This is a genomic window from Robertmurraya sp. FSL R5-0851 (assembly GCF_038002965.1).
Taxonomy (GTDB): Bacteria; Bacillota; Bacilli; order Bacillales; family Cytobacillaceae; genus Robertmurraya_A; species Robertmurraya_A beringensis.
In genome coordinates this window covers 2418145-2473923 of record NZ_JBBOOE010000001.1, presented here as the reverse complement: position 1 = coordinate 2473923, position 55779 = coordinate 2418145, and the positions used below count along the sequence as shown (strand labels likewise).

Here is a 55779-nt window from a genome sequence, read left to right as displayed (position 1 = left end):
AGCCACCTTTTACGTCAGTAGTAGAAATGAATATTTTTAGGGAGGAGATTTTTATTGAAGTATGTAAAAACAGTGGTCATCTTTTTGATAGTAGTCGCTAGTCTGTTCTTGGCAAATAGATTCATAACTTTTGGACCTCCGTCACCAGTTTCATGGGCTGGTACGAAACGGTTCCGCACAAACTTGCTTATTGAACCTGAAGCGTTCCCCAGTATCGATGCGATTGTAATTTCACATGACCACTATGATCATCTGGATTATTCATCTATTCGTAGATTAAAAGATAAGACACAAAGATTTATTGTACCGTTAGGGGTACGACGATGTTTAATGAATTGGGGTGTTCCTTCAGAAAAAATTACTGAGCATGCGTGGGGCGATGAAGTTCAGCTTGAGAATCTCACCCTAGCTTGTATGCCTGCAAGACATTTTTCCGGAAGAGGTTTATTTAATCGAAATTCTACTTTGTGATGTTCATGGGTGATAGCAGGTCGTGATACAAAGGTATACTGCAGTGGCGACAGCGGTTATGGTCCACACTTCAAGGAAATCGGTGAAACCTATGGACCTTTTGACGTAACTTTAATGGAATGCGGTCAATATGATGAGCGTTGGTCCCATATACATATGCTACCGGAAGAAACGGTACAAGCGCATCTTGATGTTCGTGGTCATTTGTTAATTCCTGTTCATTGGGGAGCTTTTACCCTAGCTTTCCATTCCTGGATTGATCCGGTTGAACGGGTTACGAAAGCGGCATCTCAGCATCAGGTGAGCATTGCGACTCCGAAAATTGGGGAAACCGTTTGCATAGGTAAGGATGAATGTCCGAGAACTCCTTGGTGGAGAGAGAAGTAGACGTATGTTTGCTTCTTTTTTAGTGTAACCGATCTATTTGACCCTCGTGTACGAGGAGAACTTCATCCAAGCATAAGATTTCGAGATTTCCATTTCCATAATCAAATACTACATGACACTTTAGACCTTTATAAAGGACTATTTCATAAATCAATTTCCACACACCTTTCCACGTATTATTTTTCAACACAAAAACTATTTTAACAACATCAGTCTGTAAATTAAACCATTTATTACCAACATTTTCAGTCAATATACTACAAATTTCAACGATTGCTTGTCGATGTTCGTTCGTCTACCTTCTTATATCCTTTTTTATAAACGAGACTTTTGTTGTATTCAAATCTCTTGGTGATGAGAGTAATATATGAGGATGTATGTGGTGAATTACAAAGAGAGAAGGTAAGTAAGATGGATTTTTTGTCGGTCCAACTCGACTATGATATGTTGAAAGATTTAGGGATTTCTATAGGAGTTTTGCTTTTATTTATCCTATTTAGAAACCTATTCACGAAGTATGTATTTCAATTGATTTTAAAATTGTCTAGAAAAACACCTACAGATTTCTTTACGCAAATATGCTTAAGCTTTGAACGTCCGATCGGCTTGTTATTTATCATTATCGGGTTGTATATCGCCATGGATTACTTCCCATTTATCGAGCAGCACAATGCGTTATTTTTAAAATTTTTACGATCAATGGTGATTGTGACCATTACGTGGGGATTATTTAATCTTTCTTCACCAACCACAGGAATTATTATGAGTGTGAATCAAAAGATTAATAATAAGATAGATTTGATATTGATTCCTTTTATCTCAAGAACGATTCGTGTGATTCTTGTTGCCATCAGTATCAGTATTATTGGTCAGGAGTTTGATTATGACGTAAATGGCTTGGTTGCAGGACTAGGACTAGGCGGACTAGCTTTTGCACTAGCCGCAAAAGAAGCGGTAGGCAACCTGATTGGCGGAATCGTGATTGTCACGGAAAAACCTTTTTCGATAGGAGATTGGATATTAACTCCTAGTGTCGAGGGAACGGTAGAGGATATCAATTTCAGAAGCACGAAGGTTCGGACGTTTAGTCAGGCGTTAGTAACGGTTCCGAATTCAACTCTAGCGAACGAACCAATCACCAACTGGAGTCGAATGGGGAAAAGACGGATTACTTTCCACTTAAGACTAAACTATAAATCTACTAAAGATCAAATTCAAAGAGTCGTTCAGCGAGTGGAGCATCTGCTGCGAAATCATGAGGATGTTCATCCGGATACGATTATGGTGGCATTCGATCAGTATAATGATAGTAGCCTTGATATCCTCTTATACTTTTTCACGAACACTACCGTCTGGGGAGAGCATGTGAAAATTAAACATGAAATCAATATAGCGATTATGGCGATTTTAGAAGACGAGGGAGTCGAAGTGGCGTTCCCTAGTAGAACGATTTATGTGTCACAGGAATCGAGTGACATGCTTCAAACCATGGGTTCGTTTGATTGAAAAAGAAGTTAAAAGACCAACCGTATATTTTTGCCGGTTGGCTCTTTTTTTATATCGCTCCACTCTTAAAGAAGGATTCTAACTGCTGGATGTTGAATTATTTATAGTGGCATACAGACAAGGAGACTACGAATGTGAAAAAGGAATTACGTTATATTGGAGAAAAGATTGTAAAAAATGAAGATATATTAGCTACCAGAATATCGGAGTTAATCGATTCGGATTATTCCTCCAGTTTAAGTAAAGCGGGAGCACCAGCTCAAGAGCTTCATGTATATAGAGGGGAACTGGTCAGATTCTTTGGTCAAGCATTATTCGAGGACAATGAGATCATTCAAGAGCACGTGATCCGTTGGGGGAAAAAGGCCGCTAAATTTGCGTTAAAATATCAGGTGACTTTAAGCAATGCCTTACGCGCTGTTAGCTTTTACCGAACCATTTTATGGGATGTATTTACCGATGAGTTAGCAGAAAAACAATTTGCAGCTATTACGATGCTTGATGTGTCTAAAATCATTGATCCTTTAATAGATAAAGTACTGCAAGTGATGAGTGAAGTGTATGAAAAGAGAAACACAGAATTAATGAAAATTGCTTATTCCGCTGTAGAGGAATTATCCGTTCCTGTTGTATCGGTCACCAGAGGGATTGCGGTGATTCCGCTTATTGGGACGATAGATACAAACCGAGCGCAATTAATCATGGAAACCGTACTCAATGAAGGATCACGTCTTCAGTTAGATTCACTAATTATGGATGTATCTGGTGTACCCATCATTGATACGATGGTAGCTGACCAGCTTTATAAAATTATCACGGCTTTAAAACTAAGTGGAATTGAACCGTTAATCACAGGTATTCGACCAGAATTGGCGCAAACGATAGTCAATATTGGATTAGATTTTAATGAGGTTATTACACAATCATCACTGGAGAATGCGTTAAAGCAATTAGGTTTTTCGGTAGAAAAAAGCCGGTAACTTACATACGAAATCAGGTAGCCCTGATTGGTCCATACACCAATCAGGGTCTTTTTTATTAAAATTTAAGGTTTGTTGTGTTTATCCAAATAATATAGAGATTTCACGAGCAATTAAAAGATGATTGCGCTTTCTTAACATTTCACAATTTCATCACATTCTTATATACTTGTTTCTGTTAAAAACGGCCCAGACTTTCATGAGAGTTGAAAGTCACTACAAATAAAAAAGAAGAGGTGCTTCATGAATTTAAACACAATTAAATATGAATGGTTTGGGAACATCAAAGGAGATGTGTTGGCAGGATTAGTCGTTGCTATGGCTCTGATCCCAGAGGCGATTGCCTTCTCAATTATTGCAGGAGTAGATCCGATGATTGGATTGTATGCGTCCTTCTGTATTGCTGTTGTGATTGCGTTTGTTGGGGGAAGACCAGGGATGATATCTGCGGCAACTGGTGCTACCGCCTTACTGATGACCACATTAGTGGCTGAACATGGACTACAATACCTGTTGGCAGCGACGATTTTGACAGGTATTATTCAAATTGTCATGGGTGTACTGAAACTAGGGAAACTGATGAAATTTGTTCCTCGATCCGTAATGGTAGGTTTTGTTAATGCGTTAGCAATCCTTATTTTCACGAGCCAATTAACACACTTTGTTGGAGAATCTTGGGCGATGTATGCAATGGTAGCGGGGGCATTAGCGATTATTTATATTCTCCCACGATTTACAAAGGCTGTTCCATCTCCATTGGTGGCGATCGTTGTCATTTCTGCTATTGCTATCTTTACAGGTAGTGGTGTTCGTACGATTGGAGATATGGGTGAATTAACACAAGCTTTACCTATGTTTTTACTGCCGGATATTCCATTAACGTTTGAGACGTTGCAAATCATTTTCCCGTACTCACTTTCGATTGCGATTGTTGGTTTAGTGGAATCCTTGCTAACAGCAACGATCGTTGATGATATGACGGATACGAAAAGTGATAAAAACAAAGAGGCACGTGGTCAAGGGATTGCCAATATCATATCAGGCCTGTTCGGTGGAATGGCTGGATGTGCGATGATTGGTCAATCGGTGATCAATGTAAAATCGGGTGGACGTGGCCGACTCTCTGCTTTTGTGGCAGGCGTGTTCTTAATGATTTTGATCCTAGTGTTAAATGACTTCCTTGTTCAAATTCCGATGGCAGCGCTAGTGGGTGTAATGATCATGGTGTCTATTGGGACATTTGATTGGGGTTCAGTGAAATCTCTTCACAAAACTCCGATTACTGATACGATTGTAATGGTCGCGACCGTTACTACGGTATTAATGACACATGACTTATCAAAAGGAGTTTTGGTAGGTATCATTTTAAGTGCAATTTTCTTCGCGTCAAAAATTTCTAAGGTAAAAGTTACGACTCTTGCCTCAGATCATTCTAATAAGAAATTCTACCGAGTATCTGGTCAGCTCTTCTTTGCATCTGTCACAGACTTTGTTGAACACTTCAACTTCAATGACCATGTGAAAGAAGTGAATATTGACTTAACGGAAGCTCATTTATGGGATGATTCCGCAGTTGGTGCAATTGATAAAATCGTCATTAAATACCATCAAAACGGAGCTAAAGTGAATCTAGTAGGATTGAATAAAGAAAGCAATAAATTAATCGATAAAGTAGCCGTTCATAACAAACCAGGTGGACTAGAGAAAGTCGTAGGACATTAAAGAGAAACCGCAAAGCGATTCATGCTTTGCGGTTTTTTTGTATCAAGCTTCGAAGAAAGATTATGACTACTAACATGCTTAATAATTCCTCTTCTACTTGGAGAAACTAACAGTATTCATGATAAAAAAATGGAGGAATCATTTTGGGCGTTGAAGCGGAACAGATTCAGTATGGTGAGAACTGCAAAAAGGAGACTCTTCACAAAACCTATGAAGATGCGATGGAAATTACTTATCGTTGTACACGGTGTGAGGTAGAGTTGGAGGTATTTAAATCCTTTTTCTGATGGGGAATAGCGGGGCTTTAATAACAGGTAAGGTAGTAGAAAGGTGATCTCCTGATTTATATAACGGAATTTACGACCCAGAAATCCCTAAGACTGCGACTATTTTTAGAGGGAAAACCATCCTTTATCATACATGAAGGAAAATTAGATTGGAAAGAATTGAAGAGGAATCACCTTGATATTAATCAACTTCAACAATTGCTGCGATCTAAGGATGTATTTTCCTTACGAGACGTTGAATATGCCATTTTAGAACCAAATGGCTCGATAAGTATCTTAAAGAAACAAGAGGCCGATAAACCTACATATAAAGATTTTAACTTGAAAATAACCAAACGAATGGTACCTTTGACGATCATCAGTGATGGGGAAGTCATTATGGAACATTTAGAAGAATCTGGTATGGACTATAAAGGGTTAATCAAACGCCTCAATGAAAGAAATATATCTTCAGTGAAAGAAGTGGCATATGCGGTATGGGAATCAGATAAAGATTTGTTCCTTCAGGTATATTAATGGTTTTAGGTTTAAACCCCTGTCAATGAACATGACAGGGGTTAGCTCTTTTTATTCGCTATCAGTCTCTTTCTTTAATTTTTCCATTTTCATTGCCTCCTCAATAGTGTCTAGGTAACTTACAAACCTATCATACATTAGAAAATGCGAGAGAATGTCCAAGTTACCAATTATTTACACAATCAAGGATCAATATTTAACTTTTTAATATTGTGTAAACAAAATTTTCAATCCATCCATATTCTAAGACTTATGTAAGGTCATACTATTCTTAAAAATAAATTCTAAAGGAGAGGTACTATGCCAAGAAAGTCTGCACAAACGGAAGAAGAGACAGAAATAGAAAAAATTATCCATTTGAAGAGTAATCAACCGAACAAAGACGAGAGCCTTTCACATATGTTAGCAGCAGTATTGGAATATATATCAGATGAAGAAGTAGAAGAAATAGATTTTGAATACATATTGGACCATACAGAAGGTCTCAGAAAATGGTGGGAGCAATATCAAGAAAACAATAGGAAAAAAATTGAGGAAGAAATAAAAAATTCTCTAAGTGAACTCTCCTTTGAGGAGCTTCAAAAAATCCGTGAACAGATCAAAGAGAAATAAGATAGTAAAGCCATCTGCATTCCTTTTTTAGGGATGCTTTTTTTGTATTGAAGCCCTCAAATTCACCAAATTATCAAAGCATTGCAAACCAGCGAATTTTACTCGATAACTATATTTAAAGAAAAGTTGAACGCCTTTTGATAAGTAAGGGGGATTAGTTTGAAAAAGCTGTTAAGTACTTTAATTATAATCCAACTATTTATATCAATAACCGGGTGTAGTGTAATGGAACCGAAAAGTGGAGTATCCATGGAAATGATTGCATACAACAGTCTTACAGATGAAGGAAAGAAACTGATTCCAGTTAGCCCGAAAGACTCAAGTGTTGAGAAGGTGGCTGTTAGTCAAGAAATCGTATCCATGGTGGATTATGAAATAAGTAAGAGGTGATAAACCATGAAGATTACTTTAAGAAATGTTCAATCAACTGATCTAGAACATCTTTTATTGATTGAGAATGAAGGATTTTCTAAAGAAGAAGCTGCCACGAAAGAAGCATTTGTAGAGAGAATTGAGTTAATTCCTGACACGTTTATTGTGGCAGAAAAAGAAGGGGATATCCTTGGGTATATTAATGGCCCTATTATTAATCAGCCTTACATAACAGATGATCTTTTTGAGAAAATCAAGAAGAACCCGACAAGAGGAGGATATCAGAGCATTTTAGGATTAGCCGTGTCCACAATGGCAAGAAATCTAGGAATAGCAAGAATCTTAATGAATAAAATAGAAGAGCTTGTACTAGAAAACGAGAGAGAAGGTATCACCTTAACATGTAAAGAAGATTTAGTAACTTTTTATGAAAAATTAGGCTTTGTTAATCACGGAATATCCCAATCACAACATGGAGGAGTACGGTGGTATAACATGGTCAAACATATCACTCTCAAATAAAAAAGGAGGACATCTTCAAAAAATGTCCTCTGAGTACTTATCGTTGATTCGTATGAGTAGGACTTGATAGCGAGTAACTTTTAATCATTTTTTGTAAATTAAGATGTCCTTCTCTTAATTTAATGGTTTCTTGAAGGATTTTCTGGAATCCTTCCAAATCACGATCAGATGCATTTAATACAGATTTAGGTATCGCCTCTACAAGTTGTTGTAAATTTAAGTCTGCCATAAAATGACCACCTTTCTTTATTTTTATAAAATTACTTAAAATTCATTTTTTCGTAGTGTTCATAAAACACTTTAAATAGTCTTTCATCCCCACCACGATCTGGATGAAGGAACTTAAGTAGTTTTTTTAGCTCTTTTTTCATGAAGTCCTTGTCAGCATCCTCTTCAACCCCTAATAGGGAGTGGATGGAATAAGGGGCAGGCGTGAATAATGAATTTTCTGATCGGACCATTTTTTTCAATGAACGAACCTTGGCTCGTTCAATTCGTAGAGTTATTTCTAGTTCTTCCATTTTTTCTTTTAATCTGGTATTTTCCTGAAATGTTTTTTCCCAATGCTCATAATCGACGCCGAATTGTTGACTCAATCTCTCATTTTTCTTTTCAACAATAAAAGTGGCTAAATCGAAAGGGTCGATAGAAAAGTTTATATTTAAATCTTTTGTTCTTTTGGCCCTTATTTTCCCATCGAGAATCCAACGAATCAACGTTTCTTCACTATCCGCGATGCCTTCACTCCGAAGTAATTCAGTAGTTTCTTTTACATTTAACATAGTATCAACTCTTTAATCTTACTTGTAAATTTAATGTATCATAGGATTCACTATTACAAATTTACAGGTTTGTTTAAATTAGATGATAAATGTAACTAATATAACGATTGTATTAAATTTTAAAGATAGAAGAGGGAGATTATGATCTTTATTATCATATAAATGGAAAAAATTAATGTTTATAGTAAAATTAGGGAGAGTAGTAAGGCGGTGGGTGGTTCTATGCATGTATACGAAACTCTTACTATATTACATGCTGTTTGATGGTTTACATATGTTAGAGAAGGTGGAGGAACGGCATCTGTCATTCCTTTCTAGCATTTTGGAACGACTATACAAAGACAAGGGGTGCGGTATGAGCAAAAACTCAAAGGTAAATATAGAAGGACTGAGATTTAATTGGGATGTTGAAAATGGAAAGTTTCAATATGAAAATCAGGATGCTGTCCTTTTTTGGATCAATAGTGCTATGAAGTCTTTCTTTGACACCATTGAAGAGATATCAGGCGAAGAGGCATCCAATTTGGTTCTTGAGACAACCGGGTATCGCCAAGGCCTTGTAGTAGGGGACTACTTCCGGAAAATCAAGGACTTTGATGTGAAAGCGGTAGCAAAAATGATGGCCAATACATACGCTTCTGCCGGCTGGGGAAGAGCAGAAATAAAGCACCTCGATTACGAAACGAAAACGCTTGTTGCTCATATCAGAGATAGTTGGGAATACAAAATCAACTTGGCTCAAGGGAAGAACAAGGGAACCGCCTTTTTAGCCGCTCATTTCGCAGGGGTATTCAGTAGCCTTTTTGGAGTGAACATTTGGTACGAATATGAACAAGACCAACTCGAAGGGTCTGAATACAGCATCGTTAAGTACTTTCCTTCCAATATTACGGCAACCTCAAATATCCACCAGTTAGCTCGAAAAAAAGAGTCTGAACAAATTTTACGCTTAGAAGAAATGGTGGAACAGAAAACAAGTGAACTTCGAAATCTGGTAAAAAAACTTTCTTCTCCGATTATACCAATCTTTGATGGAATTGTCGTTGTTCCCCTGATCGGGAAATACGAGGAGGACCGTTCAGAAGACCTTTTAATTAACACCTTGAGCAATTTACCAAAGCATAAAGCTAATTATCTGATTCTTGACTTAACCGGTCTTGATACGGAAGTGGATCATTTTACCATCGACCTTATTGTAAAAATAGGCTCTGCAGCTTCCTTAATAGGGACCAAATCCATATTGGTGGGTATTCCTGTCAGCTTAGCCATACAAATGGCTCAATCCCATGTCACGCTTAGTCGTTATGAAGTTTTTCAAACACTGCAGCATGGAATTCAATATGCACTTTCTCAGGTGGGGAAAACGATCAGTTAATCTGTGCTAGGTTGAGCGCATGGAGGTAGTTGATGAAACCTTAAATAGGTTTAGGATGTTGTTGGGTTTTCAGTGTTGTTCAAAAATGGAGGATAAGATGGAAAAGTTATTACATGAGATTGCAAATTGGATAAATAGCAGTGATAGAAAAATAATGATTGGTATATCGGGTCATGGAGCTTCTGGAAAGACTACATTTGCTAACAGTTTATTAAAATTATTGGATCCTAATGAGGTGAATTACATGAATACGGATCCATACATTATTGGCTCGAATCTAAGGAAGTACACGCAAATCGATTATGAATATGAGAATCAAATTCATCATGATAAAATGACCGCTTGTCATCCATTGGCTCATCATGTAACTGCATTAGAAAGAGATATTCATATGTTAAAAGAGGGATTCAATTTTTTTCCGATTGGCAAAAGTAGCTCCTTGATTCCTTCAAAAAAAGTGAATATCGTGGAAGGCATGAGTGTCGCTTTTACTAATCCAGATTTATTCAATTTGAAAATTTACTTCTATACGGATGAAGAAACGGAGCTTATGAGGAGGAGCATTCGTGATGTTACTGAGAGGGGAACCGACCTCAATTATTTGAGAAATTCTCATAAAGAGCGAAGAATTCAATATGAACTATTCATGCATCCATATCATCATCATTTCGATATGGTTGTAAAGAATTCAAATGAAGATTATGTTGTGGAGAAAGGTTTAAATTAACAAAGGGCCCCATCTGTACAGATGGGGGCCTAAACGCCGTTATTGCTTAATAATTTTTTCTTCTACGCGTCTTTCGATCCTCTCGACTAATAACTTATCCTTGAGTAATTCCTCTTTGTTTCGTTTCATCAGTTCTTCTAAAGTTGGTTTTCCAGGTTTCATCTCGTTCTTCCTTCCTGTTAATTAAAATTTGATTTTTCTGACAATATCATTCAATAAAAAACCTCTACCACTATGGTAAAGGTTTAATGTAAATAAACCTTTACAAACAGGTAAAGGTCTTGCTAACAACGACAAATGGTTGCCAACAAAGCCGGGAGAATAGTGACTCCGTAGTGACGACTTTGCTGTAAAAGCTACTCCCCTTTAAGGAGATATTTGTTTGTATGTGTTAATGATAAAAGATTGTGAATTATTAGTCAAATGATTTGATTACTTTACTAAGGAAAAATAAATATTTGATTGGTAATAGGGAGGAATATAATAATTGAATGAGGTGAAAGTAAAAAAGGGTTTACTGGATTCGGACAGGCCAGCGTCATTTCGATTGAGTGCAGTCCGAATAGCCTCTGGATTCAGACAGGCTATTATCATTTCGATTGAGTGCAGTCCGAATAGCCTCTGGATTCAGACAGGGCAGTGTCATTTCGATTGAATGCAGTCCGAATAGCCTCTGGATTCGGACAGGCCAGTGTCATTTCGATAAAGTGCAGTCCGAATAGCCTCTGGATTCGGACAGGCCAGCGTCATTTCGATAAAGTGCAGTCTGAATAGCCTCAGGATTCAGACAGGGCAGTGCCTTTTAGATTGAGTGCAGTCCGAATAGCCTCTGGATTCAGACAGGGCAGTGTCATTTCGATTGAATGCAGTCTGAATACCTTCTGGATTCAGACAGGGCAGTGTCATTTCGATTGAGTGCAGTCCGAATACCCTTTGGATTCGGACATGCCAGTGTCATTTCAATTGAGTGCAGTCCGAATACCCTCTGGATTCGGACAACCAAGTGCATATTCTATCAAGTCCAGTTCATATATACTCTCATTTTCTATGTCTTTAACTGTATGCGACTCAAAACGATTCGCTTGATGGAGGAGCTCCGAACGTTTTACTTTATTTCGTTAATGTATGATTGGAACCTGTATTTATTTTATTACTGTTAAAAGCTTTCCCTAAAATAATGGTAGCTAATACGTATCCAAGAACAACCGATATCAAAAGGGTAACAAGAGACCCTACCATGGCGAGCTTCATTGTCATTAAAAATACAATGCCAAATCCAAGCATGGTCATAATCATAAATGAGTTCCAAAGAGTTCGGTTATGAATCGTTTGTAAAAGTGCGGTAGAAGGGGAGCTGTTTGTTTCATTGTTCGCTGCTTCTAAAATAGCTTTTAAACGTGGCAAGTTGATTACGGGTCCCATAATCGTCATTGCGATAAGAGTGGCTAAACATAGATCAATCCAACCCGTTCCCCAGCCCCAAGTCGAAAACACTAAATATAAACCAGGAAATAATATAAAGATTACACTAATGGGAATGAGCCCATCTGATTTTACCGCAACCTTTGCCCATGTTCTGATCGACTGCGTATCCTTTGCATAAAGGATGGAGAGCAGGGCCGTTAGAGCAATGGCAACCCCCATAAACATCAACAAGGTCCCAAATATGTGGAAAAACAACATTAGGTTATAAAGCATAGATCTTTCCTCCCATTTTAATTTTCTTCCAATTATACAAAAATAAGGAAAAGATAACAATTACATTATGAAAATATTAGAAACTAAAATTTTTCATTTTTCCATAAAGCTATATAAGTAATCGGTTAAATGGCAACTACAATAGGCATTCGAAGGGTGTTTCCGAAACAATCGGAGGGTAATAAACTTTGTTTCGAAGGGTGCTTTCGAATCGTTCGCATCGAAAGACTTTGATTCATAGGTCACTTCCGAATCATTCACAAGGATAAATTCTTAGTTTCGAAGGTTGTTTGTGAATGTTTCGGAGAGGTTAAATAGTCCTATCTCGGTTTTCGAAGGTCAATTTCGAATGCTTCGGAGGGTAAATGGATACATGATCGCCACCTATTTGTAACAAATGGAAGTTAAGCTATGAGGGAGTTTACCGATATAAGATAGGAGGGAACTATATGTTTACAATACACAATAAAAGCGACTTGCTGGGGGTAGGTTTATGATAAAAAGAAAAAGTAGTATTAAAATCAAAATGCTCAGTATGTTTTTACCTATTATTCTTATTTCTACGATTGCAATCACGGCTTTAAGTTTTTTTAGCTCGAAAAAAGAAATCACTGAACTGACAGATTCTAGTGTGAATAACCAGATGGCGACGGTTTTAGAGGAAATGGAGCATGGTTTCACAGCTCACACTAGGCTTGCTGAGTCCATTGCCACGTTGTACAAGGTTAAAGGGAACGCGCTAGTTAAAGACGATTATAAAAAGTCCTTAGAAGAAACCATTAAATTAAACGCCAATACATTCGGGCTCGGCATTTGGTTGGAGCCCTTTCAATATAACGAGAATACTGAATTTTTTGGACCATATGTTTATAGAAATGGTGAGGCGATTTCATACACCGAGGAGTATGAATCTGCTGAATATAATTACCCGGAGCTAGATTGGTATATACAAGGGAGAGAAGTCGGGGAAGGGAAGATCGCATGGTCTCCGCCTTACTATGATGAGGGGTTAAATAAGACATTAATTACCGCTTCTGTTCCGATTTTTGTTGAAGGGAAGTTTATTGGAAATATTACGGCAGATTATGATTTAACAACGATACAAGACTTGATTGTTAAGCAAACGTTTGAACAATCAGGACATCTGTTCCTTTTAGGCTTAGCGGGAGAATTTATTGCTCATAAAGAAAAAGCAATGTCCGATAACATCATGGACGATTCTGAGCTAAAACAACTAGGAGAAGAGATCCTCGGTCAAGAAAATGGAAACAAGGTCTTTACAACGAACAGTCAGGAATGGGAGGCTTTTTACTCTACTTTTCCTGAAACAGGATGGAAACTGGTAGCGGTAGCGCCTGAGAGTGAACTATATGATGGAGTTACTTCTTTGCTAGTAAAATCCGTTGGTATTACTGCCTTCTTTTTACTAGTGTCCATCACTTTAATTATTGTATTTAGTTCAAGCATGTCAAAAAAGATGAAGCAATTTGTCGAGAAGATTGGATACCTTGCGGAGGGTGATTTAACCCATCCGATTCAAATAAAATCAAATGATGAACTGGGACAAATGGGTGAGCATTACAATCAAGCGTTAAATCAATTAAACCAAATGTTTTATACGATTCGTTCCTCTTCTGAACAAGTAGCGGCAAGTGCTGAAGAATTATCGGCGAGTGCCGAAGAGACAGCTTCTTCCGTAGCGGAAGTAGCCGGGTCTATCCAAGATGTGGCTGCCAATAATAATGAGCAAAACAATTATACGAGCCAAATGAAAGATAGTACGAGTGCGATTTACCAAAGGATGGAGCAGATTACGTCCAATATAGAAAATGTGAAAAACTCTTCTGCTCATACGACGATTCTCGCACAAGATGGAACCAACGATGTGAAAAGGGCCATAGAACAAATGAATGAAATCCATTCAACGGTTCAACAAACAGCTCAGTCTATCGATCAGTTGGATAACAAATCCAGAAAAATTGAAGAAATCGTTGGCTTGATTAATACGATTGCTGAACAAACCAACTTGCTGGCATTAAATGCAGCAATTGAAGCCGCAAGAGCTGGGGAGCATGGAAAGGGCTTTGCCGTTGTAGCAGATGAAGTGAGAAAACTAGCAGAGCAATCAAGTAAAGCTTCTGGTGATATTAAGGAGTTAATACACGAAATTCAGAGTGAGATTACTACCTCCGTGACTGTTATGAAATCAAGTACAGAGTCTACCCAGTCGGGAATTCATGTAGTCGAACAAACAGGACAATCATTCCATCAAATTTATGAGGCGATTGGCCATATGACCAATCATACAGAAGAGGTGTATCACTCGATCGTTCATATTCTTAATGAAGTGGATCAAATGAAAGATGTAGTGGACGCGGTGAATGAGTTGGCTGTAAGCAATGATGAAAAAGCTCAAAATGTATCTGCTGCAACACAGCAACAAGCGGCCATGGTACAAGAAATGACGGCATCAAGTGAAGCATTAGCTCAAATTGCAACCGATCTTCAACTAGAACTAGCCAAATTTAAATTATGAGAAAGGGAAGGAAAGCTGGGAATTAACCATCTTTCCTTCTTTTGTTTCATTTTGTAAAATGAGAAAGTGGAGAAATTTGGGAGAATGAGGGATGGAGGAATATCAATGCAGCCATTAAAAGAAAAAATTGCGATTGTTACAGGGGTAAGCCGGCTGAAAGGAATTGGTGCGGCTATTTGTTTAGAATTAGCAGATGCAGGCTATCATCTATTTTTTACATACTGGACTCAATATGATCAAACAATGCCTTGGAGTGTTCAGAGGGATGAGCCAGACATATTAAAAGAAGAGTTGCTGAAAAAAGGGGTAAAGGTGGGATGTATGGAGTTAGATTTAACACTAGCTGATGCACCCACACAGCTACTCAATCGGGTTTGTGAAGAGTTGGGTGAACCGGATATTTTAATTAATAATGCCGCCTATTCTACGAATAATGATTTTTCAAATGTAACTATTGAAGAATTAGATAAGCATTATTTTATCAACATTCGGGCAACTACATTACTTAGTACGACATTTGCTAAAAGGTTTCCAAAAAAATCAGGTGGAAGGATTGTCAATCTTACTTCAGGTCAGTTTAAAGGGCCGATGCCAGGTGAATTAGCTTATGCGACCACAAAGGGGGCTATCGATGCGCTTACGATTACACTGTCTGCAGAAGTGGCTCCTCTAGGTATTACGGTGAATGCTGTGAACCCAGGACCAACGGATACCGGCTGGATGACAGAGGAACTAAAAGAGGAGCTAACGCCGATGTTTCCTTTCGGGCGAGTAGGAATGCCAAGTGATGTGGCAAAAACGATTAAATTTCTTGTCAGTGAAGAAGCGGACTGGATCACGGGCCAGATTATTCATTCAGAAGGTGGATTTAAAAGATAACAAAAAGGCGGGGATAAACCCGCCTTCTACGTAACACTTAGAACCCTCTTTTCTTCCTTCTTAGGTTCTTTAATTAACATTACTCCAACTAATCCCAGAAATGAAAACAGCACAGGAATTAAAAATCCATAATGATACCCAATATGAATCGCTTGTTGAGGGAATGCATCTAGTACTTTTCCAAAAATACTAGGCAATAAAACGGCACTTAGAAAGCCTCCTGTATTGGCAAACCCGGATACCACGCCCACTTCTTCTATAGGAAAGGACTTTCGTACAACTGCAAATGTTAGTGAACTCGCACCATTACCAAATCCAATAATAAAAAGCAAAGCTAATACCATGAAAAAGGAAGGGTTCACACCAGCAAAAAACAACGCTGTCCAACTAAATAAAACGGTGATATGAATGAGGGTGTAAACTCTTTTGATCGAATCTAATCTGCTCGTAATCCAACTGATTAACGGTCCACCAATAATGGAGCCGAATAGACAATACATAATCAGTTGGCTGGCCTCAGCTCGTGACAAGTCAAACACTTGAATTCCATAAGGAACACCCCAAGAACCGATAAATCCAATATAGGTACCAACAATTCCAAAGTGGCAGAGGAATGTGGCCCAACCTTGCTGAGTGGAAAACACACGCTTTAGAATCACCCAAACACTTTCACGCTTTTTGGTGGAACGTTTTTTGGATGTGGGAGTATCTTTAAATAGTTTTTTTGGTTTGGAAACTAGAACGGTATAGAGAAGAACGGATGATGCTATTAAGATGAGTCCGATGGTAAAAAAGGGTGTTCTCCAACCTGAAAAAGAAATCCACGCAGAGAAGGGAACGGTTGATGATAGAGACCCAAGACTAGCTGTCATAGAAACGATACCTAATAAACTGATAAATTCTTGAACTTTAAACCACTGGTTCATAATTAAAACAAAATTAACAAAAATCGTCGCGTCTCCCATTCCCACTAAGATTCGAGAAAGCAATAGCACATACTCATTTGGGGCCACACTGTATATGACACTTCCGATTCCATTAAGCAGGGTTCCAAAAATAAGAAAATGATTAGGACCGAATCGATCAGACAACAATCCGACCGGTATTTGCAGTCCTGCATAGGCTAAAAATTGAATTCCTGTTATAAGACCGATAAGAGAAGCGGAAACTTGAAAATCAGTCATTAATTGGTCGGTAATCAGACCTGGTGCGGTTCGTTGACTGACGATTAAAAAGTAGGCAAACAAGACGCTGCCAAACACGACCCATCGGTAGCCGCTTTCCTGTTTATTCATGTAGATTAAATCCTCTCTGAGCTTTATTCTATTACATTGGATGTTTTCGTTCGGAAAAAACCACCTAAATCTGCGACAGATGGAAAGATAAAACGAAAGGTTGTCCCGACGCCCACTTCGCTTTGTACACGAATCATTCCATTCATAGCTTTCACAATACTATATACCACCATCATCCCAAGACCCGTACCCTTTGACCCTTTTGTCGAATAATAAGGCTCTCCCAGTCGATCCAATTGTTCCTTTGTCATTCCAATTCCGTGGTCAATGACTGATATGGTTACATTTTTTTTGTTTTTATCTGTACGTATAATTAACTGACCACCGCTAGGCATGGATTCAATTCCGTTTTTTATCACATTCAAAAAGCATTGGTGAAACTTGAGGCGATCTCCGATAATATATCCTCCTTTTTCAATTTGAGTAATTACTTCAACTGAATTTTGTTCGCTGTAGGTTGCAGCATTTTTATAATAAGAGTCAGTTCCTTACTAACCTCAATGGGTTCCACTTGTTCTAACGATGGTTTTGAAAAGGTCAGGTAATCCTTGATAACCTGTTCGGCTAAGATCAATTCATGTGAAATGATGTTTAGATATTCGGTATGTTTTTGAGAGGTTGGTGGACCTTCTAATAGCAACTGAACAAATCCCTTAGCTGAGGTGAGTGGATTTCTTATCTCATGGGAAATGGCAGCACCCATTTGTTCCACTACTTCTAACTTACCTGATTTAATCAATTGATTTTGTAAATGGAAATTCTTTATAACAAACTCACTCGTTATGGATATCATGGCGATTCCTAAGTTAGGAACCACTAGGTACGCTATGTATGCATCCAATCGATGAATTGATAAATTCATATATTCTAAGCTAGATAGGGTAATGATACTAATTATAATGCCAAGTGAGATGGATATGAAAACCCGGCGAGATGGGCGTTGATTCCAAAACCACGGGTAAACCTTCCAAAAGAATAAGGCTAATGGTAAATAAAGGGCGATATTCGCAAAGAATCCTGTATCGATTCCATACAATCCTCTAATAAAAATCACCATGATTGAAAGAATGGGACCAATACCTAAATAAAGACCACCAATCAACACCGGAAGTTCTCTTAAATCCATTGATATATGTGGAACAGGATGGTAAGAGAACTGAAAGCATGACCAAAGGAGAACGATGCCCCAAAATAATGAAAAACGTTTCGATAAAGAAAAATTTCTCATCTTGGCCGACCAAACAAGGGCAAAGAACAGGATAATGATGATTAAGGAAAGATTAAAAAAGAAGTGTTGAGTGATTTCCATGAGACTTCCTCCGACAAATGCAACCATTTGATTCTATTATATATAGGGTGATTAGAAAAAACATTAACATATTTCACGTTGCTTTTTTGCTGTTGTAATCAAATTATAATATGGAAATTTATGTTACGATAGATATAAAAATAAAAAGAGGGAGCGTGAAAGGGATTTTATCTAGAAAAATCATCGCTGCATCCTTATCGGGGTCTATTTTCGCTATAATTTTTGGTTTCGTTTTTCATTCTCTCGGTGAAGGTAATAGCCAAGTGTATTTGGTTTCAACTATTACGAGCATTCCTTTTTATATGATGTATAGCTTTCCCGTTATTTTAGTCTATGGGGTAAGTACATCGATGATTAGTGACAAGCTTGGTGAGATTATTTCAAAACAAAATCAAAAGACCGAATGGATGGTTTCAGCCATTTTACATATTCTCTTTGGACTCATTTTGAAGTGGGTTAGTCTTGGAGTAGCCGTCTTATTTTTTATAACCGATCGGGTTTTAAGAAGACGAAAGCCTTATTACACGTGGGGAGAAGCGTTGAAAAGTTTGTGTATACCTATTGGAATCTGGCTAGTATGTATGGGGCTAGTTTGGGCTGGTGTTTTTTAAGTAACACCGTTTTTCTAGAAACTAGTAATGTAATGAAAAGCCAGACAGTCATTTGGGAAAATCTCACTGATGAAGGACGTTCCAGTTTATATTTAGCTTCAATACGACCTTCATCAGTGCTATGAAGGTTATTTTGGCTTCATCTGAATGATGAAATGAAGTTCATCAACGCTACGAAAACCGTTTCCGCTTCATTACCCGCTCTAATTGATGTTCAACAAGTCTAAAACATTCTTATTTTTTCAAATATCCGTTACATTCCACTGCTCTTCCCACTCCCGTCTCCATCCACCTAAATAGCTACGACCTAAATTTAGAACCATTTTTTTCACTTTGAATGGTGAAAAGAAGAATATGAAAACGGTTTCAACATAGAATGAAGTACACCGAGAATCAGCCAGCTAGAATTGAAACGAAAGGGAGGGGACAAAGTGAGGATTTTATTATGTTGTGCCGCGGGGATGTCTACGAGTCTATTAGTGACGAAAATGGAGAAGTCCGCGGAGGAACAGGGGATAGAGGCGAAAATTTGGGCGGTATCTGCGGATGTGGTTCGAAATCACGTCGACCAGGCAGATGTATTGCTTGTAGGTCCGCAGGTTCGCTATATGTTGCCTCAACTGAAAAAACTAGGCCAGGAAAAAGGGATTCCGGTGGACATGATTAATACCGTGCACTATGGAACATGTAATGGCGCCGAAGTGTTGAAATTTGCAAAACAGTTAGTCACCAAATAAGGAGTGATTGGAATGAGCAAATTTACGGATGTGTTAGAAAACAAGATAATGCCAGTAGCTGGACGCATTGCCGGACAGCGTCATTTACAAGCGTTACGTGATGGACTTATTTTAACGATGCCTCTTATTATCGTCGGTTCGATTTTCCTAATTCTCGGATTTTTGCCAATTCCAGGCTATGAGGAGTTCATGGCCAATACGTTTGGGGATGCTTGGCTAACAAAGCTCCTCTACCCAGTAGGTGCGACCTTTGATATCATGGCGCTCATCGCCGGATTTGGGATCGCCTACCGGTTAGCGGAAAAGTACAATGTGGAACCATTATCTGCGGGTGCGATTTCGGTTTCTGCGTTTTTACTTGCGACTCCATTTGAAGTGTCCTTTTTAGCAGAAGGTGCATCAGAAGCTGTTATGGTTGGTGGAGCGATTCCTGCTGCTTTGATGGGAAGTAAAGGATTATTCGTTGCGATGATCATCGCGATGCTGTCTACTGAAATTTATCGATACATTATCCAGAAGAATATTGTTTTCAGACTGCCTGATGGGGTTCCACCTGCAGTTAGTAAATCGTTCGTAGCGTTAATTCCAGGTGCGATTGTTATTTTCGTTGTTTGGATTTTACGTATATTAGTAGAAAATACTGACTTCGGGAGCTTACACAATGTCGTCGGAGAGCTTCTTGGGAAGCCACTCGGGGTGCTCGGCGGCAGCTTGATTGGTAGTTTAGTAGCTGTTTTCCTTGTACAACTCTTATGGTCCTGTGGATTACATGGTGCCTCTATCGTAGGTGGCGTTATGGGGCCGATTTGGTTAGCGTCAACGGATGCAAACCGTCTTGCTTTCCAAGAGGGAGCGGAAGAGTTACCGAATATTTTCACGGCTCAGTTCTTTGACTTGTTTGTCTATATCGGAGGGTCTGGAGCGACGTTCGCATTAGTGGTCATGATGCTACTAAGGGCGCGAAGTCAGCAAATGAAGCAGCTCGGACGACTTGCGTTCGGACCAGGACTTTTCAATATTAACGAACCAATCACGTTTGGGATGCCAATCGTCATGAACCCACTGATGATTGTTCCGTTCATTTTAGCACCACTTTCAATTGTAATTACCACGTATATCGCAATGAGCACCGGTCTTGTAGCGAAACCAGCGGGTATTGCGGTGCCATGGACGATGCCACCAATTATTGGAGGCTATTTAGCAACAGGAGGGAAGGTCTCTGGAGCCCTTCTGCAACTCTTTAACTTCTGTGTCACTTTTGCGATTTACTATCCATTCTTTAGAATGTGGGATCGCCAGAAGTATGCGGAGGAACAAGGGAATTAAAGCTTGTTAGGAGGAGCCTATGACCAAGTTAGTAATCAACGCTGATGATTTCGGGTACTCGAAAGGGGTCAACCTCGGAATCCTTGAAGCATACAAACACGGAGTCGTCTCCTCAACCACCATGATGGTCAATATGCCTGGAGCTGCGCATGCCGCAGCTCTAGCGCTTGCCCATCCAGGGTTGGGAGTTGGCATACATCTTGTTTTAGACTGTGGGTATCCGATCCATCCAAACGTACCGTCACTCGTCGATGAAACAGGCCGTTTTTACAAAATGGAGGAAATGCTGAAAAAAGCAAAACTGACCGATATCGAAAAAGAACTCAATGCTCAAGTTGAGCAATTTTTTAAGTATGGCTTATCTCCCACGCATTTGGACGGGCATCATCATGTCCATGGGAAGGAAATGGTTTATCCGATTGTGGAAAAATTGGCCAGAAACTACAAGCTTCCCATTCGAAAAGTGTCAGCGGATGACAATCATTCAAGTAATCAGCTTCTACAAACCACTCAAACATTCTTCTATGAATTTTATGGGAACACATTAACTCCCACTTCTCTCATAGACTTAGTAGTGAAGTCCACTTCCTATGAAACCGCAGAAATCATGTGTCATCCAGCGTTTATTGATGAAGAGGTGCTAACAGGTAGTTCGTACAATGTCCAGCGTGCACGGGAATTATCGATTTTAACCCATCCAGATGTCAAACAGATGATTGAAGAAAACCACATCGAGCTTGTTACATACAAAGACGTGATCAAGTGGTAGTGTCAAAAGTTCTATGAAAACTATGTAAAGTATTAGATCACTTCCATTGGGGGGACGTGAGGCCCCGCAATCGCTCTTGACAAACAGTCGAAAAAGGTTGCGATAAAAGTATCAAGGGCGATGGGAACAAAAGTAGGCATGACAAATAACCCTTGACCATTACCAATTTTAACCTTTTTCTCCATTCGGTTTGTCAAGAGTTCGCTTCGCCGATTACTGAATAGCCCAAGGGGCTCAGCTAAACAAAAAGTTAGGCGGTTTGCTGCTCGATAATCCAGTTTTGTGCTAACTCAATCAGTTTTGTCCAACGTGCTGGCATTGTCGGAAGCCCTGATAATTCTGGGTTCACGACAGGTACCTTACCTTCCAAGGTGGCGTGCGGCCTTAAAAAGTTAAAGTAAGCCACAAATAAGGTGACAAAAGAAACCGACCCTTGTTGCGAGCCAAAGCCATGAGTGGAGCGATAATTGCCTTTAAATGTTCGATTCAGTCTCTCGATTACCTGTTTTAAAGGTCTATATTCAGTTGAAACTGGGTCATCATTTGTAAGCCCGATTACTTGCTTCACATCAAACGAAATGTCATGTTGTGCGAAAAAGTGTTGAGCTAGTAGGTAGATTGGATTTCCATCTACTACGAAAGTTAGGTCTTTCGGGATCTCCTTCATCTTTACTAACACTTCATCTATCGCACGAATGGCTGACGCTGTATCTCGATTAGGAGACACCGGATAGGAAAGAATGATCTTTTTAACCGCATCAAAAAAGAAAAATAAATAATGCCAGCGTCCACCGACTCGAATATAAGTTTCGTCACCACAGAATTGGTCGGAAAGCTCATACGGATAGTAATCCACATATGGCTTAAGCATAAGAGCCACGCTATTTTCGTAGTTCAATATCGTTTGGTGGGAAATAGCCACACCATGAACATCCTGCATAATGGCAGCTGTCCTACGGGCCGAAAGGCCGTAGTTAACATGGTAGGTTAATATCAAACCTAATGTATGTGGTGAAGCATAAATCCTAGACAAATCTACTGCTGGTAGTTCAGGCGTTTGCTTGGCCAAAGGTAGAAAATCAATATGAAACTGCCGAAAGATATATCTTATTTTAAATGCTTGAGGATCTTTCTTAAATCGTGTCTTCTCTTTGGAGGACATCGCTTTAAGGTTTCTTTGGTAAAAAGAACAGTTGTTGTTTTTGCATTTGTAGACGAAAAAGTCTTTTCTATCCTTAATTTTATCGAGTGATTTTGAACAATGAGGACACTTTAAAATGGCCTCTTTTGAAAAACGATTTTTATCACTGAAAAGACACGAACACACCTTACACTGAAATTGACCTTTATCTCCGTTATTGGCATAAAGATAGTCCGACGGAGCACCACACTTAGGACAATTCATTGATTTAGGTACAACAGTCTTGGAATTAGATCGCCTTTGAACAGGTTTTAGTGACTTACCGTGTTCGTTGAAATACTCCTTCAAAAGAGTTTTGTAATCAAGTTTTTCCAGTGGTTCGATTATCGGAAGATCATCTACCTGGAGTTTTCGATAGGGTTTATTCACAGGTTGCTCTGTTGGTTTTTCAAACATGTTTTTTCCGATAAGTAGGGTAAGCAATGTTCGAATGATTTGTTCTTGGTACTTAATAAAAGTTAATAAATAGGTTATAATTTGAGGGTACAACTTGTCACTTCCTTTTTAGGTTGGTGTTTGGTGTGGTAACCTCACTATTTCCTAAAATTCAGGGGGTGGCAATTTTTTTGCTCAAAAAGCCCTCTATCAAGGTATTTTATAGCCTATTTAATATAAAAGTTTTGACAATACGGATCAAGTAAGAGGGGGAGAAACATGGAACAAGAGCAAATTGTGTTTCAAATCATTTTACACGGGGGAAACGGTCGGAGCTCTTCGATGGAGGCGATCATTGCAGCAAAGGCAGGCGACTTTGAAAGAGCACGGGCCAAGCTTCAGGAAGCGGCCAATGAGTTACATGAAGCTCATAAAATACAAACAAATCTCATTCAATTAGAGATACGAGAAGGTCCATCTACCGTCTCACTATTAATGGTCCACGCGCAGGATCATTTAATGAATGCGATCGTCGTTAAGGATCTCGCGTCTGAATTTGTGGATTTGTATGAAACACTAGGGTGTTCACAGGAGGAAGAAGCATGACAAAAAAATTGAAGGTAGCCACGATTGGCGGAGGATCTAGTTATACTCCGGAATTAGTGGAGGGATTTATTAAACGATACGACGAGTTCCCGGTGAGTGAGCTTTGGTTAGTCGATATTGAGGCAGGGAAAGAGAAGCTTGAAATCGTCGGAAACCTGGCGAAACGAATGGTGAAAAAAGCGGGGCTACGGATTGATGTCCATTTAACATTAGATCGTAGGGAAGCGTTAAAGGATGCGGACTTTGTGACGACTCAGTTTCGGGTGGGCTTGCTAGAAGCTCGCGCGAAGGATGAGCGAATTCCATTGAAATACGGCGTGCTCGGGCAGGAAACGAATGGTCCGGGAGGCTTGTTTAAAGGGTTACGGACGATTCCTGTGATTCTAGACATTTGTCGAGACATGGAAGAGCTATGTCCGAACGCGTGGTTGATCAATTTTACCAATCCAGCTGGCATGGTGACAGAAGCTGTTCTTCGTTATTCTTCTATTAAAAAAGTCGTCGGGCTCTGTAATGTTCCGATTGGCATGGAAATGGGGATTGCGAAGCTGTTGGGTGTGGAACACTCTCGCATCCGCATAGATTTTGCAGGGCTCAATCATATGGTGTATGGTTTGGATGTGTTTGTGGACGGTGAGAGTGTGAAGGAGAAGGTATTCAGCCTGTTAACGGACGCGAACAACACAAGCTTTGTGAAAAACATCCCAGGTTACGGATGGGAGCCACAGTTTTTAAAAGCACTAAATGCCCTGCCATGTCCGTATCATATGTATTATTACAAAACGAAAACAATGGTCGACAAAACACTTGAAAGTGCCGAAAAGGAAGGGACGCGAGCAGAGGTCGTTCAACGTCTCGAAAAGGACTTGTTTGAGTTATACAAAGATGAAAACTTAAACATCAAACCACCACAGCTCGAAAAACGTGGAGGAGCATATTATTCTGATGCTGCCGTTCGGCTCATAACGTCTATCTATAATGATAAAGGCGACATCCAGCCAGTTAACACGATGAACGCCGGTGCGATCGCCAGTATTCCGTACGACTCGGCCGTGGAGGTGAGCTGTATCATTACAAAGGACGGTCCAAGGCCCCTTACGATGGGAGATCTTCCGGTGGCTGTTCGGGGATTGGTTCAGCAAATCAAATCGTTTGAACGAGTAGCAGCAGAGGCAGCGGTGACCGGTGACTATGCGACCGCGTTACTTGCGATGTGCATCAACCCGCTGACTCCGTCGGATACGGTTGGGAAAGAGATCTTGGATGACATGTTGGAGGCGCATAAGGAGCATCTGCCTCAATTTTTTAAAGAGAGCGGCGTGTGAAAACACGTTGCTTTTTTTGTGGGGTGTGATTTTGTGACTGTTGTTACTGGGATGGAGCTGATGAGTTTGAGTTTAGTGCCTAGCGATTCCAGAATTTAGTAGAATGAGGTCACTAAAATTAGATATGGTGCCTGTGTATTCCAAAATTTAGTAGACTGTGGTCACTAAGATTAGATATGGTGCCCATGGATTCCAGAAATTAGTGGAATGAGATCACTAAGTTAGCATTTAGGACGTGTGGATTCCAAAATATAGTAAAATGAATGAACTAAGTTACCTTTAGTATCTATAATTCCATTACTAGGTCATTTTGTTGATAAAAATCTCATTAATTATGTTCTTCAAAGGACGAAAGTGGTAAAATTTACATTAAAGGAGGTCCGGTCCCTTATGCCTGTTATCGTTGCTAGTATTTTTTCAGCCCTCATTATCCTGATGACCGTATCATTCATGATTAAAGTGTTACATATCGGTTATAAACGAAAGGAAATTAGTTTTCGACTGCTCCTCTTGTACAGTGGTACCTCCGTGGCTGTTGGATCCATCGTTGCTATAAGTCTGCCTTTTGCTTATACAAAGCTCTTTCACTGGGTATTAGGAGCATAATTTTACAAAAGGAGTGGTCCTTATGACGCTTTCAACCGAAAGATTAATCCTGAGAAAGCTAGAAGCAACCGATGCCGAACGCATTGAAGAATTAGCAGGAGACTTCGAGGTGGCGAAAACGACACTGAATATTCCGCATCCCTATCCAAAGGGATCAGCCTTGGCATTTATACATAGTGTAATAGAATCTGAGTGCAAGGGGAAATTGGTCACATACGCGCTCACAAAAAAAAGAAACCTACGAGCTAATCGGACTGATGGCCATCAGCATCCATTCTACCTTTAACCGCGGGGAGCTTGCGTATTGGGTCGGAAAGCCTTATTGGGGACAAGGCTACGGAACCGAAGCCGCGAAGGCGCTTCTCCGATATGGATTTGAAGTACTCCAACTCAATCGAATTTATGCGCAAAGTTTTACCACCAACCCAGGATCGTGGAGAATCATGGAGAAAATCGGTCTCAAATACGAAGGAACCTTGAGACAGCATGCATCCCGCTTTGGCGAGTACTATGATTTGGCTCAATACGGCATCCTTAAAGAAGAATTCAATTAAGGAGGACAAAGGTTGGAAGAGCAGGAGAAGAGAAAGCTAAAATATTAAAAGGTTTTACTATGGCTAGTCGGATTAAGCATTGTAACTGTAGTGATGTATTATTTTGACAAGCAAAAGGTGTATAAAGAAGAGAAACCACCCGTGCCCGTCGTTTCTTTAGGTGAACAGAAAACACAAGTATTTCATGGGTCCTATACCTGGAATGACGGTGAGGTAATAAAGGAATTGGCTGACCTTAAAGACGTCAATTTTAAACGAGTGGCGTACCGAGATCAACTTCATATTGATTTCCCAGAAGGAAAGGAACCTTTGTATATAGCAAAAGGGGCGTACGACCCCACCGGCAATGGTACATATCCGATTCCTAGTATGTTTAATGATGAAAGTGTTAGCTTTTTAGGGAATTATCCAAGCGTCCTGACTCTTTCTTTAAAAGCTTTCTGGAAAAATGGTAAGCGAGCGGAGTATATTGTTCCTTTAAACGTTGAGCCTGTAGCTCCAGAAAAAGAATATTTACCCGTTAACAAGGGGTTTTATTCCTTGCTCGGTGTATACAATGGTGACTCAGAGTTGAATACAACGATTCATCAACAAATTTCCGAAGCTTCTCCGAATTTTTTGATGGAGTATAAGGGATATGTTCATATAGAAATGGCCAAGAATTATTATCGAGAGCTACAAATAGAAAGTGGCCCATTGTATCTCCTGTTTTATGAAGAAAAAGAAGTTTTTCGAACAGATTCTGAAGAAGAATTATTGCAATATATTAAAGACCACACGTTTGTAAGTAGAGAGACGATCGAAGGGATCGTAACGAAAGTGGATCGGGAATTAGGGTTCATTTATGTGGATGACCATCCTTTTTCACTAACGGATACATTTATCCGAGTGGGCCAAAACATTCAACTAGAAGTGGGGAATGTGAGTAAGGAGCTTCCTTATCAGCAAGTCGTGGAAAAGGTCGAGGTGCTTGAAGAACCCGATAAAGTTCTTCTGAATAAAGACTGGTTATCCAAAAAGGAGGACAAATTTTCGCTTTTGGTCATAGGAGATGAAGCGTTCAGCACCCCCTTTAAAAACCCACAAAAAGATGATTTCGCTTTAATTGACCAGATCACCATGAAGCGGTCACTTTCTTCCATTGAAGACCCATCAATTTTTGTATTTAATACGGAAGAGTTGGTATATCAGACAGATGACTGCAACAGTCTTTTAAAATATTTATTTGAAACAGAACAGTTAAAGCCTTTAAAGGAGGATCTCGACTAATATCAACTGCAAGCTGGAGACCATAAAAGGTCCTCAGTTTTTTTTGTTGAAAACATTTCCATATTTTATATAGATTCAAGGTAAAATATGGTGTAATATTTAAGTGTACTTAATAATTAATGTAAATAAATTATTTATTCTTCTTAAGAAAGGAGAACTTCCATGGACCTAAAGCAAATTCTCATTGAAGCCAATCGTTTTTCTGAAGACATCAAATTTGTTTTTATCAACGAATACAAAAAGCTACTAGACGAAAATGAGTTATCCCAGAAACAATCTCTCGTTCTAAGCATAATAGAGAAAAAACAACAATTGACGATGAATGAAGTAGCAGAAATCATCAATGGAACCCCAAGTGCAGCCAGCCAGTTCATTCAAAAGTTGGAGAATAAGCAGTACGTGAAACGAGAGGTGAACAAGGAAAATCGCAGAGTGGTGTTCGTGTTACTTGATGAAAAGGGAGAGGCCTTTTTTAACGAAATGACTGCGATTGATGAAAGGGTGTTAGAAAAATACTTTCTGCAGCTTCCAGAAGAGGATATTATCAAGTATCACGAAATTTTGAAAAAGCTTCACCAAATCGTAGTGAGAGGAGGGGGAGGGTAATGGAGACGGCATTCGCTAATCGACATTTTTCCTATCATAAAGAGTCAGGTTATACCGGCTTTATCATAGCGATGATATGTGTTTGCGTCGTAGAAACGGTCGGAGTCTCATTTTTATTATATAAATGGAGCCCCGTTCTTCACTGGATTCATCTATTTTTATCGGTATCGACTATTCTTTTCCTCATCCTTGATTTACACGCTGTCACTAAGAATCCAATCCTCATTCAACATGACGAACTCATCATAAAAGTAGGTCTTCGCCCAACTGTTCAAATTCGACTTTCAAATATCTTAGAAATCAAGAGTGGGAAAATGAACTTTGAGAATGACCGAAAAAAGAAAGAGGTGCTCGACCTCTCGTTATTAGGCTTTGACGAACCCACTTTTGAAATCGTTTTAGCAGAGCCTATCCATGAGAAAAACAAGAGCATTCAACGTATCTTTTTTACCGTCGATGATGAACGTGCCTTTTACAAACTAGTGAATCAAGGGAGAGGAAATCATTGAGTATTTTCTATTGGATGGTCCTTCTATTTCTCATGGCGTACGAACCCGTCTATGGTTATTTTGATTATCAGAAATTTAAACGGAGAGTCGCACAATATCCATTGGAGAGAGTGAAGTATTATAAGAAGGTTATGCTCGGACTATGGATTCCGACCGTTCTGATCCTAACAATAACAGCATTTGGTCCTTTGAACTTCCAAGACATCGGCTTTAAAGGAATCACCATTAATACATCAACTTTAGGACCTTGGGTCACGTATTGTTCTTTCGGATTAGCGGGGATTTATCTGGTTAGTCTCATATATTATTTAGTAGGTTCAAAGGTTAGTATTAAAATGAGAGCCGACATTGCCGAGCTAAAGAAAAGAGAGCATGAGAAAATCGCGTTCAAAGATATTTTGCCACATTCGAAAGAAGACAAACGTGTATGGACGTATGTGTCTTGGACAGCGGGAATCACGGAAGAAATCATTTACCGAGGCTTTCTAATTTTTGCCCTTTTTCAGCTATTTCCGGGTCTTTCCATTTGGCCCGTGTTGATCTTTTCCTCCTTGATATTTGGTTTGGCCCACACATACCAAGGAATTTTGAATGTCATTAAAACTTCATTGATTGGTTTGTTTTTCGCCATTTTATATATCGGATTAGACTCGATTGTCCCCCTCATAATTTTGCACTTTTTAATCGATTATGTTGGAAAGATCGGTGATGATGGGGAATGAAATCGATTTGTTTTATTCCTATTAAGTACTTTAAGGATAATTATGGAAAAATTTAATGGTGAGATTGCAAAATTTTCTGGAGGGATTATCTCATGGAGAAAATTTTAGTGAAAACGGGGATATATTCATTTATAGGTTCTTTCTTTTTATTAATTATTTTTATGAAAAGGGAACAAAACACGATAGATGTGGACGGGATGACTACATTTACGGTTACCCCTTACCCAGAGTATTTCTTTTCTATTTTAAGATATTCGGTAATTTCTGCAGTCATTGCAGTTGTACTTGTATGTGGTTATATACTGACAAATAAGAAAAGTTCGGAATAAACTTAACAGATTTATTTTTGGTTTATGATGGGTCGTAGTTTTTTAAAGCACCCGAGTGGAGAAATAGTCGGAGAAATTCCACTTAATTAATAATTTTTATTAAAAAACAATAAAATAGACAAGAGATTCCGCCTATTGGCTCAAAAAAATCGAAAAGAAGTGATTTTTCATTGCGTAACCGGAAAAACTCCTCTTATTTACCCCCATAACAAGCTCCATTCTGCATTTAACGGAAAAATATCCATTACCATTGCAAAAATATCCACAAGGATACAACGTATTTACTTTTTATGGATTTTATGTATAATTTTTACAGATGTATTTTTCGACTTTGAGCCAAAAAGTTAAGGGGGTTATATTTGAACCCAGTTATCCAAAAAATGGATGTTATTTTCTTTGTTTTTTATATTTTGCCATTGAACTAGTACTTACCCCCACCTGTTTTACAATTGCCACACCTGCATCATGAAGTTCAATTTCATTTGGCGGGTGATGGCTCTTTTGTCTTCCTTTAGATGTTCTTTGTGGTAACCGGTGTAACTCATTGAGAAAACTTTCCCATGTCCTTTCGGCATGGACGCGAAGAAGGGTGAGTACTTTCCAGGTTGTTTTCTTATTATCCTCAACTAACCTAACATATAAAGTGACACAGTACGCCGCCATAGCAAAGAAAATCTGATTCCAGATTCCTTGAGGTTGGGTACTTTGTAGTTTAACTAGGCGTAGATGTTGTTTCATCCACTTAAAAAACAGTTCAATCATCCAACGGTGCCGGTACAATTCAGTTACTTCTTCAGCTTTCAAATCCCAACGATTGGTTACTACACGGTACTCTTTCCCTTCTTCATCCATGAATTCCACAAGACGAAGGGGCTGTTCCATGGATCTAAAACTACTCCCCATGACGACTAAGGCGTCTAGCTTAACCCTACTGCCATCGGGAACTTCATAGGATTTTATCATGTTCGCCTTATGCCCAGCTTGGATACGCATGGCGAATGGAATCCGGTTTTCCACCCAATGGTCCATTTTTTTGTAATCCACATAGCCACGGTCCATCACATGGGTCGCATGAGGGTCTACCACGAGATTAAGCATGACTTCACGATCATCCACATTACCTGTAGAAGGAATGACCATGTCGGGATAAGCTGTGCCGGGATCGGTTATCACAATCCGAGTATGTAGCTTCACGCAATTACTATGCTTTGTAAAATACGTCCATTTTCCTAGTGTAGGTCCAAGAAGCAGAGAAGAGGAATCTACGAGATGCAGACGGCCCAAAGAAGGGATCCCTTTTCTGTTACTCGTCAATTTATTCAACTGGGTAACAGCATCAAGAAATAACTGCCGTGGCAGGACCGAAGGTAAGGCATTGACTCGACGACTTAGTTGAGATGCACTTATACTAGTGAGGCCAAACAGTTCTTCTGTACCATCCATGGCACGAATACGTTCTTCTGTTTCCTCGTAGGATTTCCAATTTCCTAGTTGCATAGCGACACAAATCCTCATTAAATTAGCGGTGGTCAGTTTTTTTACTCCGTTGTCTAAGGACGAACCCTTAAATTTTTCAAATGGTAAGAAAGAAAGGCATTTACTAAATACAGTTTGATTTGATATGATGTTATCCATGAAAGTCTCCTTTAGTCGCAGTCACGGATAACGTGGGTTCAGCTTCTACTTTAGGAGATTTTTTTGCTTTCGTCCATAAAAATAGCCCCCTATCAATTAGAAAGGGGCTATTTAAATATATTTTTTTGCCTGTGGATACATATGCAATGCTAGTGAAAAATATCCGCTTATTTCTTTAGCTGGTTACTCGATAAAGGATAAAACATCTTTACTTTTTATATACTAATAACGATGCCCATACGACTGTCATTTCGGCACGTATTTTAAAAATAGTACCTCAAATCGGAACTCTTTATTTAAGCCTTAGTGGCTTTTTTTTTTATGAAAGAAACCGCCATAACAAGCATATATTAAGGACAGGCCATAACTAGTTCGGAGATGAATCCACATGGTGTATTTCCTTAAGAAAACCGCAATTGTCTTACTCGGTAGTATGTTATTGTCTTTTGGTATCAATTTTTTTTTAGTTCCTTTTGAAGTACTTGATGGTGGAATCATTGGGATTGGTTTAATAATAAAGTATTTAACGGGGCTACAAGCAGGTTTAGTGATTATATGTTTGAGTGTCCCGATTTTTGTGCTAGCTTGGTTATATAACAAAAATTATTTTTATAATAGTTTGCATGGGATGCTCATTTCTTCCTTTGTCATTGATTTACTGGCCTCTTCTCAACTTTTACCATCTGATATGATTCTTCACCCGATAGTAAGTTCGATATTGGGAGGAATTTTTATTGGAGTGGGTATTGGGATCATGCTTTGGTATGAAACAAGTACAGGAGGAACAGACCTCATCGCGCAATTTTTATCAAAATTATTTAACATCAATGTTGGAATGATCATATTTGTCATCGATACGGTTGTGATTTCCATAGGAGGATGGCTCATTTCAAAAGATACCTTTCTCTTGTCGATTTTGACGGTGATCTTTGTAGGCTTTTTCACTAGCTTTTGTACATGGAACTACAGAACAGAAAATGGTTAGAAGTCATCGTTAGTTGGGTGTAATTGAACTTATATGAAAATTGGCATTCCTTTAAAATTGGGATGCCTTTTTACTATTAAAAAAGCTTTGATTTTTACTCGAACAGAGAGTTAAAAAACGTTATAAAGAATAGATATTTGTAAAAAGTGTGAAATAAATGAGGCTGTGAATCGACTAATTGATAAGTATAAAAAATCGGAGGGATTAGGGAGTTGACCAGCTCATGATTAGCAACAAAATTTCGGAATGGTTTTACTTGTACAACAAAGATATTTATCATTTTTTGGTTTATTACATTGGGTCGAGTGATGTTGAGGATCTGGTGCAGGAAGTTTTTATCCGAGCCATTAAAGGCTATGATACGTTTCAGCAAAAATCGAGTCCTAAAACCTGGCTTTTTTCGATTGCACGCCATGTAGGGATGGATGAAATGAGAAAAAGGAAGCGCGTAAGGATGATACAAAACTTTGGTTCTGGGAAGAGCAAACCGAAAAGGAAACACCGGAGTTCATTCTCCAAGAAAATGAAAATAACCGGTTACTGTACCAGGCGATCCAATCATTAAAAGCAAATTATCGAGATGTGATCATCCTAAGAGGAATTAAAGAACTATCTGTATCTGAAACAGCATCCATATTACATTGGAATGAAAATAAGGTTCGAATCACCTATCATCGTGCACTAAAGGCACTACAAAAAGCAAAGGAGGATTTTCTATATGAAAGATAATGAGAGATTTCATGATTTAGAGAGAAATATCCGATCCTTACCCGAACCGGATTATGATAAACAGTTTACCCAAAATCGCATCCATGAAAATGTATTACAGTTTGCAAGTTCTTATGAGAAAAAGAAAAAGAGAGTGACTATTATGAAAAAGATTTCATTAGGTTTAGTTAGTGTTACAGCCCTCGTGTTATTCGCCATTCTTACCCTTCCAATAAATGAGGAGCGGCCATCTGGTTCTGATCCAAATGAACAAACGACAACAGATGAAAATGTAGTGGACCACGAAAAAGAGGTTATTGATCAGAATAAAGGAACAGAAATTCTTTATGAAAATACAGAATTTGGTTTTACTTTTACCCTTCCAAAAAGTTGGGGTGATTACCAGATTGTATCGGATTCTTGGGAAGGGATTTCAGAACAAAATAATACAATGGAACATGGTCCCATTCTTTCCATTAGGCACCCTCAGTGGTCAGAGGAAAAGCCAAGACAAGATATTCCGATCCTGATTTTTACTCTTACTCAATGGTCCTCGCTTGAAAAAGGGGAATTTCATATAGGTGCAGCTCCTGTTGGTTAGGACAAAATAATGAGTATGTTTTTGCGCTTCCAGCAAGGTATAACTTTGCCTTTTTAGAGGGGTATGAAGAAGTAGAAACGATTTTAGCAAATCAGCCACTTCAACCGAATGAAGAGAGATAAAGAACAAATAATAAGTGAAAAAGGTATATAAAGGCGAGGGAATTGATGAAAAAGTGTGCCATGGTTTTCCTATGTTTTCTTTTTGTACTGCTTCCATCACATGTTTTCGCTCAGCAGAAAGTCCCTATATTAATTTATCATTCGATCGATGAATTTAAGGGTGTGGGTTCTAAAGATTTATATGTAACCCCTGAAAATTTCGAAAAACAAATGATCTATTTACGAGATCATGGTTTTACTTTATTAACGTTTGAACAATGGGAAGATCGATATAAAGTACAAAAACCAATTTTCATTACGTTTGATGATGGATACAAAAACAATTTGAATGCATTTGCCATTTTTCAAAAACTGAAAAATGAAAGGTTCCAACCGAAAGGTACGATGTTTGTTCTTTCTGACTTTATTGGCCGTTCCAATCGATTATCACAAGCGGATCTCAAAATGATGGTTGATTCGGGTATGATCTCGATCCAGTCTCATACCGCTACACATCCTGATCTGACGAAAATAAATAATTTTGATGTTGAACTAAAAAAGTCTAAGGAAAAAATTCAACAGATAACAGGAAAACCAGTGATTGCTCTTGCGTACCCATATGGCAATACGGATAAAAAGGTGGTAGAAGAAACGAAGAAATACTATAGATTTGGACTAACTACAACTCCTGAACTATTTTCTGAAAAAGGCATGAAAGATGAACTTTACTTTTTACCAAGAGTGTATATTACGTATTCCACAACTCTTGAGGAATTTGCAAAGATTGTTGAGGGAGAACGAAAGTAATAATATGGGGGATAAAAAATACCCTGTCTTCGCTACATAACCAATGTTAGCGAGGGCAGGGTTAAATAAATGGCGCCATTTTTATCTAAATGTTCTACTATTTAAGTGTAGAATTAATCATCATCTTCCTTATCGTCATCCTTGCGTAATGGGGAAGGAAATCTAGCAGCTTCGAAACGTGAACCGTCTTCTCCTGTGTCAATTGTTCCCGCAATGTTGCTTTGAGCAAACACTTCGACCACATCATTTTCTTTCAAATTTAAGATGGTAGATACTTGTACACTGTTTACAAATGGTGTTCCTCCACCAAAGAAATCATTGTCAATGGCTACCGCAGGATTACCATTTACACGAATTTCAATTCTTGCACGATAATCCAAATTAGGGTTAGCTGGTGCGAATCCAACTGAGGCTAAAATTAAATATACGCCATCATTTTCTGGAATAAATGTTGAAGTATTTGGGTTATATTCACCAGCTAAATCAAATTGCTGTGTTGGAAATATAACTTTTATTGGACTATTTGCTGGGACTGGTTGAGGAGTTGTAACGTTAACAGCTCTGAATGCGGATGCTCGTACTAGATTCTTGTTTTTACCGTTTTTACCCATAATATCATTCCTTTCTATTATTTTGGGTTCATAGTAGAAACTACGAACCTTCAATCAACAGCATATGTTTCAAATAATAAAAAGGTAGGGCAACTAGTAACCGTCAATCGTACATTTTTATTATAATCTGTTACCATTTTTAAATGCGTAGGTAAGAAATGGAGATTAGTGTAATAGACTTATAGTATTCATCCTATACTCTGTTCAGATATTTATAGTTTTTATTCCTAGTTGACTCTCAACTTTTTGTTCCCCAATTAAAGATTTTATGATTAAATGAGGACAGAAAAGGGAGAGGATGGATCCAATGGCAGAATTTACGAATGTAACAATCTCTACGAAAGCAAATATTTACTTTGAGGGAAAGGTAACAAGTAGAACCGTAGTTTTTCAGGATGGAACTCGAAAAACGTTAGGAATTATGCTTCCAGGAGAATATGAATTTTCAACATCTCAAAAAGAAGAGATGGATATTCAAGCGGGAGTCCTTGAATATAAATTACAGGGGCAAGAATGGAAAACAATCGAAAATAGTGGTGTGTTTTATGTACCTGCCAACGAAAGCTTTTCTTTAAAAGTTCATTCGGTTGTTGATTATTGTTGTTCTTATTTTTCTGAGGAGTAAATTGCTAGATTCATCACAATAAAGGCCGGCACACTGTTACAACTGTGTCCGGTCTTTTTTGGTAAAATTTTCTTGACTTTATGTAAAGTTCACTATACATTATGTATAACAGGTTTAACATTAAGTAAAAGTAAATTGACAAGTGAGGTTTATTATGACGTATCAAGAAAAGAAAAGTATCGTGTCATTGATCAGTGCTATTCTCATTTTTGGGTTTTATGGTTTGTATATGTATCCTCAATATCCCGAAGGAGGGCTAGAGTCTCCCGAAGCCTTTCGTTTTTGGGGTAGTTTCGTCCTCATCTTGACGGTCGTTTCCATCGTTGCACACATCGTAATCAGCATCATCTTTAACATCATTTATAGAATGACAACCAGAGAAAAGGAACCAAAATTTGCGGATGAACTGGATAAATTAATCGACCTGAAAGCGTTCCGAAACTCATTTTTTGTGTTTGTCATCGGCTTTCTTCTTGCTATGGGATCACTGATCATTTACCAGCCGTTACACGTAATGTTTATAGTCTTGATTCTTTCGGGCTTTGTTTCGGATGTGACTGGATCAGCTACGAAACTTTATCATTATCGGAAAGGGGTCTAAAATGGGAAAAAATCTTGTCGGCAATCACATTCGAAAATTACGATTCAATCATGATGAAATGACCCAGCAGCAATTAGCTGACAAGGTGGGTGTAACCAGACAAACCATCGTGGCTCTCGAAAAGGGAAACTACTCCCCATCTCTTGAACTCGCTTTTCGTATTGCTCACGCCTTTCACTTACCGTTGGAGGAAGTATTCTTTTATGGAGATGACCCAACACAGTAAGAATTTTTGATGATTGTTTTTGTTTTAACGTTTGTCAATTTATGAACAGAAGGGGATAAATAAATGATGATAAACAAAAGAGCAGCCAAACTAGTGGGAGTACTGTTTATTCTTGCAGCCGTTTCGGCAGTAGCGGGTGTGTTATTATACGATCCTATCCTTAATGGTTCCGATTACTTGAGCAATGGTTCCAAACACGCGAACCAAATCATATGGGGAGCACTAATGGAATTAATTCTTGTCGTTTCAGCGGTTGGTACAGCAACGACAATGTTTCCGATTTTAAGAAGATATAACGAAACCATCGCATTATGGCATGTTTGTTTTCGGTTTCTTGAAGCGATTGTCATTACGGTTGGTGTGATCAGCGTGCTGTCCCTTTTGACCTTAAGCCGAGAATTTATTGCAGCTGGAGCTCCGGATGCAGCAGCTTTTCAAACGTCAGGTACCGTATTAAAAGCCATCCATGAATGGACATTTATGCTAGGGCCCAATTTCATGCTAGGTATCAATACGATGAGTACAGTTATATATTTTATAAAACCAAGCTCGTACCTAGGTTTATTCCAATTTTAGGTATGACCGGAGCAGCTCTTGTGTTTGTTTGTGCCTTGTTAGTGATGTTTGGTGTTATTGAGCAAGTGTCAGTTTGGGGTGGGTTGTTGGCACTGCCGGTAGCAGCGAATGAAATGATTTTAGCTGTATGGTTGATCGTGAAAGGATTCAATTCCTCTGCTCTTGATAGTTTATTTTCAAAAAAAGATTAGATTAGTAAAGAATAACTGAATATACATGTAGCGGACCTCCAAATCAATGGAAGTCCGTTTTTTGTGGGGAGTGTGATTTTTTGACCGTGGTTACTCCAAATTAGTGGGATGGGGTGCTGAGTTTGAGTTAGGTTTAGTGACTGGTGATTCCAGTTATTAGCATGTTAGAGTAACTAAATAAAGATTTAGTGCCTTCGAGATCCATATTTTAGTGGAATGAGGTCACTAAGTTTAGATTTGGCGCCCGTGAATTCCAGAAATTAGTGGAATGAAGTCGCTAAATAAAGATTTTGTGCCCTTGAGATCCATATTTTAGTAGAAGGAGGTCATTAAGTTTAGATTTAGTGCCCATGAATTTCACAATCGTGGGGAATCATCTTCCATTAGCTGGGGAAGAGTGTACCTCTTTCCCAACCAAATTCATTTCTACATCCATTCCTTCCTTAACAACTCGACGGCGGGAATATCGGCAGGGGCCCAAACAAGGGAAGACAGATGTTCTCGTTTCAGCCAAAGGAGCTTCGAGTGTTCACTTGGCAGTGGGATGCCATCCACCAAACGACATTTAATTGTGATCAATTGAATGATAAAGGTCTCATACTCATGCCTATGCTCGTTATGTAATTCATCGGGTTCGATGAGGCAGCCCAGTTCTTCGTGAATCTCGCGTTTAACCGCTGTATGCAAATCCTCGTCCTTTTCGACCTTTCCACCAGGAAACTCCCACATATTTGGCATCACCATGGATGGAGAGCGGAGGGCGCATAAAATTTCTTTGTATTCATTTTCAATCACCGCAGCGACGACTTTGATTTGTTTCTTCATGTTTACCTCCCAGTAGCTTTTTACCATTAAAAACTTGTAAAAGTAGCCTTGTCCATGAAATATGAATCATGCAAGAAAACGATTTCAAGAATATAATAAAAGAAAGAAGGAATTTTAAACGAAAGACCATGAAAAAAGATGTAGTTTTACAAGCTTTGGCCTCATACACTTAATAATACCTAATTTCGTTGAAAACAAACCAAAAAAGATTGAACGGGAGTGAGGTCCATGAATAAGAGTGAATATTTATTCTTCTGCCAGCATTGTGGAGTGCCTCAAAGAATTCCAGAGTTTGCTTTAAAAACGTATCTGTGTGATGAAAAGGTGAAGCAGTATTATTGTAACAATTGCAGTCGAGAAAATAAAATTCCAGAATACGTGAAAAAATTGAAATCGGAGCTCTAGGTAGGGTAAGGATTCCACATATGGCTACACAGGTACCATGTAAATGCTTACATGGTATTTTTTTATGCTCATAGATTTTTAAAGAGAATAGTAAATAGAAAAATAGTTATCAAAAAATTTAAAAAAGAAGTTGTCGAAATGTGAAACATCTATTATAATTCATTTAAATGAATGTCATATAATATAACACAGTGACGGGGGATTATCTAACATGACAAATACTTTAGTAGAATTAGAAACTTCAACTCTAGAACAAATTAAAGAAACAATAAAAGAAAAAAGTGTAGAACTATTACACTTACAATTCGTTGATATTGAAGGAATCTTAAAGCATGTAACAGTAACAGTGGAGCAATTAGAGGATGTAGTAGAAGGAAAAATGATGTTTGACGGATCTTCTGTTAAAGGGTTCTCCCCTATTAATAAGTCAGACCTTTACTTACAACCGGATTTAACAACATTTGCTGTTTTACCTTGGTCAGTAGAAGAAGGATATTCAGAAGCTAGATTTTTATGTTCTGTAAAAAACCCGGATGGAACACCATTTGATGGAGATACAAGAAATGTTTTAAAGAAAACTGTTGAGCGTGCGGCTGAAAGTGGATATACGATTTCAGTTGGACCTGAGCTAGAATTCTTCTTATTCAAAACAGACGAAAATGGCTACGCAACTCAAGAACTAAGTGATAAAGCTGGCTATTTCGAGCCATCACCACATGATCTTGGAGAGCGCGTTCGTTTAGAAATTTACCGTACATTAAAGGCAATGGGCTTTACAATTGAAGCGTCTCACCATGAGGTAGCTGAAGGTCAACATGAAATCAATTTCAAGTATGCAGATGCTTTAACAGCAGCAGATTTGTCTACTACGTATAAATGGGTAGTTAAAACCATTGCTCAGAAATTTGGATTACATGCAACATTCATGCCGAAGCCTGCATTCGGAATCAATGGTTCTGGTATGCACGTGAATATGTCGTTCTTTGAAGGAAGCGAAAATGCCTTCTTTGATCCATCGGATGAGTTACAATTATCGAAGAAAGCATACCATTTCATTGCAGGTGTACTTGAAAACGTAAAGAGCTTCGCGGCTGTAACAAATCCGCTAGTAAACTCTTATAAGCGTTTAGTACCTGGCTATGAAGCGCCATGCTACCTTGCATGGTCAGCATCTAACCGTTCGGCTCTTATCCGTATTCCAGCAAAGAAAGGTCTTGCGACTCGCGTAGAATTACGTTGTCCAGATCCATCTGCAAACCCATACTTAACGTTTGCTGTCATTGCAGCTGCAGGTTTAGATGGAATTGAAAAAGAACTAGAAGCTCCAGCTCCAATTAACGAAGACATCTTCCATATGACAGATGAGAGAAGAGCTCATTTAGGAATTGAGAATCTTCCTGGAAGCTTAAAAGAAGCTGTAGTTGAATTAGAAGCTAGTAACTTTGGTGCTAAAGCATTAGGCGAGCACGTATATGGTGAATATGTAGCAATGAAAAAAGCAGAGTGGGATAGCTACCGCATCTCCGTTCACGCTTGGGAAATTGAAAACTATCACTCAAAGTTCTAATTTGAACAATCAACTATATAGAATAAAAAGGATGGAACCAATATGTTCCATCCTTTCCTTTTGTAAATGATCAATTAAATGATGGTAATGGTAAAGTCAGGGGAGACTAAATCCATTTTTTCTAAGTCCCATTCAAAAGTTAAAATAGCCGATTGTTTGGATTGGTGCGTAAGGAGACGTTTCCCATTCTTAATAACTAGACTTTCAGCTTCCCAAAAGGTAACCGACTCATCTTCTCCTGTACGATTACAAACAAATACACACAATCCAGTATCCTTTGATCTTTGTTCCCACTCACCGTTTGGGCCGTGTAGCCCTGGGCCCCAGGAGGATGGTGCAATTAAGATCTCAGCTCCTTTATGTAAAAAGGTATCCGCAATGTTTGGGGTATAAGCATCCGCACAGATTAATACACCAATTTTCACATGACCCATGTCAATAGGTTCAATGGAAGTGCCAGATGTAGACCAATCATCGATACTTGCAATCTTCCTTTGTTTACCTATTAATTGACCATCAGGGTTTATAACAAACACGGAATTATAAAGCTCTCCAGTTTCTGACCGTTCAGGACACCCAAGAAATACAGTAGTATTCAAAGATTGAACATAGGTTATAAAGTTTGTCATCCATTCATCCGGTTGTGGCTTGATCCACTGAGTTCCAATCTTTTGAGAAAATTGCAATTCGCTAACGGCTAATTCAGGGGTAATAATCCAATCTACCTGTTGATCCGCCACTTGTTTAACGGCTGTTTCAATGAGCCTTTGATTATTTTCGATATCACCTGCAATTGGCAGCAAGTGTAATAAAGCTACTTTTATTTTCTTCATGATTTCCCCCATTTAGAATTACTGATAATGAGTATTATATCAATGAAACGGGGGAAGTGAGCGGATGGCAGAACACCTTCCTAAGAAATTTGTTACATGCTATGTTGAATGGTGATTATCCTGATCATAATTTGGTAATGAACTAGATCTTGCTAATAGGCGGTTTACTACTTTTTCAGTGATTGGCATAAAGGAATTAAGGATAAGACCCCCAAAACAAACGGTTAAAAGAGTTCCAATGCCAATGGGTCCTTTTAAAAGGATGGCCATGATCAAGAATACGAGATAAATGAATGTTCTCGAAACAAATATATTTGTTCTAGTTAATTCTTGGATGATTAAGGTTAATCGGTCCACTGGAATCGGTGCAAAATGGGTGTGTAAATAGGTTGCCGTTCCTAATCCTATAGCAACTAAACCCATTCCAAAACATATCAATTGGCTGTACCAATGTTCAGGTGAAACCCAATCGCGCAATAAAAAAAGCCACAGATCAATACCAATACCTGTTATCAATGCCGTTAACAACCCCAAAGCTTCTGGTCTTTGTCTTTTTAAAATGGAATTACAACAAATGATTAGGAAAGCTAGGATGATTTCCCAACTACCCACAGTAAATCCCACAGTCTTGGAAAGTCCCACTAAAACTGCATCAAAAGGTGAAGTGCCCAGGTCTGATTGTATAGTGAAAGAAATACCAAGGGTTAATATGAAAATTCCTACTACATATAAAGCATATTTCACTTTTCTCGACCTCTTTATCATTATTTTTTTGTTGCAAACGCAACAAAATTAGGTTAAATTTAACATATACTATTTTTATTGTATTTGCAACAAAAATACGTGCTGAGGAGGGAATTATGAAGGAAATTCTTCGTGAAATGGGAATGATTGCAAGAGCATTAGATTCAATAAGCAATATAGAGTTTAAAGAGTATGACCTGACAAAAGGACAGTATTTGTACTTGGTGAGAATATGCGAAAACCCTGGGATTATTCAAGAAAAGGTAGCGGAAATGATAAAAGTCGATCGAACAACAGCCGCTCGAGCGATAAAAAAACTCGAAATGAATGGGTTTATTGAAAAAAAAGAAGATCAACAGAACAAAAAAATTAAAAAACTCTTTTCAACAGAGAAAGGGAAACAGGTCTATCCTTATATCAAAAGAGAAAATGATTATTCCAATAAGGTAGCGTTAGAGGGCTTTTCCGAAAAAGAAGTAGAAACCTTGTTCCATCATCTTCAAAGAGTTAGAAAAAATGTAGAAAAAGACTGGGAATTTGTAAAAAAGGGAAACAAGAGAAATTATTGATGATATAAAGGAGCGACAGATTTAATGATAAATATCCAACCATGTACCCTTGAGGATTCACGCCAACTTCAAGAAATTAGTTATGTAACTTTTAATGAGACATTTAAGCAGCAGAATTCACCCGAAAATATGAAGGCCTATATGGAGAGGGCATTCCACTTAAACCAGCTAGAAAAAGAATTAGCTAATATTTCTTCGCAATTCTTTTTTGTTTATTTAAATCATGAACTTGCTGGATATTTAAAGGTAAATACCAAGGATGCTCAGACGGAAGAAATGGGTGATGAAGCACTTGAAATTGAGAGAATTTATATAAAAAGAGAATGTCAAAAACACGGTCTTGGTAAATATATGCTAAATAAAGCGATAGAAATAGCAAAGGCGCGTGATATGAAGAAAATCTGGTTAGGTGTATGGGAAAAAAATGAAAATGCGATTGCTTTTTATCAGAAAATGGGTTTTGTCCAAACAGGAGAGCATTCTTTTTATATGGGTGATGAGGAACAAAGGGACTTGATCATGACGAAAACACTCATCTAACTTTTTAGGAAAGGGGAATTACATGTATATTCCAAACTATTTTAAGATCACAGATGAAACCATAGCCTACGATATAATGAAAGAGCATAGTTTTGCGACGCTTATTTCTCAAAATAACGGAATGCCATTCGCCACTCATTTACCATTAATGTTGAACAAGGAGAATACCTACTTATACGGACACTTTGCTCGTCCCAATCCTCAGTGGACTAATATCCAAAATCAAACCGTACTAGCTATTTTCCATGGTCCTCATTGTTATATCTCCCCATCTTGGTATGAGACAAATAAGGCGGTTCCAACATGGAATTACGTGACTGTTCATGTGTATGGAGAAGTCGAGCTTTTAGAGGATGAACATGAGTTAATGAATTCTTTACATGAAATGGTATTAAAATATGAGGCTCCTGACAGTTCATACAAATTACAGAACGTAGATGGTGAGTTTCTCACTGGAATGAACAAAGGAATTCAAGGTTTCAAAATAAAAATCAATAAAATCGAAGGAAAAGCGAAGTTAAGTCAAAACCATTCTACACAGCGACAAGAGCTAGTTATTGAACAACTAGATCGTTGTTCAAATACAGATGAGAAACAGATTGCTTCTTTGATGAAGGCTAATCTAAAAAAGTAATGGATTCTTTATTGACAGTATATTGTGCAAGTAATATATTTGTCTAAGATAAAACTAAATAAAAAAGCCGAATCTTTATTGAGCGGGGGAACCAATCTTTTGGGGTGAATCTACAATTTGTAGAAGGAGACTCTCAACTCCTAATCCGTCAGCTAACCTCGTAGGTGTTATTGAGGGTGGATGTATTTTTATACATACAGGCCATTCTATTCTTTAGAATGGTCTTTTTTAATGAAGAAAGGGAAGGAAGTTACAGATGAAACAAATAGCTGTGCAGCGCGATGACAATGTGATTGTGGCACCACTTGCTGAAGAAATTCTCCAAAAGGGTGATGTGTTGATTGTGATTGGTCATAATGCAGACTTGAATCGCTTTGAAGAAAAAGGTGTATAAGAATGAAAACCAAGATGATAAACATGAATCCTTCTCAATTATTAATTTTAGTTTTTACTATCTTTATTATTATAGGAACGATTTTTCTTAAACTTCCATGGGCAACCACGACATCGATCAGTTGGTGGGATGCACTATTTACGGCAACTTCAGCCATGACTGTTACTGGCCTAGCAGTGGTTGATACAGAAACAGCATACACCTTGTTTGGCGAGATTGTAATTGTCTCATTGATTCAATTAGGCGGATTGGGAATTATGTCATTTGCGGTTTTAATCTTTATGGTTCTTGGAAAAAAGATTGGATTTAGGGAGCGAATCCTTGTTCAACAATCCATGAATCAAACTTCACTTGGTGGAGTCGTTCAATTAGTCAGGAACTTGTTTTTCTTTTCATTAGTTATTGAATTCATTGCCATGGTGTTGTTGTCCTTACGCTGGGTTCCAGAGCTGGGGTGGTCGAAGGGGATTTATTATAGCTTTTTTCATTCTATATCTGCGTTCAATAATGCTGGCTTTGCGTTATGGTCGGATGGACTTAGTAGATACGTAGGTGACCCAATAATAAATATTGTCATCACATTATTGTTTATCATTGGAGGTCTTGGATTTACGGTTTTAGCCGATTTAAAAAGTAAAGATACCTTTCGAAAACTTAGTTTACATTCAAAAATAATGATTGTCGGTACCTTTTCTATAAATATTGTTGCCATGCTTTTCATTTTCATTTTAGAATATGGAAATCCGAATACACTTGGCTCCTTATCCTTGGTTGAAAAATGGTGGGCATCGTATTTTCAAGCAGTGACAACTAGAACAGCTGGATTTAACAGTCTGGATATTGGAAGTTTGAGTGATCCAACGATCCATTTTATGATACTACTAATGTTTGTAGGTGCGGGCAGTGCATCGACGGGTGGAGGAATCAAACTAACGACATTCATTGTCATCGTGTTAGCTGTGGTAACGTACCTCAAAGGTAAAAAAGAAATTGTAGTGGCTAGAAGAACGGTCGCTGAAACCATCATATTCCGCTCATTAGCTATTACTATGATCTCTTTAACTTTAATTTTCTTGGCCATCTTTGTATTAACCATTACAGAAGAAGCAGCTTTCCTACCGATTGTGTTTGAAGTCGTTTCTGCGTTTGGGACAGTAGGTTTATCCATGGGAATCACTGGAACTCTCTCGATCATCGGTAAGCTGGTCATTATTATTGTCATGTTTGCAGGCAAGTTAGGTCCTTTAACGTTTGCTTTTTCTCTTGCACGTCAAGAAAAGTCGAAAATCCGTTATCCGCAGGAAGATGTGTTAACAGGTTGATCAATTTACATAAAGCTTCCTAAATTTAACATTTCATGTAGCATATTAATTTAAAGCAGATTACTTCATGTTTATTCTCATATCATGAACATGAAGCTATTAACCGAAATAAAAAAACAAAGCAGTTGATTATCACATCAACTGCTTTTTCAATGGCAATTTTTTGTTTCACTTCTAATCAGAACACCTTATATCCGACAGTTCAGATTGCTTGTAAAAGTATAGTAATTTGACCATTCCAAATACTCACTTTTAAGGGAGGGAGAAGGGTGACTAATATAGAAATTCAAAACTGCTTAAAAGAAAATATGATGAATATAAAGAACACTTTTCACGATACATCTGACCTTATTGTTAGAAAGATAAAGGTGGGCTCCAAAGGATCTTTTGATATAAATATCGTTTATCTGGACGGAATTATGGATGTAGATCTGATTCAGGAGAACGTCATAAAGCCTTTACTAGAACCGTTCAAGATTGTTAGTTTTAGGGAATCAATAGTTGATCAAGTCATTGAAAGAATAATTGAATCGGCAGATGTGAAAACCACTACGGAGTATAAGGTATTGACCGATAGTCTTGTACAAGGAAGTACCATATTACTGATTGACGGGTATCGAAAAGGAATAATAATACCATCTCCTAAATGGCCCGAAAGAAGTATCGAAGCATCAATTGGAGAACGTTCCTCAAGAGGTCCACAAATTGGATTAACAGAAAAAATGAAAACAAATATAAATTTGATCAGAAGTTCATTAAAAACTCCCGATTTTTGTGTAGAAACAATAAACATTGGTTCCATTTCACCCACATCTGTTTCTATTTTATATTTAGAAGGAATGGTTGATAAAGGAATCCTAAAAGAAGTAAAAAAGAGGCTGAAAAGTCTAAACATAAAGTATGTTCTTAGTGAAAGAGTATTAGAGGATGTGTTAGAAGGAAAACCAAAGTCTTTTTTTGCTCGAGTAAGACATTCAGAACGGATTGATGGGGTAGTATCTTCCTTATTTGAAGGGAGAGTGGTAGTTATTGTGGATGGATATCCTTTTGCTATCATAGCGCCTGCATTATTTATAGATTTTATGCAAGGAGCTGATGATTACCACATATCAATGGGCAGGTTTACAAATCGAATCATGCGTTTCATCGCCTTTGTATTAGGAGTGTATTTGCCTGGCGTTTATATTGCGATAGACAATTTTCATAACGACGATTTGCCAAACAAAATTTCAAAAGCAATCATTTCTAATGATGAACTGTTGCCAACCTTTTGGGCATCTATATGGTGAGTCTAAAATCTGTAGGCGTTCCTTATCTTTCACCGTTGATTCCGTTTAAAATAGAGGAATGTAAAGATACATTTTTTAGAGGAGATTTACAGAAACTTACTAATAGCAAACACACATATACCGAAGATAAATGATTAATATTCGCACAGTATAAACCAAAGAATTCACAACAAATCATGGTTGTGATTTTTTTGTTTTTTTGGCTGTGTTAAAGAGCATGTCAATACATAATGGTTTGAAAAATGGAAAACAATAAACAAAATAAAAAATTATAGGATGAAAAAAATGAATCAAAATACTGATAGATTAACCTCTCCAGAAATAGCAAATTTGTGGACCCATTACATACGTGAGACAATGGGGATTTGTGTGATCAAGTACATGCATAAGAACATTCAAGATTCTGAGATAAAAAAAGTTTTCCAAACTGCTCATAAACTTGCTCAAAAGCATCTAACAGAACTGAAGGAAGTATTTAAACAAGAAGATTTTCCTGTTCCTAAAGGATTTGATGAAGAAGATGTTAATTTGGATGCTCCTCCTTTATTTACTGATATTTTTTGCTTACATTATATTCATACTATGTTTATGCACGCAGCACAGTCTTACAGCCTAGCTTTTACTCTTTCCATTCGTAAGAATATAAGAGATTTTTATTATCAATGTAATATTACCACTATGGATTTATATAACGAAACATTAGCAGTCCTTGTTAATAAAAATCTTATAGATAAACCTCCATTGTATTCAACACCAGATAAAATTCATTTTATCAGCACTCTTGATTATGTAACGGATATATTTGGTAATAAAAGAACCATGAATTCTCTTGAAAGTGGTAATATATATTTTAATTTAGAAAAAAGTTCCATTACAAAGGGATGTCTAATCGCCTTTAGACAAGTATGTAAAGATAAAGAAGTAAATAGGTTCTAGAAAAGTGTATTAATGCAGCTAATAAACACCTTGGCATTTTTTCAAAATTATTACTAGAAGAAAACCTGCATATACCTCGTACATTTGACTCAGAATTAACAAATTCAAATATAGCACCATTTTCTGATAAACTTATGTTGTTTCATGCAGGCTCTTTATTTGCTGCAGCTATATCCTATTACGGAACTGCTGCGATTTACAGTATGAGAGCAGATATTGCAATGTTATGTGAAAAAGCAATTTTAGATGATTTACTTGTTTATGGAAGTTTTGGTAAGTTAATGATTATGAATAATTGGATGGAGCAACCTCCTAATGCGGATGACAGAAAAATCATACATAACTAATTTAATGTACTGACAAAAAAAGAAATTACCAGATGAAATCAATACTGCGATATTTTTAAAAATGCCCCTTTCAGCGAACTGGAAAGGGGCATTTGCTATTTAGTAACTTACCTCTGAAGTAGAGGCTTTACTTAAGGCCAAAAATACAATCATGAAAAGGATGCAAGTGGTGCCTACCCATTGGAACATTCCAAAGGGTTCTTTTAACCAAAAGACGGTGGTTAATACGGCCGCAAGTGGTTCGATACTTCCTAGTAGACTAGATTCTTTAGGGAGTAGACTTTGCAAACTTTCAATATAAAACCAAAAGGCGATCATGGTACCAAAAATAATAACAAAGATGAGGTATAGATAGGCTTCGAAAGGTAAAGTCTTCAAATCAATTTGCCAAGGTGGATGGATAAAGCTTAAGGCAAAACCACCGATAATCATCGCCCATCCAACAATAACAAGAGAGTCGTATTGTTTGAGTAAGGGAATGGCATATAAGGTATAAAAGGCTAAGGCGGCTCCTGATAATAATCCCCAAACGATGGCTGGTGTAGGGACAGATAATTGAGAGATGGAGCCGTTTGTTAATAAGAAAAAACTCCCGACTAGGGCTAGCGAAACGGTAATCAAATCTCTTGTTGTAAGTACGGCTTGTTGGCGTAAAATCAAGTAAACGATAATCATGACAGGTGCTAAATATTGTAATAGAGTGGCCACTGCAGCATTTCCGTGTTGAATGGAAGCCATATAGGTGTACTGAACGGCAAGCATTCCAAGTAAACCAAAAATGACTAAAGGAATGGCCGTATGCTTGGTTTTCCAAACTCCAAGGATTTGCGAACGATCTTTTCCAAAGAAATGGATGGTTAAAAGTAAAAATCCAGCGATCAGCAATCGCGTCGTTACCAGCCAATCGATATCGATTCCATATTGTTCAAAAAGCTTTTTTGCCACAGTTCCTCCAATTCCCCAAAACGTCGCTCCTGTTATCACTAGAAAAATCCCTTTGTTTCTACTCATTTGGCTTCTCCTTTAAATATAAAAATAGTGCTATAATATGTACTATCTTACCTTGGGAAGCCGTGAAAAAATATCTATATTGAATAGAAAAATATAAAAATATTGAGGTGATACCATGCAAATAAAAAAATTTATGATTGACCATAGTTTAAAAGAATTAACAGCACATCGAACCGTGGTGTTACCTTTTGCCTGTTACGAAACAACGATTAATCAAAATATTAATGGATATATCCCGCTTCATTGGCATGAAGAATTCCAGTTTGTTATGGTGATAAAAGGAGAGGCCATTTTTCAAATCAATGAAGAAGTGGTTACGGTTCAAAAAGGGGAAGGACTATTTATTAATGCTGGCTGCCTTCACATGGCAAAAGATAAAAATGATTCGGGTTGTGTGTATCTTTGTTTGAATGTTCTACCAAGCTTTGTTCTCTCACAAGAGCTGTATTCCACCTTCGTATATCCCTATATTCAGGCGACGAATATCCCTTATATAATTCTATCCGCCAACGAGCAGTGGGCGAGTACGATTCTAGACTCGATGATGAAAATCAGTCAGTTGATAAAAGAAAAACCTTCTTACTATGAAATTGACATCAGTGTACATCTAACGTATATTTGGAAGAATCTTATCATGAATGGTGTTTCATTAGAGGTCGAGCAATCGGAAATTGTAAAAAGCCAACGAATGAAGCAAATGCTCCATTGGATCCATCAGCATTATGCGGAGAAAATTCTTTTGGAGGATATTGCACGAGCTGGCCAATTAAGCCGATCGGAATGTTGTCGCTATTTCAAACGGATGTTGAAGAACACGCCCTTGAATTATGTCACTGATTACCGCATCCAAAAAAGCTTAATTTTATTGCAACAATCCGATTCCAATGTGACCGATGTTGCCTATCAGGTAGGATTTAACAGCACCAGCTACTTCATTGATAAATTCCGAAATGCGATCGGCATGACACCGTTAGCCTACAAAAAGTATAAAAGGAATGGAACGAATACACTTGAACAATGAGAGGCATTTTGTTAGAAGGGGCCATTTTTTAAAACAATAGAGGTAGTTAATAATAAAATGGAAATGCTTTTGATTAAGTAATTAGTAATAAGTCTACTAGGATTTATAGTAAAAATAGTGAAGAACCCAATTGGAAAACTGAAGATATCAAAGAAAAAGATATCAAAATGTTAAAAAAATATAGAAGAGATAGATAATTGGTTTGAAAGTGTAAAGTAAATAGTATATATTTATGTAGGATAAAGGTTAAGAGCCCGAATCTAACAATCTTAAAAAAATACTAAAAATGTGAAGGTTAACGGAGTCTAGATTTATAAGCTAGATTTTAATGCCAGTATAGGATTGGGGAATTCTCCCTATTCCTATGCTGGCTTTTTTTTGCAATATTGGATTAAGGGGAGCAATAAGATGAATGGTTCTTTGATGTCAGTTGTGAAAGAATGGAATAAAGAAAGAGGGTGGCATATCTGTGATGGGACGCATTCTAATTGAATGTCATAACGTAACGGTCACGGATGAAGAGTGACATATCTTTTTGATAAACGTCAAACGGAAGTTTAGCTTGAAAAGTCATAATTGAGGTGTATGTAAAATAAATCCTAGGAGGTGACCTGACACCTCTTTTTTTGTTGACAAATTTTCAAAATATTAATAAAGTTTAATTGTTAACCAAAATAAAAATTAGTTTACAATAAAAAGGAGAGAAACAAATGAAAAATGAACAACTGAAATTAAGAATGATGATTGTGACCGCACTTTTTGCTGCAATCATTGGCGTATTGGCTCAAATGACCATTCCACTTCCGCTCGTTCCAATTACAGGACAAACCCTTGCCATTGGCTTAGCAGCAACCATCCTGGGTTCACGTTATGGAACCTTATCGGTCATTTTATATCTAATTATTGGTTCTGCAGGAGTACCCGTATTCGCTGAATTTTCAGGGGGAGTTTCAAAGCTTATTGGACCTACTGGAGGTTATTTAGTTGGTTTCCTTCCAACTGCCTTCATAATCGGATGGTTTATGGAAAAAAGAGGCTTCAACTTCAAGAATGCTGTGATTGCAAATAGTATTGGTATGCTCGTTACTTTGACATTTGGCACAGCTTGGCTAAAGATAGCTGCCGATCTTTCTTGGTCAGCTGCTTTTGCAGGTGGATTTACTCCATTCATCCTTGTTGGGTTAATCAAGGCTTCTCTTGCTTCGTGGATTGGTGTTATAGTTCGAAACCGATTAATTTCTGCAAGGCTATTGTTTTCAGATGAAAAAGACCAAATAAAATCAGCCTAAAAATATTAATGATTTGTATTTTATGCTTTAGTCCATCCTAGGGAAAGTTATTTACCTATTATTCTCACCGTAAATGAGTTTCGAAATGTGTAAATAAAGTTTTAATATTTTTTGTAAAGGACCAAACCGAAATAAAATTCTTGGTCCTCTTTTTTTTGAATAGTTGAATAATAATGTGATTAATGGTATAAATATACAAATATGATTTAGGAGGTAAATACATGTCAGAGAATGATTACAGATAAAAATTATTTAATTAAATTAAAAGGAACAAGTTTCCAACTGGCTACAAAAGATGCACATTCTCTTTATGTACAATATGGCTTTAAGTCTTTGGGACAAATAGAAAACAGAATGGCTGGACCTCTTAACTGGGAGTTAGTTTATCAAGGTTATGGGTTGAAAAAATAATTTATAGATGTACTACAGGATGGGGGAAGGATATTTATGGAGATTAAACTCGATGATTTAAGTCCTACAAAGGAAGATTTTATCAGTTTGCATCAAACAACTGGATGGAATGCTAAAGGCTTATATACATATGACCAACTATATACGGCTATTTGCAACAGTTGGTACTCCGTTTCTATTTATCATGATAAAAATTTAATAGGATTTGGCCGGATAATATCTGACGGAATATATCAAACTCTTATTTGTGATGTCATGATTCATCCTGATCACCAAAAACAAGGAATCGGGAAAAAGTTAATGAAAGAATTGCTAAGCAAATGTGAAAAGGAAGGAATCAAGTGGGTTCAATTATTTTGTGCAAAAGGGAAACAAGAGTTTTATCAGAAACTAGGCTTTAAAACCCGAGAATTGGATGCACCTGGTATGATGCTGTTTTTATAATTATGCATTAAGGTAACTTTATTAAAAATTGAAACCATTCCCCAGTTAGTCCGTATGTAAAGATCTAGCTTGGAAACTCTCTTGAGTCATTATTCTATATTATAGTATAAATCCGTTCATCCTTTGTAAGGAGTGACTTAAAATGCATATTCCAAATGAAAAGATATACCCTCACTGCACATTTATCTCCAGAACAGTTTGAGGTTGGCGGCCTTACAACGAATAAACGGTGTATTGTGGCTACGCGGATACTTGGCAGACCATCTGCATGTTTGGAATCCTGAGGACCATTTTATCTTTTGCCAAAATGGAAGAAGTGAGAAATCATGAGGTGAGGTGAGTGAACTGAGAAAGATTCTAAGTTTATACTTTCTCTTGTTATTGGTTTCCTGTCAATCGGTCAGTGATAGTTCTCATATTTCGGAAGAAGACGTTGTAAAGACGCTACAAGAGAATGGTATTCAATTAGTTGAAGCAGATATTCCACATGGGAACAGCTTCGGGACCGATTTAAGAAATGTAACACCAGGCAGTTATCTGTTAAGTGTGAAACCCTTTTTTATTTATGAATTCAAAAATGAAAAGGACATCGAGAAAGGGATTAGGGAATTTGCTAAGAAAACTGAAACCATGGAATTGGTTTCTTCTAGTATATTTGAAAAGAGAAATATCTTAATCTTTTATGTGCATGAAGGGGTACAGTCAGGAAAATGCGGATTTACAACGCTAAGCCCATTTCCCCGACTATTCCCCCAGTTTTAACAACGTTAAGAAAGTTTCAAGGGTCTTAAAGAATCTAACGAGACCATTTTCTCCGAATTAAAATGGTATTCTCCAAGTAAATTAATATGTTCCCAACCTAGAGGTGACATATGGTGCAATAATTCTTCATTAAAACTACCTGACCGTTTTTGATATTCAACTGCCTTTGTTAGATGTAAAGTATTGCAGATACTGATGGCATTGATAATGATGTTTAAGGCACTGGCTCTTTGCAATTGATGCTGTATGGTTCGTTCCCTAAGCTCTCCTTGTTTTCCGAAGAAAATAGCTCTTGCCAGTCCATTCATGGCTTCTCCTTTATTCAATCCTTTTTGTATTTTTCTTCTTAATGATTCATCCGAAATATAATTCAAAATAAAGATCGTTTTTTCTATTCGGCCCATCTCACGTAAGGCTGTAGCCAAGCTGTTTTGTCTTGAATAAGAACCTAATTTCCCCATAATAAGGGATGCTGAAACTGTTCCTTCCCTTATAGAATGAGCTAATCGCAAAACATCCTCATAATTCTCTTTAATGACCTTTGTATTTATTTGTCCACGTAAAATGACTTCTAATTTTGGATACTCACTTGCCTTATCTATTGTAAATAATTTCGAGTCTGATAAATCTCGTATTCTTGGAGCAAATTTAAATCCTAATAAATGGGTCAGTCCGAATATTTGGTCTGTGTAACCAGCTGTGTCTGTATAATGCTCTACTATATTTAGATCCGTCTCATGGTGTAACAAACCATCCAAAACATGAATCGCATCCCTTGAATTAGTATGAATAATCTTTGTGTAATAAGAAGAAAATTGATCACTTGTAAAACGATAGATGGTGGCTCCTTTTCCAGTTCCATAATGTGGGTTTGCATCTGCATGTAGCGATGAAACGCCTATCTGCATTCTCATACCATCGGACGAGGATGTTGTACCGTCTCCCCAATAGGAGGACAATTGCAATTTGTGATGAAAATTTACTAATACGGCTTGGGCTTTATTCATTGCATCTTCATACATGCGCCATTGTGATACATTGGCCAATTGCTTATATGTAAGTCCGGGTGTTGCTTCAGCCATGTTGCTTCAGCCATTTTGCTTAAACCAATATTCATTCCCATTCCTAAAAGAGCAGCCATAATAATAATTGTTTCTTCTTTATCCGGTTTTCGATTATTGGAAGCATGAATAAATTGCTCATGAAATCCTGTTATATAAGCAATATCCATCAGTAAATCGGTTAATTTTATTCTTGGTAGCATCTGATACAGGCTTGCACTAAATTTTTTTGCTTCTTCTGAAACATCTTTTTCTAAGCGTGCAATTGACAGCTTTCCTTTTTCAAGAGAAACCCCGTCTAACTTGTTGGAATTGGTAGCTAACCACTTTAACCTTTTGTTAAGGCTGCTGGTTCTCTCCGTCATATAATCCTCGAATGATAAACTAACTGATAATCTTGTATTCTCCTTCGTTTGATTCCATGTATCTTCTGAAAACAAATATTCTTCAAAGTCTCTATATTGTCTGCTGCCAACAATGGAAACATCTCCTGCCCTAACATGCTCCCGAAGTTCTGTTAAAACAGCCATTTCATAGTAATGACGATTGATTGTTGTACCATCATCCTCGTATAAATGCTTTTTCCAACGTTTTGAAATAAAATCCACAGGTGAGTTATCAGGCACTTTTCGCTTTCCGGATTCGTTCATTCCACGGATAATCTCAACAGCTTGTAAAAGTGGCTCATTTGCTTTTGTAGAATGAAATTCCAATACCCTTAATAGCGTTGGCGTATATTTTCTAAGTGAATAAAATCGTTTTTGCAGTAAGTCTAAATAATCATAGTCGGCAGGGCGTGCAAGCTCCTGAGCTTCTTCGACCGAAGAGACAAAAGAATTCCATTCGATAACGGATTCTAAAACCTCAAAAACGTCTAATTTTTCCTTTTTTGCTTTGATTAAAGCTTGTCCGATGTTCGTAAAGTGTATAACTTTCTCATTCAGCTTTTTACCGTTTTGTTTCTGAATTTCCTCTTGAGCCTTACGGCCTTTTGATAACAGACTAAGTATTTGTCTATCATGAATTTCAAAAGCTTTATCCGTTAACTCTTGAGTAAGATGTAATAAATAGACGGTTAATATCGAATATCGCTTATTTTCTTGAAAGTCACGGAATGCATATGGCTCATATCTTGAGCCTAAGCGAGATAGTTGTAACAGGCGATTGCGATGCAAATGACTAATTTGTACCGTTTCTAATTCCATTCCTCGTATGTATTCGAGTCGTTCTAGGGCAAGCTTAAAATCACTTAAGGATACATGGCTAGATTTATCAGAAGATAATCCATATAGCCAATTCTTAATTACGGTAATGGCTGGTGTTAACCAATTAGAGCGAGACCTTATTCGTATGCGTCAGCGTGAAGGAATTGAGCTCGCAAAGAAAGAAGGGAAGTTTAAAGGACGGTTAAAGAAATATCATAAAAATCACGCAGGAATGAATTATGCAGTAAAGCTATATAAAGAAGGAAATATGACTGTAAATCAAATTTGTGAAATTACAAATGTATCTAGAGCTTCTTTATATAGAAAGCTATCGGAAGGAAAAAAATAAGCATTCATTACTTATATTAAAAATTTCCGGGGATTGTGAAACAACGTACCTAACCAAGCAGGCTATTTCTATAAGGAAGTATCAATATTTGTTTATCTAACTAGGCACGATCATCAAAGGGTTCCGAGTACATTTTAACGGAGATATACGCTAAACTCAGATTTAAAGCAAGGCTGTATTTTTCGAGAACACTTTTAAAAAACAACCTTAGTCACAAAGGAAGGTTGTTTTTATAAAGTCATGGTCTAATTAAAACAATTGCTGTCCCAAGAGCATACTTGAGACTGAAAAGGCACCAGCAGGTGGTAAAACATTAGTATATATGGGAGGTCCCAAACGGGTTGTAAAGGTTGTAGCAATCCAATTTCCGTATTCACCAGCCAGCAAAGAGGTAGGTTTCATTATAAACCGTCCACTTAAAATGAAATGCCGAATGCTTATAGCGGTCTCATCAAATATTGTCAAGTTGCCAAAAAAGGAGGCATATGGTGAATCGAAACTTATTTGTTTAGCGCTTTCGTCCCAATACCCATTAATCGGAATAGGTATACCACGAAAATTAACTGTACCTACTACTTTGTTGTCTACAATGGAATCAATGGTAAGTATACCTCTAATAATGGATCTCCCCGC

General features: G+C 37.8%; 66 protein-coding genes, 5 pseudogenes and 1 riboswitch (1 of these 72 only partly in view). Of the genes and pseudogenes, 54 read left to right on the top strand and 17 right to left on the bottom strand.

The window, feature by feature from the left end; all coding sequences use genetic code 11:
• Positions 1–138: 138 nt before the first annotated feature.
• The 9 genes and pseudogenes from MKX65_RS12575 to MKX65_RS12535 all read left to right on the top strand — a co-directional run.
• Positions 139–858: pseudogene (locus tag MKX65_RS12575) on the top strand (MBL fold metallo-hydrolase); the annotation flags it as partial.
• A gap of 411 nt (positions 859–1269) precedes the next feature.
• Positions 1270–2364 (top strand): mechanosensitive ion channel domain-containing protein, encoded by a 1095-nt coding sequence (locus MKX65_RS12570; protein WP_160549317.1) that lies wholly within the window; start codon positions 1270–1272, stop codon positions 2362–2364.
• 134 nt (positions 2365–2498) lie between these two features.
• A complete protein-coding gene (locus MKX65_RS12565; RefSeq protein WP_340903855.1) occupies positions 2499–3344 on the top strand; it encodes an STAS domain-containing protein in 846 nt (281 codons plus the stop codon).
• Positions 3345–3587: 243 nt separating this feature from the next.
• Positions 3588–5066: a SulP family inorganic anion transporter gene (locus MKX65_RS12560; RefSeq protein WP_340903854.1), complete on the top strand. Its 1479-nt coding sequence runs from the start codon at positions 3588–3590 to the stop codon at positions 5064–5066.
• A 143-nt stretch (positions 5067–5209) separates the two neighbouring features.
• Positions 5210–5353 (top strand): hypothetical protein, encoded by a 144-nt coding sequence (locus tag MKX65_RS12555; protein WP_340903851.1) that lies wholly within the window; start codon positions 5210–5212, stop codon positions 5351–5353.
• 51 nt (positions 5354–5404) lie between these two features.
• Positions 5405–5869: a DUF421 domain-containing protein gene (locus tag MKX65_RS12550; RefSeq protein WP_340906244.1), complete on the top strand. Its 465-nt coding sequence runs from the start codon at positions 5405–5407 to the stop codon at positions 5867–5869.
• 300 nt (positions 5870–6169) lie between these two features.
• The gene (locus MKX65_RS12545) at positions 6170–6481 is read left to right on the top strand and encodes a hypothetical protein (protein WP_340903850.1); all 312 of its coding nucleotides are present in this window, start codon (positions 6170–6172) and stop codon (positions 6479–6481) included.
• Between the two features lie 225 nt (positions 6482–6706).
• Positions 6707–6871, top strand: coding sequence for a hypothetical protein (locus MKX65_RS12540; RefSeq protein WP_340903848.1), 165 nt, complete (start codon positions 6707–6709; stop codon positions 6869–6871).
• Between the two features lie 6 nt (positions 6872–6877).
• The gene (locus MKX65_RS12535) at positions 6878–7375 is read left to right on the top strand and encodes a GNAT family N-acetyltransferase (protein ID WP_340903846.1); all 498 of its coding nucleotides are present in this window, start codon (positions 6878–6880) and stop codon (positions 7373–7375) included.
• 37 nt (positions 7376–7412) lie between these two features.
• On the opposite strand, the gene MKX65_RS12530 is transcribed toward MKX65_RS12535, so the two are convergent.
• Positions 7413–7604 (bottom strand): hypothetical protein, encoded by a 192-nt coding sequence (locus tag MKX65_RS12530; protein WP_119708017.1) that lies wholly within the window; start codon positions 7602–7604, stop codon positions 7413–7415.
• A gap of 31 nt (positions 7605–7635) precedes the next feature.
• Positions 7636–8157 carry a J domain-containing protein gene (locus tag MKX65_RS12525; RefSeq protein ID WP_340903841.1) on the bottom strand — a complete coding sequence of 174 codons (522 nt, stop codon included), beginning with the start codon at positions 8155–8157 and terminating at the stop codon, positions 7636–7638.
• Between the two features lie 355 nt (positions 8158–8512).
• Here MKX65_RS12525 and MKX65_RS12520 point away from each other — a divergent pair, with 355 nt between their 5' ends.
• Positions 8513–9532: an STAS domain-containing protein gene (locus tag MKX65_RS12520; protein WP_160549334.1), complete on the top strand. Its 1020-nt coding sequence runs from the start codon at positions 8513–8515 to the stop codon at positions 9530–9532.
• 97 nt (positions 9533–9629) lie between these two features.
• A complete protein-coding gene (locus tag MKX65_RS12515) occupies positions 9630–10259 on the top strand; it encodes a phosphoribulokinase (RefSeq protein WP_160549322.1) in 630 nt (209 codons plus the stop codon).
• Positions 10260–10298: 39 nt separating this feature from the next.
• Here the strand turns inward: MKX65_RS12515 and MKX65_RS12510 are convergent, their stop codons facing one another.
• Entirely contained in the window at positions 10299–10421 is a 123-nt protein-coding gene (locus tag MKX65_RS12510; protein ID WP_160549323.1) for an FbpB family small basic protein, read from the bottom strand.
• 948 nt (positions 10422–11369) lie between these two features.
• Positions 11370–11957: a hypothetical protein gene (locus tag MKX65_RS12505; protein ID WP_160549324.1), complete on the bottom strand. Its 588-nt coding sequence runs from the start codon at positions 11955–11957 to the stop codon at positions 11370–11372.
• A 493-nt stretch (positions 11958–12450) separates the two neighbouring features.
• On the opposite strand from MKX65_RS12505, the gene MKX65_RS12500 reads away from it, so the two are divergent.
• Both MKX65_RS12500 and MKX65_RS12495 read left to right on the top strand, forming a co-directional pair.
• Complete coding sequence (locus tag MKX65_RS12500) at positions 12451–14493, top strand: methyl-accepting chemotaxis protein (RefSeq protein ID WP_160549325.1); 2043 nt, start codon at positions 12451–12453, stop codon at positions 14491–14493.
• 105 nt (positions 14494–14598) lie between these two features.
• Positions 14599–15372, top strand: coding sequence for an SDR family oxidoreductase (locus MKX65_RS12495; RefSeq protein ID WP_160549326.1), 774 nt, complete (start codon positions 14599–14601; stop codon positions 15370–15372).
• Between the two features lie 26 nt (positions 15373–15398).
• Here the strand turns inward: MKX65_RS12495 and MKX65_RS12490 are convergent, their stop codons facing one another.
• The 3 genes from MKX65_RS12490 to MKX65_RS12480 form a co-directional block, all read right to left on the bottom strand.
• On the bottom strand, positions 15399–16667 hold the full coding sequence (locus MKX65_RS12490) for an MFS transporter (protein WP_160549327.1): 1269 nt from the start codon (positions 16665–16667) through the stop codon (positions 15399–15401).
• A gap of 23 nt (positions 16668–16690) precedes the next feature.
• The gene (locus MKX65_RS12485) at positions 16691–17002 is read right to left on the bottom strand and encodes an ATP-binding protein (RefSeq protein ID WP_340903836.1); all 312 of its coding nucleotides are present in this window, start codon (positions 17000–17002) and stop codon (positions 16691–16693) included.
• A 92-nt stretch (positions 17003–17094) separates the two neighbouring features.
• The gene (locus tag MKX65_RS12480) at positions 17095–17976 is read right to left on the bottom strand and encodes a histidine kinase dimerization/phospho-acceptor domain-containing protein (protein ID WP_340903834.1); all 882 of its coding nucleotides are present in this window, start codon (positions 17974–17976) and stop codon (positions 17095–17097) included.
• A gap of 155 nt (positions 17977–18131) precedes the next feature.
• Here MKX65_RS12480 and MKX65_RS12475 point away from each other — a divergent pair, with 155 nt between their 5' ends.
• The 4 genes from MKX65_RS12475 to chbG all read left to right on the top strand — a co-directional run bounded on the left by MKX65_RS12475 (position 18132) and on the right by chbG (position 21419).
• Positions 18132–18587, top strand: coding sequence for a hypothetical protein (locus MKX65_RS12475; protein WP_340903833.1), 456 nt, complete (start codon positions 18132–18134; stop codon positions 18585–18587).
• Positions 18588–19018: 431 nt separating this feature from the next.
• The gene (locus MKX65_RS12470; protein WP_340903831.1) at positions 19019–19324 is read left to right on the top strand and encodes a PTS sugar transporter subunit IIB; all 306 of its coding nucleotides are present in this window, start codon (positions 19019–19021) and stop codon (positions 19322–19324) included.
• 12 nt (positions 19325–19336) lie between these two features.
• Complete coding sequence (gene celB / locus MKX65_RS12465) at positions 19337–20650, top strand: PTS cellobiose transporter subunit IIC (RefSeq protein WP_160549329.1); 1314 nt, start codon at positions 19337–19339, stop codon at positions 20648–20650.
• Positions 20651–20669: 19 nt separating this feature from the next.
• Positions 20670–21419, top strand: coding sequence for a chitin disaccharide deacetylase (gene chbG, locus MKX65_RS12460; protein WP_160549330.1), 750 nt, complete (start codon positions 20670–20672; stop codon positions 21417–21419).
• 32 nt (positions 21420–21451) lie between these two features.
• Here chbG and MKX65_RS12455 read toward each other — a convergent pair whose 3' ends face one another.
• Both MKX65_RS12455 and MKX65_RS12450 read right to left on the bottom strand, forming a co-directional pair.
• The gene (locus tag MKX65_RS12455) at positions 21452–21616 is read right to left on the bottom strand and encodes a hypothetical protein (RefSeq protein WP_340903365.1); all 165 of its coding nucleotides are present in this window, start codon (positions 21614–21616) and stop codon (positions 21452–21454) included.
• Between the two features lie 53 nt (positions 21617–21669).
• Complete coding sequence (locus MKX65_RS12450; RefSeq protein ID WP_160549950.1) at positions 21670–23109, bottom strand: DDE-type integrase/transposase/recombinase; 1440 nt, start codon at positions 23107–23109, stop codon at positions 21670–21672.
• 165 nt (positions 23110–23274) lie between these two features.
• Here MKX65_RS12450 and MKX65_RS12445 point away from each other — a divergent pair, with 165 nt between their 5' ends.
• The 10 genes from MKX65_RS12445 (at position 23275) to MKX65_RS12400 (ending at position 29521) form a co-directional block, all read left to right on the top strand.
• Positions 23275–23601, top strand: a complete 327-nt coding sequence (locus MKX65_RS12445; RefSeq protein WP_160549828.1) for a PTS lactose/cellobiose transporter subunit IIA — start codon at positions 23275–23277, stop codon at positions 23599–23601.
• Positions 23598–24926: a family 4 glycosyl hydrolase gene (locus MKX65_RS12440; protein WP_160549835.1), complete on the top strand. Its 1329-nt coding sequence runs from the start codon at positions 23598–23600 to the stop codon at positions 24924–24926. Before MKX65_RS12445 ends, MKX65_RS12440 begins: the two co-directional genes overlap by 4 nt.
• A 390-nt stretch (positions 24927–25316) precedes the next feature.
• Positions 25317–25532, top strand: coding sequence for a hypothetical protein (locus MKX65_RS12435; RefSeq protein ID WP_160549829.1), 216 nt, complete (start codon positions 25317–25319; stop codon positions 25530–25532).
• A 22-nt stretch (positions 25533–25554) separates the two neighbouring features.
• Positions 25555–25818 carry a GNAT family N-acetyltransferase gene (locus tag MKX65_RS12430; RefSeq protein WP_340903827.1) on the top strand — a complete coding sequence of 88 codons (264 nt, stop codon included), beginning with the start codon at positions 25555–25557 and terminating at the stop codon, positions 25816–25818.
• Positions 25790–26086 (top strand): GNAT family N-acetyltransferase, encoded by a 297-nt coding sequence (locus MKX65_RS12425; RefSeq protein ID WP_340903826.1) that lies wholly within the window; start codon positions 25790–25792, stop codon positions 26084–26086. Before MKX65_RS12430 ends, MKX65_RS12425 begins: the two co-directional genes overlap by 29 nt.
• Before the next feature lie 93 nt (positions 26087–26179).
• Positions 26180–27355, top strand: a complete 1176-nt coding sequence (locus MKX65_RS12420) for a hypothetical protein (RefSeq protein ID WP_160549830.1) — start codon at positions 26180–26182, stop codon at positions 27353–27355.
• Between the two features lie 162 nt (positions 27356–27517).
• A complete protein-coding gene (locus MKX65_RS12415; RefSeq protein ID WP_160549831.1) occupies positions 27518–27961 on the top strand; it encodes a MarR family transcriptional regulator in 444 nt (147 codons plus the stop codon).
• Positions 27961–28470 (top strand): hypothetical protein, encoded by a 510-nt coding sequence (locus MKX65_RS12410; protein ID WP_160549832.1) that lies wholly within the window; start codon positions 27961–27963, stop codon positions 28468–28470. Before MKX65_RS12415 ends, MKX65_RS12410 begins: the two co-directional genes overlap by 1 nt.
• Positions 28467–29192, top strand: a complete 726-nt coding sequence (locus tag MKX65_RS12405) for a CPBP family glutamic-type intramembrane protease (RefSeq protein WP_160549833.1) — start codon at positions 28467–28469, stop codon at positions 29190–29192. The genes MKX65_RS12410 and MKX65_RS12405 overlap by 4 nt, the downstream gene beginning before the upstream one ends.
• A 92-nt stretch (positions 29193–29284) precedes the next feature.
• Positions 29285–29521: a hypothetical protein gene (locus MKX65_RS12400; protein ID WP_160549834.1), complete on the top strand. Its 237-nt coding sequence runs from the start codon at positions 29285–29287 to the stop codon at positions 29519–29521.
• A 387-nt stretch (positions 29522–29908) separates the two neighbouring features.
• On the opposite strand, the gene MKX65_RS12395 is transcribed toward MKX65_RS12400, so the two are convergent.
• The gene (locus MKX65_RS12395; RefSeq protein ID WP_340903822.1) at positions 29909–31156 is read right to left on the bottom strand and encodes an IS4 family transposase; all 1248 of its coding nucleotides are present in this window, start codon (positions 31154–31156) and stop codon (positions 29909–29911) included.
• A 391-nt stretch (positions 31157–31547) separates the two neighbouring features.
• Here MKX65_RS12395 and MKX65_RS12390 point away from each other — a divergent pair, with 391 nt between their 5' ends.
• From MKX65_RS12390 to MKX65_RS12370, 5 genes are all read left to right on the top strand, one after another.
• Positions 31548–32141: a YitT family protein gene (locus MKX65_RS12390; protein WP_445677949.1), complete on the top strand. Its 594-nt coding sequence runs from the start codon at positions 31548–31550 to the stop codon at positions 32139–32141.
• A 223-nt stretch (positions 32142–32364) separates the two neighbouring features.
• On the top strand, positions 32365–32706 hold the full coding sequence (locus MKX65_RS12385) for an RNA polymerase sigma factor (protein ID WP_340903821.1): 342 nt from the start codon (positions 32365–32367) through the stop codon (positions 32704–32706).
• A complete protein-coding gene (locus MKX65_RS12380; RefSeq protein ID WP_340906242.1) occupies positions 32652–32870 on the top strand; it encodes a sigma factor-like helix-turn-helix DNA-binding protein in 219 nt (72 codons plus the stop codon). Before MKX65_RS12385 ends, MKX65_RS12380 begins: the two co-directional genes overlap by 55 nt.
• Positions 32860–33450 (top strand): hypothetical protein, encoded by a 591-nt coding sequence (locus MKX65_RS12375; protein WP_340903820.1) that lies wholly within the window; start codon positions 32860–32862, stop codon positions 33448–33450. The genes MKX65_RS12380 and MKX65_RS12375 overlap by 11 nt, the downstream gene beginning before the upstream one ends.
• 167 nt (positions 33451–33617) lie before the next feature.
• Entirely contained in the window at positions 33618–34358 is a 741-nt protein-coding gene (locus MKX65_RS12370; protein WP_160549430.1) for a polysaccharide deacetylase family protein, read from the top strand.
• 113 nt (positions 34359–34471) lie between these two features.
• Here the strand turns inward: MKX65_RS12370 and MKX65_RS12365 are convergent, their stop codons facing one another.
• Entirely contained in the window at positions 34472–34969 is a 498-nt protein-coding gene (locus tag MKX65_RS12365; protein ID WP_160549428.1) for an ABC transporter permease, read from the bottom strand.
• Between the two features lie 307 nt (positions 34970–35276).
• Between MKX65_RS12365 and ppnP the strand changes: the two genes are divergently transcribed.
• The 4 genes and pseudogenes from ppnP (at position 35277) to MKX65_RS12345 (ending at position 37188) form a co-directional block, all read left to right on the top strand.
• Entirely contained in the window at positions 35277–35594 is a 318-nt protein-coding gene (ppnP, locus tag MKX65_RS12360; RefSeq protein WP_160549427.1) for a pyrimidine/purine nucleoside phosphorylase, read from the top strand.
• Positions 35595–35748: 154 nt separating this feature from the next.
• Positions 35749–36195, top strand: coding sequence for a hypothetical protein (locus MKX65_RS12355; protein ID WP_160549425.1), 447 nt, complete (start codon positions 35749–35751; stop codon positions 36193–36195).
• Between the two features lies 1 nt (position 36196).
• On the top strand, positions 36197–36421 hold the full coding sequence (locus MKX65_RS12350; protein ID WP_160549424.1) for a helix-turn-helix transcriptional regulator: 225 nt from the start codon (positions 36197–36199) through the stop codon (positions 36419–36421).
• A gap of 63 nt (positions 36422–36484) precedes the next feature.
• Positions 36485–37188: pseudogene (locus MKX65_RS12345) on the top strand (DUF4386 domain-containing protein).
• 426 nt (positions 37189–37614) lie between these two features.
• Here the strand turns inward: MKX65_RS12345 and MKX65_RS12335 are convergent.
• Positions 37615–38013: an NUDIX domain-containing protein gene (locus tag MKX65_RS12335; protein WP_160549422.1), complete on the bottom strand. Its 399-nt coding sequence runs from the start codon at positions 38011–38013 to the stop codon at positions 37615–37617.
• A 228-nt stretch (positions 38014–38241) separates the two neighbouring features.
• Here MKX65_RS12335 and MKX65_RS12330 point away from each other — a divergent pair, with 228 nt between their 5' ends.
• Together MKX65_RS12330 and glnA are read left to right on the top strand one after the other, a co-directional pair.
• Positions 38242–38418 carry a hypothetical protein gene (locus MKX65_RS12330; RefSeq protein WP_160549420.1) on the top strand — a complete coding sequence of 59 codons (177 nt, stop codon included), beginning with the start codon at positions 38242–38244 and terminating at the stop codon, positions 38416–38418.
• Positions 38419–38629: 211 nt separating this feature from the next.
• The gene (gene glnA / locus MKX65_RS12325; protein WP_340903813.1) at positions 38630–39985 is read left to right on the top strand and encodes a type I glutamate--ammonia ligase; all 1356 of its coding nucleotides are present in this window, start codon (positions 38630–38632) and stop codon (positions 39983–39985) included.
• Between the two features lie 74 nt (positions 39986–40059).
• On the opposite strand, the gene MKX65_RS12320 is transcribed toward glnA, so the two are convergent.
• A complete protein-coding gene (locus tag MKX65_RS12320; protein WP_340903812.1) occupies positions 40060–40818 on the bottom strand; it encodes a carbon-nitrogen hydrolase family protein in 759 nt (252 codons plus the stop codon).
• A gap of 99 nt (positions 40819–40917) precedes the next feature.
• Positions 40918–41562: a YczE/YyaS/YitT family protein gene (locus tag MKX65_RS12315; protein ID WP_340903811.1), complete on the bottom strand. Its 645-nt coding sequence runs from the start codon at positions 41560–41562 to the stop codon at positions 40918–40920.
• A gap of 116 nt (positions 41563–41678) precedes the next feature.
• On the opposite strand from MKX65_RS12315, the gene MKX65_RS12310 reads away from it, so the two are divergent.
• The 9 genes from MKX65_RS12310 to MKX65_RS12275 all read left to right on the top strand — a co-directional run bounded on the left by MKX65_RS12310 (position 41679) and on the right by MKX65_RS12275 (position 47593).
• The gene (locus tag MKX65_RS12310) at positions 41679–42131 is read left to right on the top strand and encodes a MarR family transcriptional regulator (RefSeq protein ID WP_160549414.1); all 453 of its coding nucleotides are present in this window, start codon (positions 41679–41681) and stop codon (positions 42129–42131) included.
• Between the two features lie 24 nt (positions 42132–42155).
• Entirely contained in the window at positions 42156–42671 is a 516-nt protein-coding gene (locus MKX65_RS12305) for a GNAT family N-acetyltransferase (protein WP_160549413.1), read from the top strand.
• A 22-nt stretch (positions 42672–42693) separates the two neighbouring features.
• On the top strand, positions 42694–43305 hold the full coding sequence (locus MKX65_RS12300; RefSeq protein WP_160549412.1) for an FMN-binding negative transcriptional regulator: 612 nt from the start codon (positions 42694–42696) through the stop codon (positions 43303–43305).
• A 55-nt stretch (positions 43306–43360) separates the two neighbouring features.
• Positions 43361–43487: riboswitch (cyclic di-AMP (ydaO/yuaA leader) on the top strand.
• Between the two features lie 74 nt (positions 43488–43561).
• On the top strand, positions 43562–43699 hold the full coding sequence (locus MKX65_RS12295; protein ID WP_160549410.1) for a TrkA C-terminal domain-containing protein: 138 nt from the start codon (positions 43562–43564) through the stop codon (positions 43697–43699).
• Positions 43700–43701: 2 nt separating this feature from the next.
• Complete coding sequence (locus tag MKX65_RS12290; RefSeq protein ID WP_160549409.1) at positions 43702–45021, top strand: TrkH family potassium uptake protein; 1320 nt, start codon at positions 43702–43704, stop codon at positions 45019–45021.
• Positions 45022–45290: 269 nt separating this feature from the next.
• On the top strand, positions 45291–46310 hold the full coding sequence (locus tag MKX65_RS12285; protein WP_340903808.1) for a spore germination protein: 1020 nt from the start codon (positions 45291–45293) through the stop codon (positions 46308–46310).
• Positions 46304–46444, top strand: coding sequence for a spore germination protein (locus MKX65_RS27095; protein WP_445677915.1), 141 nt, complete (start codon positions 46304–46306; stop codon positions 46442–46444). The genes MKX65_RS12285 and MKX65_RS27095 overlap by 7 nt, the downstream gene beginning before the upstream one ends.
• Before the next feature lie 151 nt (positions 46445–46595).
• The gene (locus tag MKX65_RS12280; protein WP_340903806.1) at positions 46596–47246 is read left to right on the top strand and encodes a DUF3231 family protein; all 651 of its coding nucleotides are present in this window, start codon (positions 46596–46598) and stop codon (positions 47244–47246) included.
• 8 nt (positions 47247–47254) lie between these two features.
• A complete protein-coding gene (locus tag MKX65_RS12275; RefSeq protein WP_340906240.1) occupies positions 47255–47593 on the top strand; it encodes a DUF3231 family protein in 339 nt (112 codons plus the stop codon).
• 99 nt (positions 47594–47692) lie between these two features.
• Here the strand turns inward: MKX65_RS12275 and MKX65_RS12270 are convergent, their stop codons facing one another.
• The gene (locus tag MKX65_RS12270) at positions 47693–48604 is read right to left on the bottom strand and encodes an EamA family transporter (protein ID WP_160549406.1); all 912 of its coding nucleotides are present in this window, start codon (positions 48602–48604) and stop codon (positions 47693–47695) included.
• Positions 48605–48719: 115 nt separating this feature from the next.
• On the opposite strand from MKX65_RS12270, the gene MKX65_RS12265 reads away from it, so the two are divergent.
• The 6 genes and pseudogenes from MKX65_RS12265 (at position 48720) to MKX65_RS12240 (ending at position 52531) form a co-directional block, all read left to right on the top strand.
• Entirely contained in the window at positions 48720–49625 is a 906-nt protein-coding gene (locus MKX65_RS12265; protein WP_340903804.1) for an AraC family transcriptional regulator, read from the top strand.
• Between the two features lie 710 nt (positions 49626–50335).
• On the top strand, positions 50336–50914 hold the full coding sequence (locus MKX65_RS12260) for a biotin transporter BioY (protein WP_340903803.1): 579 nt from the start codon (positions 50336–50338) through the stop codon (positions 50912–50914).
• A gap of 231 nt (positions 50915–51145) precedes the next feature.
• Entirely contained in the window at positions 51146–51325 is a 180-nt protein-coding gene (locus MKX65_RS12255; protein WP_340903802.1) for a hypothetical protein, read from the top strand.
• Between the two features lie 36 nt (positions 51326–51361).
• Positions 51362–51769 carry a GNAT family N-acetyltransferase gene (locus MKX65_RS12250; RefSeq protein WP_160549401.1) on the top strand — a complete coding sequence of 136 codons (408 nt, stop codon included), beginning with the start codon at positions 51362–51364 and terminating at the stop codon, positions 51767–51769.
• Positions 51770–51982: 213 nt separating this feature from the next.
• Positions 51983–52099 (top strand): annotated as a pseudogene (locus tag MKX65_RS12245) (helicase); the annotation flags it as partial.
• A 6-nt stretch (positions 52100–52105) separates the two neighbouring features.
• The gene (locus MKX65_RS12240) at positions 52106–52531 is read left to right on the top strand and encodes a hypothetical protein (RefSeq protein WP_340903801.1); all 426 of its coding nucleotides are present in this window, start codon (positions 52106–52108) and stop codon (positions 52529–52531) included.
• A gap of 5 nt (positions 52532–52536) precedes the next feature.
• Here MKX65_RS12240 and MKX65_RS12235 read toward each other — a convergent pair.
• Positions 52537–54827 (bottom strand): annotated as a pseudogene (locus tag MKX65_RS12235) (Tn3 family transposase); the annotation flags it as partial.
• Between MKX65_RS12235 and MKX65_RS12230 the strand changes: the two are divergent.
• Positions 54823–55146 (top strand): annotated as a pseudogene (locus tag MKX65_RS12230) (helix-turn-helix domain-containing protein); the annotation flags it as partial. The pseudogenes MKX65_RS12235 and MKX65_RS12230 sit on opposite strands and share 5 nt — an antisense overlap.
• 249 nt (positions 55147–55395) lie before the next feature.
• Here the strand turns inward: MKX65_RS12230 and MKX65_RS12225 are convergent.
• A protein-coding gene (locus MKX65_RS12225; RefSeq protein ID WP_340903800.1) for a hypothetical protein crosses the window boundary here: on the bottom strand, positions 55396–55779 show its 3' portion. 69 nt of this gene lie beyond the right edge of the window; the window shows 384 of its 453 coding nt (coding positions 70–453); the start codon falls outside the window, past its right edge — the gene reads right to left on this strand; the stop codon is at positions 55396–55398.

What these genes read in the sequence shown, in the direction of transcription:
- MKX65_RS12570 (WP_160549317.1), top strand. Translation starts at nt 1,270, where the DNA reads ATGGATTTTTTGTCGGTCCAACTCGACTATGATATGTTGAAAGATTTA.
- MKX65_RS12560 (WP_340903854.1), top strand. Translation starts at nt 3,588, where the DNA reads ATGAATTTAAACACAATTAAATATGAATGGTTTGGGAACATCAAAGGA.
- MKX65_RS12545 (WP_340903850.1), top strand. Translation starts at nt 6,170, where the DNA reads ATGCCAAGAAAGTCTGCACAAACGGAAGAAGAGACAGAAATAGAAAAA.
- MKX65_RS12540 (WP_340903848.1), top strand. Translation starts at nt 6,707, where the DNA reads ATGGAACCGAAAAGTGGAGTATCCATGGAAATGATTGCATACAACAGT.
- MKX65_RS12535 (WP_340903846.1), top strand. Translation starts at nt 6,878, where the DNA reads ATGAAGATTACTTTAAGAAATGTTCAATCAACTGATCTAGAACATCTT.
- MKX65_RS12530 (WP_119708017.1), bottom strand. Translation starts at nt 7,604, where the DNA reads ATGGCAGACTTAAATTTACAACAACTTGTAGAGGCGATACCTAAATCT.
- MKX65_RS12525 (WP_340903841.1), bottom strand. Translation starts at nt 8,157, where the DNA reads ATGTTAAATGTAAAAGAAACTACTGAATTACTTCGGAGTGAAGGCATC.
- MKX65_RS12520 (WP_160549334.1), top strand. Translation starts at nt 8,513, where the DNA reads ATGAGCAAAAACTCAAAGGTAAATATAGAAGGACTGAGATTTAATTGG.
- MKX65_RS12515 (WP_160549322.1), top strand. Translation starts at nt 9,630, where the DNA reads ATGGAAAAGTTATTACATGAGATTGCAAATTGGATAAATAGCAGTGAT.
- MKX65_RS12510 (WP_160549323.1), bottom strand. Translation starts at nt 10,421, where the DNA reads ATGAAACCTGGAAAACCAACTTTAGAAGAACTGATGAAACGAAACAAA.
- MKX65_RS12505 (WP_160549324.1), bottom strand. Translation starts at nt 11,957, where the DNA reads ATGCTTTATAACCTAATGTTGTTTTTCCACATATTTGGGACCTTGTTG.
- MKX65_RS12500 (WP_160549325.1), top strand. Translation starts at nt 12,451, where the DNA reads ATGATAAAAAGAAAAAGTAGTATTAAAATCAAAATGCTCAGTATGTTT.
- MKX65_RS12495 (WP_160549326.1), top strand. Translation starts at nt 14,599, where the DNA reads ATGCAGCCATTAAAAGAAAAAATTGCGATTGTTACAGGGGTAAGCCGG.
- MKX65_RS12490 (WP_160549327.1), bottom strand. Translation starts at nt 16,667, where the DNA reads ATGAATAAACAGGAAAGCGGCTACCGATGGGTCGTGTTTGGCAGCGTC.
- MKX65_RS12485 (WP_340903836.1), bottom strand. Translation starts at nt 17,002, where the DNA reads ATGCCTAGCGGTGGTCAGTTAATTATACGTACAGATAAAAACAAAAAA.
- MKX65_RS12480 (WP_340903834.1), bottom strand. Translation starts at nt 17,976, where the DNA reads ATGGAAATCACTCAACACTTCTTTTTTAATCTTTCCTTAATCATCATT.
- celB (WP_160549329.1), top strand. Translation starts at nt 19,337, where the DNA reads ATGAGCAAATTTACGGATGTGTTAGAAAACAAGATAATGCCAGTAGCT.
- chbG (WP_160549330.1), top strand. Translation starts at nt 20,670, where the DNA reads ATGACCAAGTTAGTAATCAACGCTGATGATTTCGGGTACTCGAAAGGG.
- MKX65_RS12445 (WP_160549828.1), top strand. Translation starts at nt 23,275, where the DNA reads ATGGAACAAGAGCAAATTGTGTTTCAAATCATTTTACACGGGGGAAAC.
- MKX65_RS12440 (WP_160549835.1), top strand. Translation starts at nt 23,598, where the DNA reads ATGACAAAAAAATTGAAGGTAGCCACGATTGGCGGAGGATCTAGTTAT.
- MKX65_RS12435 (WP_160549829.1), top strand. Translation starts at nt 25,317, where the DNA reads ATGCCTGTTATCGTTGCTAGTATTTTTTCAGCCCTCATTATCCTGATG.
- MKX65_RS12430 (WP_340903827.1), top strand. Translation starts at nt 25,555, where the DNA reads ATGACGCTTTCAACCGAAAGATTAATCCTGAGAAAGCTAGAAGCAACC.
- MKX65_RS12425 (WP_340903826.1), top strand. Translation starts at nt 25,790, where the DNA reads ATGGCCATCAGCATCCATTCTACCTTTAACCGCGGGGAGCTTGCGTAT.
- MKX65_RS12420 (WP_160549830.1), top strand. Translation starts at nt 26,180, where the DNA reads ATGTATTATTTTGACAAGCAAAAGGTGTATAAAGAAGAGAAACCACCC.
- MKX65_RS12415 (WP_160549831.1), top strand. Translation starts at nt 27,518, where the DNA reads ATGGACCTAAAGCAAATTCTCATTGAAGCCAATCGTTTTTCTGAAGAC.
- MKX65_RS12410 (WP_160549832.1), top strand. Translation starts at nt 27,961, where the DNA reads ATGGAGACGGCATTCGCTAATCGACATTTTTCCTATCATAAAGAGTCA.
- MKX65_RS12400 (WP_160549834.1), top strand. Translation starts at nt 29,285, where the DNA reads ATGGAGAAAATTTTAGTGAAAACGGGGATATATTCATTTATAGGTTCT.
- MKX65_RS12395 (WP_340903822.1), bottom strand. Translation starts at nt 31,156, where the DNA reads ATGGATAACATCATATCAAATCAAACTGTATTTAGTAAATGCCTTTCT.
- MKX65_RS12385 (WP_340903821.1), top strand. Translation starts at nt 32,365, where the DNA reads ATGATTAGCAACAAAATTTCGGAATGGTTTTACTTGTACAACAAAGAT.
- MKX65_RS12375 (WP_340903820.1), top strand. Translation starts at nt 32,860, where the DNA reads ATGAAAGATAATGAGAGATTTCATGATTTAGAGAGAAATATCCGATCC.
- MKX65_RS12370 (WP_160549430.1), top strand. Translation starts at nt 33,618, where the DNA reads ATGAAAAAGTGTGCCATGGTTTTCCTATGTTTTCTTTTTGTACTGCTT.
- MKX65_RS12365 (WP_160549428.1), bottom strand. Translation starts at nt 34,969, where the DNA reads ATGGGTAAAAACGGTAAAAACAAGAATCTAGTACGAGCATCCGCATTC.
- ppnP (WP_160549427.1), top strand. Translation starts at nt 35,277, where the DNA reads ATGGCAGAATTTACGAATGTAACAATCTCTACGAAAGCAAATATTTAC.
- MKX65_RS12355 (WP_160549425.1), top strand. Translation starts at nt 35,749, where the DNA reads ATGACGTATCAAGAAAAGAAAAGTATCGTGTCATTGATCAGTGCTATT.
- MKX65_RS12350 (WP_160549424.1), top strand. Translation starts at nt 36,197, where the DNA reads ATGGGAAAAAATCTTGTCGGCAATCACATTCGAAAATTACGATTCAAT.
- MKX65_RS12335 (WP_160549422.1), bottom strand. Translation starts at nt 38,013, where the DNA reads ATGAAGAAACAAATCAAAGTCGTCGCTGCGGTGATTGAAAATGAATAC.
- MKX65_RS12330 (WP_160549420.1), top strand. Translation starts at nt 38,242, where the DNA reads ATGAATAAGAGTGAATATTTATTCTTCTGCCAGCATTGTGGAGTGCCT.
- glnA (WP_340903813.1), top strand. Translation starts at nt 38,630, where the DNA reads ATGACAAATACTTTAGTAGAATTAGAAACTTCAACTCTAGAACAAATT.
- MKX65_RS12320 (WP_340903812.1), bottom strand. Translation starts at nt 40,818, where the DNA reads ATGAAGAAAATAAAAGTAGCTTTATTACACTTGCTGCCAATTGCAGGT.
- MKX65_RS12310 (WP_160549414.1), top strand. Translation starts at nt 41,679, where the DNA reads ATGAAGGAAATTCTTCGTGAAATGGGAATGATTGCAAGAGCATTAGAT.
- MKX65_RS12305 (WP_160549413.1), top strand. Translation starts at nt 42,156, where the DNA reads ATGATAAATATCCAACCATGTACCCTTGAGGATTCACGCCAACTTCAA.
- MKX65_RS12300 (WP_160549412.1), top strand. Translation starts at nt 42,694, where the DNA reads ATGTATATTCCAAACTATTTTAAGATCACAGATGAAACCATAGCCTAC.
- MKX65_RS12295 (WP_160549410.1), top strand. Translation starts at nt 43,562, where the DNA reads ATGAAACAAATAGCTGTGCAGCGCGATGACAATGTGATTGTGGCACCA.
- MKX65_RS12290 (WP_160549409.1), top strand. Translation starts at nt 43,702, where the DNA reads ATGAAAACCAAGATGATAAACATGAATCCTTCTCAATTATTAATTTTA.
- MKX65_RS27095 (WP_445677915.1), top strand. Translation starts at nt 46,304, where the DNA reads ATGGTGAGTCTAAAATCTGTAGGCGTTCCTTATCTTTCACCGTTGATT.
- MKX65_RS12280 (WP_340903806.1), top strand. Translation starts at nt 46,596, where the DNA reads ATGAATCAAAATACTGATAGATTAACCTCTCCAGAAATAGCAAATTTG.
- MKX65_RS12270 (WP_160549406.1), bottom strand. Translation starts at nt 48,604, where the DNA reads ATGAGTAGAAACAAAGGGATTTTTCTAGTGATAACAGGAGCGACGTTT.
- MKX65_RS12265 (WP_340903804.1), top strand. Translation starts at nt 48,720, where the DNA reads ATGCAAATAAAAAAATTTATGATTGACCATAGTTTAAAAGAATTAACA.
- MKX65_RS12260 (WP_340903803.1), top strand. Translation starts at nt 50,336, where the DNA reads ATGAAAAATGAACAACTGAAATTAAGAATGATGATTGTGACCGCACTT.
- MKX65_RS12255 (WP_340903802.1), top strand. Translation starts at nt 51,146, where the DNA reads ATGATTACAGATAAAAATTATTTAATTAAATTAAAAGGAACAAGTTTC.
- MKX65_RS12250 (WP_160549401.1), top strand. Translation starts at nt 51,362, where the DNA reads ATGGAGATTAAACTCGATGATTTAAGTCCTACAAAGGAAGATTTTATC.